Source organism: Actinokineospora inagensis DSM 44258, from assembly GCF_000482865.1.
GTDB lineage: Bacteria > Actinomycetota > Actinomycetes > Mycobacteriales > Pseudonocardiaceae > Actinokineospora > Actinokineospora inagensis.
This window is the reverse complement of sequence record NZ_AXWW01000027.1, coordinates 57672-112130: the sequence shown is the minus strand read 5'-3', so window position 1 is coordinate 112130 and position 54459 is coordinate 57672. Positions and strand designations below refer to the sequence as shown.

The window sequence follows — 54459 nt, the reverse complement described above, 5'->3', positions numbered from 1 at the left end:
TTGGGCTTGGGCTTGGGCTTGGGCTTGGGCTTGGGCTTGGGCTTGGGCTTGGGCTTGGGCTTGGGCTTGGGCTTGGGCTTGGGCTTGGGCTTGGGGCGGAGCCGCCGGGATGGTGGTGGCTTTGGTTGGTGGGACTGGGTTTGCCGCTGGTCAGGTTGAGAGGTTGCTGCCCGTGGTCAGCGGGTGCGGCGCGAATGGTTGTGCCACAAGAGATATCTGGCGGAGGCCGGGAAACCGCACCCACCGGAGAACCACGCGGGCCGGAAGCCGGGAAAACACAGCAGCGGCAGCGGAAAAGTCAGGCGGAGACCGCACAGGCAGGCGGCCGGAACACCACCGGATGGCGGCCAGGCCAGGGCATTCGGGAGCGGAACCGCAAGGGCGATCACGCCTGGGGGATCGCAACCGGGATGGGTGAAAGGTTGGTGGGCAACGTGTGGCGGGGGAGGCGACCGGGTCGGGGGGCGATCAGACTGGGTGGGTGAACAGTGTGGTCGATGGGGTTGTTCGGCTGGTCGAGGCGGCGCCCGCGCGGTTGGGGCGGGTGCGGTTGGTGGCGGTGGAGGGGCCGTCGGGGTCGGGGAAGAGTACGTTCGCCCGGCGGTTGGTGGGGCGGTTGCCGGGCGCGGCTTTGGTGCCGACCGATGACTTCGCCACTTGGGACGATCCGGTTGGCTGGTGGCCGCGATTAGTCGACGGGGTGCTCAAGCCGTTGTCGGTGGGGCGGGCGGGGCGGTACCGGCGGATACGCTGGGTGAACGGGGTGCCGGAGCCGGGGGACTGGATTGACGTCGAGCCCGTCGGAATCCTGCTGGTGGAGGGGGTTTCGGCGGGGCGGCGGGCGGTGGCTTCGCGACTGTCCGTGTTGGTCTGGTGCGATCTGCCCGATCCGGCCGAGCGGCTGCGCCGGACGGTGGCGCGCGATGGCGCGGAGTCCCGGGTGGAACTGCGGCGGTGGCAGGACTTCGAGGCCGGTTGGTACGGGGTGGACCGCACGGTGACGAGGGCGTCGGTACGAGTAACTGTGTGACCGCTCACTGCCGTCATCCGTCCGTTCAGCGGACAAGTTTCGGCCAATTGTCACTGTGCGTGTCATTTCCGTCGCGAACTGGTGATTCCGTGTATAGCAGTTGGCCGGATCGTGACCTCCCGTAGCTAAGGGATGCAGACCTGAACGGCTATGGTCGGCCACCACACGGTGAGATCCCGGAGACAGTGAGACCGGACACGAGGAGTGCGTGATGGCTTACCAGCGATCCGCGCGACTTGGTCGACCGGGCGGCGTTGACCGCTGCCCGCGACTTGTCGCGCAGACGCCCGGACTGGGACGGATGGCGGCATGACGGCTCCCCCCGAGGTCACCGGATCAGCCGCGGACGCGGACCCGGAGGCCGCGCTGCAGGGCATGCCCAAGAAGGCGATCCAGGGCCGCTCGCTCGGCCAGATCGCCTGGCTGCGCCTCAAGCGCGACAAGGTCGCCATGGCCGGTGCCGTGGTCATCGTCCTGCTGGTGCTGGTGGCGATCGCGGCTCTGCTGGCGGACCGGGTGTTCGATGTGGTTCACCCCAACGAGTTCCACCAGGACCTGATCGACACCGAGAACGGCACGCTGGCCCCGAAGGGCGCGCTCGGCGGTATGAGCGGCGCGCACCCGCTGGGCATCGAACCGGTGAACGGCCGGGACATCCTGGCCCGCATCTTCGCCGGGTCGTGGATCTCGCTGCTGATCGCCAGCCTGGCCACCCTCGTGTCGGTGGCCATCGGCACCACGATGGGCATCATCGCCGGGTACTTCGGCGGTTGGGTGGACACCCTGATCAGCCGGGCGATGGACGTGTTCCTCGCCTTCCCGCTGCTGGTGTTCGCGATGGCGCTGGTCGGTGTGCTGCCCGACAACGTGTTCGGGTTGTCCCCGGAGATGGTGCGGATCGGTCTGCTGATCTTCATCATCGGTTTCTTCAACTGGCCCTACATCGGCCGGATCGTGCGCGGGCAGACGCTGTCGCTGCGCGAACGGGAGTTCGTCGACGCCGCCCGCAGCCTGGGCGCGCGTGGTCCGTACATCCTGTTCCGCGAGCTGCTGCCGAACCTGTTCGCGCCGATCCTGGTGTACGCGACACTGCTGATCCCGACCAACATCCTGTTCGAGTCGGCGTTGTCGTTCCTCGGTGTCGGCATCAACGCGCCCACCGCGACCTGGGGCGGCATGCTCTCGGACGCGTCGCGTTTCTACACGATGCCGCACTTCATGCTCTGGCCCGGTCTCGCCATCTTCGTGACCGTGCTCGCGTTCAACCTGTTCGGCGATGGCCTGCGCGACGCGCTCGACCCCCGTGCCCGATAGGTGTGACCAAAAGTCCCGGAATTGCTCCTGGAAGAAAGGGTGCAACAGCACAATGAACAGCAAGCGCTTTATTACCGCGGTTGCCGCGGGCGCGGCTGTCGTCATGGGGCTGTCCGCCTGTGGTGGCGGATCGAGCTCCAACGGCGGCGGCTCCGGGGGCAGCGGGGGCACAAACACCCCGGCCTTCAACGCAGCCCTGAACAGCGTCTTCAACCCCTCGGACAAGAAGGGCGGGACGATCCGGGTCGCGAACGCGGGTACCTGGGACTCGCTCGACCCCGGCGAGACCTACTACGGGTACTCGTGGAACTTCATCCGGCTCTACACCCGCTCGCTGGTGATGTTCAAGCCCGCCGCGGGCAACGGTTCCTCCGAGCTGGTGCCGGACCTCGCCGAGAGCCTCGGCCAGCCCAGCGACGGCGGCAAGACCTGGACCTACAAGCTGCGCAAGGGCATCAAGTTCGAAGACGGCTCCGCGGTGACCTCGAAGGACGTCAAGTACGCCGTCCTGCGGTCGACCGACAAGGTGACCTTCCCGAACGGCCCGGCGTACTTCGAGGGCTACCTGAACCTGCCCGCCGGTTACAAGGGTCCGTTCAAGACGCCGGACATCAACACCGACTCGGCGATCCAGACCCCGGACGACCAGACCATCGTCTTCCACCTGAAGCAGGCCTTCGGTGGTTTCGACTACTTCGCCCAGATGCCGCAGACGGCCCCCGTGCCGCAGGCCAAGGACACCGGCGCGAAGTACAAGGAGCACGTGGTCGCCACCGGCCCGTACAAGTTCGCCAAGAACGAGATCGACAAGGGCTTCACCCTGGTCCGCAACGACCAGTGGGACCAGTCGACGGACCCGAACCGCAAGGCCCTGCCGGACGAGTACGACGTTTCCATGAACGTCAACGCCGACGACATCGACAACCGCGTCATCAACGGTGACCTGGACATCGACGTGACCGGCACCGGTGTGCAGCCCGCCTCGCTGAGCCGCGTGCTCGGCGACCCGGCGCTGAAGGCCAACGCGGACAACCCGTCCGCCGCGCGCACGTGGTACACCAGCATCAACCCGACCGTCCCGCCGCTGGACAACAAGGCTTGCCGCGAGGCCGTGGAGTACGCGACCGACCGCACCGCCTACCAGACCGCTTACGGCGGCGCGTTCTCCGGTGGCGACATCGGGACCACGCTGCTGCCGCCGCAGATCCCGGGTGCCACCAACTTCAACCTGTACCCGGCCGGTCCGGACAACAAGGGCGACGTCGACAAGGCGAAGCAGAAGCTGCAGGAGTGCGGGCAGCCCAACGGTTTCGAGACCAACATCTCCTACCGCGCCGAGCGCCCCAAGGAGAAGGCCGCGGCCGAGGCCCTGCAGCAGGCGCTGCAGCGGGCGGGCATCAAGCTGACCCTGAAGGCGTTCCCGCAGGGTGACTACTTCTCCCAGTTCGCGGGCAACCCGCCGTACGTCAAGGCGAACAAGCTGGGCCTGGTGCTCAACGGGTGGCAGGCGGACTGGCCGGACGGCTTCGGCTTCCTGTCCCAGATCGTCGACTCGCGGGTCATTCGGGAGACCGGTGGTTCGTCGAACACCTCCGTGCGCATCCCCGAGGTCGACAAGATGCTCGACGACGCCATCGGTGAGACCGACAAGGCCAAGCGCGAGGCCGACTGGGGCGCGATCGACAAGCGCGTCATGGAGGAGGCCGTGGTCCTGCCCGGCGTGCACGCCAAGGCGCTGCTGGTGCGGCCGAAGAAGCTGACCAACGTCTTCGTCTCGCAGGCCTTCGGGCAGTACGACTACCTGTCCCTCGGTGTCGCGTAAAACCTCCTCCCCGGTGAGTTGACGTTAGGTAGGTGAAGGCGACAGGAGACAGGCCCGGGACGATCTCCCGGGCCTGTCTCCGGTGCCGGCCACTGTGATCACATACATCATCCGGCGGCTTTTCGCGGCCGTAGTGCTGCTGTTCGTCGTCAGCGCCGTGACGTTCGCGATCTTCTTCCTGATGCCCAAGCTGGTCGGCGCGACGCCGGAGACCCTGGCGACCCGTTACGTCGGCCGGGCCGCCACGGCCGACACCGTGCGGGAGACCGCGCAGCGCCTGGGCTTCTACGACCCCATCTACCAGCAGTACTGGGAATGGGTGAAGGGCATCTTCGCGGGCGCCGACTACAGCTACGGCAGCGGCGTCGAGCACTGCCCGGCACCGTGCCTCGGCTACTCCTTCCGCAACCACCAGCCGGTGTGGCCCGACCTGTTGGACCGGTTGCCGGTCACCCTGTCGCTGGCCATCGGCGCCGCCATCCTGTGGCTGCTCGGCGGGGTCGCGGTCGGCACCATCTCCGCGCTGCGCAAGGGCACCATCTTCGACCGCGCCGCGATGGGCGTGTCGCTGGCGGGTGTGTCGCTGCCGATCTTCTTCACCGGCCTGCTGTCGCTGTCGATCTTCAGCTACAACCTGGGCTGGACCGCGGTCGGCGGCTCGTACACCCCGTTCCTGGACAACCCCGGCGAGTGGGCCTACGACCTGCTGCTGCCGTGGATCACGCTGGCGCTGCTGTTCTCCGCCCAGTACGCGCGGCTCACCAGGGCCGGGATGCTGGAGACGATGAACGAGGACTTCATCCGCACCGCCAGGGCCAAGGGCCTGCGCGAGCGGACCGTCGTCGTCCGGCACGGCCTGCGCGGCGCGCTGACCCCGATCCTGACCATCTTCGGCCTGGACGTCGGTCTGCTGCTCGGCGGCGCGATCCTCACCGAGAGCGCGTTCTCGCTGCAGGGTCTGGGCAAGTACGCCATCGACGGCATCACCAACTACGACCTGCCCAAGGTGATGGGCGTGACGATTCTGGCCGCCTTCTTCGTGGTCATCGCCAACCTGGTCGTTGACCTCCTGTACGCCGTCGTCGACCCGAGGGTGCGCGCAAAGTGAGCCAGAGTTCCGAAGACAACCTCGCCGCGGCCGCCGCGAACCGGCCCGCCGCGAGTGGTGCGCCGTTCCTGCGGGTCCGCGAACTGCGGGTGCACTTCCCGACCGACGACGGCGTGGTCAAGTCGGTCGACAACCTGTCCTTCTCCGTCGACCGGGGCAAGACCCTCGGCATCGTCGGCGAGTCGGGGTCCGGCAAGAGCGTGACCAGCCTGTCGATCATGGGCTTGCACAAGCGCGGTACCGCCAAGATCACCGGTGAGATCCTGCTGGACGGCCAGGACCTGGTCGACCTGCCGCCGGACCAGGTCCGCCAGTTGCGCGGCAAGCGGATGGCGATGATCTTCCAGGACCCGCTGTCCGCGATGCACCCGTTCTACACGGTGGGCAACCAGATCGTGGAGGCCTACCGGGTGCACAACAAGGTCACCAAGGCGGTCGCCCGCAAGCACGCCATCGACCTGCTGGACCGGGTCGGCATCCCGAACCCGAAGTCCAGGGTGGACGACTACCCGCACCAGTTCTCCGGTGGCATGCGGCAGCGCGCGATGATCGCGATGGCGCTGTCCTGCGACCCGGAGCTGCTGATCGCCGACGAGCCGACCACCGCGCTGGACGTGACGGTGCAGGCGCAGATCCTGGACCTGATCCGGGACCTGCAGGCGGAGTTCAACTCGGCGGTCATCATCATCACCCACGACCTTGGTGTGGTGGCGGAGTTGGCCGACGACATCATGGTCATGTACGCCGGTCGCGCCGTGGAGTACAGCACCGCCGCGGACATCTTCAACTCCCCGCAGCACCCGTACACCTGGGGTCTGCTCGGGTCGATGCCCCGGCTGGACCGGGAGCGCACCGAGCGGCTGCAGCCGATCAAGGGCACGCCGCCCAGCCTGATCAACGTGCCGGAGGGGTGCCCGTTCAACCCCCGGTGCTCCTACGCGGGCACCAACGGCGACCTGAGCTTCACGGTGCGCCCCGAGTTCCGCGACATCGGCGGTGGCCACCACATCGCCTGCCACCTCCCCGCCGAGGAACGGCAGCGCATCTGGGACACCGAGATCAGGCCGAAGCTGTGAGTGAGGACGCCGTGAGCACCAAGACCGAATCCGCGGCGGCCGACCGCCGCGTCGGCGACGACCTGCTCGTCGCCACCGACCTGCAGAAGCACTTCCCGATCCGGCGCGGCCTGCTGCAGCGCCAGGTCGGCGCGGTGCAGGCGGTCGACGGCCTGACCTTCTCCGTGCGGCGCGGCGAGACGCTGTCGCTGGTCGGCGAGTCCGGCTGCGGCAAGACGACGACGGGTCGGCTGCTGACCCGGCTCATCGAGCCGACCGGCGGCAAGATCACCCTGGACGGGCGGGACATCACCCACCTGTCCATGGGTTCGATGCGCCCGCTGCGCCGCGACATCCAGATGATCTTCCAGGACCCGTACTCGTCGCTGAACCCCCGGCACACCGTCGGCACCATCGTCGGCGCCCCGTTCCGGCTGCAGAACGTCAAGACCGAGCACGGCGTCAAGCGCGCGGTCCAGGACCTGCTGGAACTGGTCGGCCTCAACCCCGAGCACTACAACCGCTACCCGCACGAGTTCTCCGGCGGCCAGCGCCAGCGCATCGGCATCGCCCGCACGCTGGCCCTGCGGCCGAAGCTGATCGTGGCCGACGAGCCGGTCTCCGCGCTCGACGTGTCCATCCAGGCCCAGGTCGTCAACCTGCTCGAAGACCTGCAGAACGAGTTCGACCTGACCTACGTCATGATCGCCCACGACCTCTCGGTCGTGCGGCACGTGTCGGACCGGGTCGCGGTCATGTACCTGGGCAAGATCATGGAGGTCGCCGACCGCACCGCCCTGTACGAGCGCCCCATGCACCCGTACACCGTGGCCCTGCTGTCCGCCGTCCCGATCCCGGACACCGCCCGCCGGGAGAACCGCGAGCGGATCCGGCTCCAGGGCGACGTCCCGAGCCCGATCAACCCGCCGTCCGGCTGCCGCTTCCACACGCGGTGCTGGAAGGCGCAGGAAGTGTGCAAGACCAAGGAACCCCTGCTGGTCGACTTGGCACCAGGCCACCAGGCCGCTTGCCACTTCCCGGAGAACAAGGACAAGGTGACGACCAGCCCGGTGGGCTGAACACCGGCTTGGCAACGGGGTCCGCGCGTTCGCGTGGACCCCGTTCGCATTCACAGGACTGATCACGTGTCGAGGGTGACCCGGATCTTGCCGCCCTCGCGGACGAGTTTCGGCAGGACCTTGCTGATGGTTCGGGACGAGGCCATGGCCGAGGCGACGTCGGGGTGTTGGGACAGTTCGGTGAGGGTCATCCAGGTGGGCGGCATGAGGGAGCGGGTGCCGGAACGCCAGTCGGCGATGGCGGTGTTGGGCTGTTGCCAGGCCGCGTCGTCCGCCTCGGTGGTCGCGCCGTCCGCGACCTGCCCGGCGGGCAGCGCGGCGAGGAAGAAGCGCGTGTCGTAGCGGCGGGGCTCCGGTTCGGGAGTGACCCAGTTGGACCAGGGGCGCAGCAGGTCGGCCCGCAGGACGAGGTCGTGCGTGCCGAGGAACTCGGCGAAGGAGTACTTCCGGTCGACGAGGTCTTGGCGTGCGGAGTGGTAGGGACGCGTGTCCGACACGATGCTGTCGCCGTCCGGGCCAGCCAAGAGGACGCCCGATTCCTCGTACGTCTCCCGGACCGCCGCGCACACCAGGGAACGGGCCAGCGACTCGGCGCAGCCGAACCGGGTGGCCCACCAGTCGGCGGGTTCACCGTGCCAGCGGATGGTCGTGTCGGCGTCGCGGGGGTCCACGCCGCCGCCGGGGAAGACGGTCATCCCGCCCGCGAAGGCCATGCCCAGGACGCGGCGGAGGAGGAAGACCTCCAGGCCGGTCAAGCCGTCGCGCACCAACATGACGGTGGCGGCGTCCTTGGGGGTGACGGGCGGGTCGGGCACCTCCGGCAGGACGAACCCCTCCGGCAGGACCATCTCCTCAGGCAACTCGGGCACGGGCCCGACCCTATCCGGGTTACTGTCGCGGTACCGGACCCTGACCCAACGGAGTGCTGATGACCCACCCGGCTTACGGCGTCGCGCGGCAGGTCACCCCGTTCGCGAGTGTTCTCCTGGAGGACAACCCCGGTCCGTTGACACTGGACGGAACCAACACCTGGCTGCTGCGTGCCCCGGACTCCACCCATACTGCCGTTGTCGACCCCGGCGAGCTGGACATCCCGCACCTGGAGCGGGTCCTCGCGGCCGCGGGCCCCATCGAGGCCGTGTTGATCACTCACCACCACGAGGACCACGTCGGCGGGGCGAAGTGGTTGGCGGACAAGGCGAACGCGCCCGTGCGGGCGTTCGACCAGGCCCTGTGCCACGGCGAGGGCCCGCTGCGCGACGGTGACACGCTCACCCTCGCCGGGTTGGACCTCGAAGTCCTGCACACCCCCGGCCACTCCAGCGACTCGGTCTGCTTCGCGATCGACCACAATGGACAGTCGGCCGTGCTCACCGGGGACACGATCCTGGGTCGCGGCACCACCGTCATCGCACCGCCGGACGGTCAGCTCGGCGCGTACCTGGACGCCTTGCGCACGCTCGCCGGGCGCGCGCCGAACACCGCCGTCCTACCGGGACACGGCCCGGAACTCCCCGATCTCGTTGGCGTGGCACGGGAGTACCTCGCCCACCGGGAACAGCGACTCGACCAGATCCGCGCCGCCCTTGCCCACATCGGACCGGACGCCACGCCGCGCCAGATCGTCGAGATCGTGTACGCCGATGTGGACAAGTCCCTGTGGGGGCCCGCCGAGTGGTCGGTCCAGGCGCAGTTGGCCTACCTGCGCGGCCGGTGAGACGAAGCCCGCCGGGCCAGGTGGTCCGGCGGGCTCGTCGGCTACGGGGCGGGCGGGATGATCGTGAACGGCGGGCTCTGGCCACCCGGGTTCCCCGGGTCCTGACCACCGCCACCCGGTCCGGGGTCGGTGCCGGTCGACGGCGGCGTCGGCTGGTCCGAGGTCTGCGGCGGCGGGACGTAGCCCGTGCTGACCTGCAGGGTGATCGTCTCGCCGGGCAGCGCCGCGCCGCGCGGCGACTGGCCGATGACGGTCCCCTTCTTGCGGGCGTCGTTGCGGTCGTTGACGACCACCTTGTACCCGGCGCCCTCCAACCGGGCGCGGGCGTCGTCCTGGCTCAGGTTCACCACGTCCGGCACCTGGATGTCCGCGCCGCCGTCGATGTACCTGGGGTCGGTCGGCGGCAGCGGCAGCACCGGCATCCCCGCCATGTACTGCGACATCATCGCGAACCAGGTCCGCGCCGGGACCTTGCCGCCGTAGATGTTGCCCTCCGCGCACAGCCGGGGCGGGTCGGTGTCGCAGATGCCCTTCGGCGCCGGGCCGTCGTTGAAGGTCAGCACCGCCGCCGAGTACTGCGGGGTCGCGCCGAGGAACCCGGCCGACTTGTGCTCCTGCGTGGTGCCGGTCTTGCCCAGGATCGGCCGGTTCCAGCCCACGTTCTGCGCGGCCTGCCGCGAGGTGCCGCCGGACACGATGTCGTCCTGGGACAGGCCGGTGACCAGGGTGTTCGCCAGCGGCTCCGCCACCGCCTGCTCACACGGGGCCTCGTTGACGTCGATCTTCTTGCCGTCCCGGTCGAGCACCTCGACCAGCGGCGACGGCGGGCACCAGGTGCCGCCGCTCATCAGCGTCGCGCCCACGTTCGCCAGTTCCAGCGTGCTCACCGGGCCGGGACCCAGGGTGAACGACGCGTTGCCCGCGCCGTTGCCCGACGGCTTGAAGAAGTCGGACTGGGTCAGCGACCGCTTCGGGTCCTTCGCCGCCGGGTCCGGCGGGGTGCCCGCGTTGCTGACCGCCATCGTGTCGCGCAGCCCCAACCGGCTGGCCATGTCGACCACCGGACCCATGCCCACGCGCTCCTCCAACTTCACGAACGCCGTGTTCGGGGAGGTCGCCAGCGCGTTCTGCAAGGTCATCTTGTCCTGGTACTTGCCCGCGTTCTTCAGGCAGTAGAAGTGCGTGTTGCCGTCGTTGGTCGCGGGCGTGCGCGGGCAGCTTTCCCCGCCACCGACGAAGACGCTGGACGTGTAGGTGTCCGGCACGTCCACGATGTTGTTGATGCCGCCGCCCTTCTCCAGGTAGGCGGCCGAGGTGAAGATCTTGAAGATGGAACCGGCGCCGAAGTTGTTCGCCACCCGGCTGGGCAGGCCGTACGTGGTCTGGCCCGCGGCCGGGTTCAGCCCGTAGTCCCGGTTGGCGACGAGCGCCAGCACCTGGTGCCTCTCCTTGCCCGGCGCCACGATCGCCATCGTGTTCGCGATCCCCGGCTGCGTCTTGGGCACCTCCGCCTCGGCCGCCTGCTTGGCCAACTGGGTGGCGCGGGCGTCGAAGCTGGTCTTGATCGTGTAGCCGCCGGTCTTGATCTGGTCGTCGGTGAAGCCCAGCTTCTCCAGGTACTCGAGCACGTACTGGCAGTAGAAGCCGTACATCGGGCCCGCGCCGACGCAGTTCGCGGCGGGCTTGCGCGGCTGCGGCAGGATGCCAAGCGGCTCCTTCTTCGCCGCGGCGGCCGCGTCCGGCGACAGCTTCTGGTTCTCCACCATCTTGTCGATCACGAAATTGCGCCGGGCAAGCGTCTCCGCGGGCTTGCGCCACGGGTTGTAGAGCACCGGGTTGTTCACCGCGCCCGCCAGCAGCGCCGACTGCGCAACGGTCAACTTGTCCGGGGTCGTCCCGAAGTAGGCGTTCGCCGCCGCGCCGATCCCGTAGATCTCGTAGGCGAACTCGACCACGTTCAGGTAACCGGTGAGGATCTCCTCCTTGCTCATCTTCTGCTCGAGCTGGATGGCGATCCGCGCCTCGCGCAACTTGCGCGCGATGGTCTGCTCCTGGGCCTTGGTCTGCTCCGACTTGTTGTCCCGGTTGACAACGTTGATCAGGTAGTTCTTCACGTACTGCTGGGTCAGCGTCGACGCGCCCTGGGTGTCCCCACCGCTCTGGTTGGAGATCGCCGCGCGGATCGTGCCCTTCCAGTCCACCCCGTGGTGCTCGTAGAACCGGCGGTCCTCCACCGAGATCAACGCCGCCTTCATCGTCGGCGAGATCTGGTCCGCGGTCGCCGGGATGCGGTACTGGTCGTACAGCGACGCGATCGGGTTGCCCGCGCTGTCGGTGATGGTCGTCATCAACGGCAGCGGGGTCGACGCCAGGTCCGCCGACACGCTGTCGATCGTGTCACTGCCCCGGTTCGACGCCACCCCCAGCGCGCCGACGACCGGGAAGAGCATCCCGGCCACCAACACGCCCGCGAGCAGGCAGAGGCCGAGCAGTTTCAGCAGGCTGTCTCCCACGCGCACGGCCCCCAGCCTACGCGTGACCCGGTCGGACCACCGGTGAGGCGTCACGCCCAGTGCCCTTCGGACGACACCACCTGGCGTATTGACTTTCTGTAACACCTCGGCGCACCGGCGTTTTCGATGGAACCGGGACACAGTAAAGTTCGTCAACGTCTCACGACAGCGCCGAACAGCTCCGCGGGTGGAACTGGAAGGCACCGGTACCGGGGGGTACCGGGTTCACGGGTCGCGACGACGACAGGGGTGGGGGATATGCATCTCGAAGCTCAGCAGGCCGACTGGCGGGTCCGGGCCATGTGCCAGGACGAGGACCCCGACGGGCTATTCGTCCGGGGAGCCGAGCAGCGCAAGGCCAAAATGGTCTGCATCGCGTGCCCGGTCCGCACCGAGTGCCTGGCCGAGGCACTCGACAACCGAATCGAGTTCGGCGTCTGGGGCGGCATGACCGAACGGGAACGCCGCGCCCTGCTCCGCCGCAGGCCAGAGGTCGTCTCTTGGCGAGACCTCCTCGCCGACGCCCGCCGCCGACACACCTACGACGACGTGGACGCCCAGGTCGGCTGACCTGCGCGGCACACCCCTCGCGGGGTCCCCGACCACCGCGAGCAGTGCCCGGCGTGCCCTGACCGCGATCGACTCCCGGCCGGGTCGATCGCGGTATTCGCGCGGGACCTGTTCACCGGCCGTCCGGTTGGCTGTGTTCTGGCCTACTCGGCCCCGCGACCTTGGCTGCCCCGCTCTGTGAGTGGCTTCTCGTCGTGGCCCCGACCGGCGATGAACTTGGCCTGCGTGTCCGCCGTGTTCGTCCGGTGGGTGGCTGCGACGTACGCGTCCCTCGCCGCCTGACTGGCGGCGGCCAACCTCGCTGCCTTCACCCCATGGTTAGCTCGGGTGGGCGGCTCCGGCGTGTGTGCTCCTCGTTGTCCGGCAGGCAGATGGTCTTGGCCCGCGTGTCCGCCCTGGTGCTTTCGTGCCATGTGCGTCCGCTGGGTGGCTCCGCCTGTGCTTCCCTCATCGCCCGACTGATGGGCGCCCTGACCTGCTCACCGGCGCTTCCCAGCAGCCCTCGACGGCGGGCGGCTCGCACACGCGCCCTCCCGCCGCTCCATCCGACAGACCTCCTCGACCTGCACACACACCCCAAGCCACCCACCGCGCCAAGCTATCTGCAGGGCCGAGCTATCTGCAGGGCCGAGTCCATCCACTGCGCCACGTCATCCACCGCGTCGAAGTCACCGCCGCGTCAGGCTGTCCGCCACGTCGAAACCACCCACCCCAAGCCGTCCGCCGCGCTGAGTCGTTCACTGCGCAAGCCGTCTACAGCCCAAGTCATCCGCCGCATCGAGCCGTCTGCCGCACAAAGCCGTCTCACAGCGCCGAGGCACCTAGAGCGCCGGGCTGCCCATGGCGTCAGCCACTCACTTGCGCCAGGTCACCGACAGCGTCAAGCCACTCACTTGCGCCGGGCCGCCCGCAGCGTCAAGCCACTCACTTGCGCCTGGTCACCCATCGCGTCAAGCCACTGTCTTGCGCCGGGCCGCCCGCAACGTCAAGCCATCCACCGCGCCAAGCCCATTCACCGCGCCAAGTTATCCACACCGCCCGCGCCCATCCCCAGCTTTTCGCGCCCCCTTCCCCCAGCTCGTCAACCCGGTAGACTGGCCTCGGGGACGCCCCCCGGGAAGGGTGGGGGCCGGGCTGCGCCCGGAGGGGGTGGGGTAAGAGGGCGGTTAGGGGGTGTGGGTGAGGCGGTTGCCGATGTGGCGGAGGCCTGCGAGGTCGTGGACGTCGGCGGCCATGGCGGGGACGTGGATCTGGGCGACGGCGGGGTGGGCCTTGGTGAAGCGGGCGACCAGGCGGTTTTCGCGTTGGGCCAGGGCGACCCGGTCGGCGTGGAGGCGGAGGACGGCGGCGGCCAGGGGGGCGTTGCCGGTGGCTTCGAGGTTGGCGGCGGCGCCGAGGGCTTTGGGGGCGGGGAGGGTGGCCAGGACGGGGTGGGTGCGGTTGACGACCAGGCCCGCCAGGGGCATGGATTCGCTGGCGAGGCGTTGCACGAAGTAGCCCGCTTCGCGCAGGGCGTCCGGTTCGGGGGCGGCGACCACCACGAAAGCCGTACCCGATGAGCGGAGCAACTCGTACGTACGTCGCGCACGTTCGCGGAAGCCGCCGAACATACCGTCGAAGGCTTGGACGAACGCGGACGCGTCGGCGAGGAGTTGGCCGCCGACGATGGTCGAGACGGCCTTGGCGAACAGGCCGAAACCGGCGCTGACCACCTTGCGGATGCCCCAGCCGCCCGCGCGGGCCGGACCGGTCAGCAGCTTGATCATCCGGCCGTCGAGCGCGGTGGACAGGCGCTGCGGGGCGTCCAGGAAGTCCAGCGCGGAGCGGGACGGCGGGGTGTCCACCACGATCAGGTCCCACGTCCCGGCGGCGACCAACTGGCCCAGCTTCTCCATCGCCATGTACTCCTGCGTGCCGGAGAACGACGACGAGATGGTCCGGTAGAACGGGTTCGCCAGCACCTCCTCCGCCCGCTTCGGGCCCGCGTGCGCGCGCACCATGTCGTCGAACGTGCGGCGCATGTCCAGCATCATCGCGCTGAGCTCGCCCTTGGGGTCGAACCCGGGCACGGTGACCTTGCGCGGCACGTTGCCCAGTTCGGCCAGGCCGAGGGCCTGCGCCAGCCTGCGCGCCGGGTCGATGGTCAGCACGACCGCGGTACGACCGCGCTCGGCGGCCCGCACGGCGATGGCGGCGGCCGTCGTGGTCTTGCCCACACCGCCCGAGCCGCAGCAGACGATCACCCGGGTGTCCGGGTCGTCGATGAGCCCGTCGACGTCCAGGGTGCTCACCTGACCCCCTGGTCCACCAGGGCCTCCGCCAGCTCGTAGAGCGTGCCGACGTCGATGCCGTCCACCTGTTCCGGCAGCTCCACCGCGGGCAGGTCGATCTCGGCCAACTGCGCCCGCGCCCGCTGCTCGGCGTGGACCCGGATGGCGTGCTCGACCGTCTCCTCGACCAGACCGTCCACATCGGCGTCGGACAGGTCCAGCCCGGCCGCGCGCAGGTCTTCCCGGACCCGCGACGCGTCGACCTCGCCGTCGGCGGCGGCGGTGACCGACCGCGCGGGCAGCCGCGGCGGGCGGACCCGGTTCAGCAGGATCGCCCCCGGCCGCAGGTCCGCGCCGTCGAGCTCCTCCACGGCCTCGATGGTCTCCCGCACCGGCATCTCTTCCAGCAGCGTCACCAGGTGCACGGCCGTGTCACCGGAGTGCACCAGCCGGACCACCCCGTCGCTCTGCCCCTTGATCGGGCCCACCTTCGCCAGGTCCGCCATGGCCTTGGTGACGTCGAGGAACTTCACGATCCGACCGGTCGGCGGCGCGTCCACCACCACCGCGTCGTACACGTGCCTGCCGGAGTCGTCGGTGCGGGTCACGCACTCCTTGATCTTTCCGGTGAGCAGCACGTCCCGCAGGCCCGGCGCCAGCGTGGTGGCGAACTCGATCGCGCCCATCTTGCGCAGCGTGCGGCCCGCGAAGCCCAGGTTGTAGAACATCGACAGGTACTCCAGCAGCGCCGCCTCCACGTCGATGTGCAGCGCCCGCACCTCACCCCCGCCCGGCGCGGAGGCCACCTTCTCCTCCGAGTACGGCAGCGGCGGCGTGTCGAACAACTGGGCCACCCCCTGTCGACCCTCCACCTCGACGATGAGCACCCGCCTGCCGCCGGTCGCCAGCGCCAGGGCCAGCGCGCCCGCCACAGTGGACTTCCCGGTGCCACCCTTGCCGGTCACCACGTGCAGCCGGGCACGCGCGATCTGCTCGGTCCAACCGACGACGGGGGTGGTCACCATTTCAGCGTAAATGCCCGGTTGCCCCGGCCGCCGCCCGAGTGGCGGGTGATCACCGCTACCCGACCAGCAGCAGCGCGGACGTCACCACGCCGACCAGCACGACCACCGTCCACACCAGCGCGGCGGGCAACACGGTCACGGTCAGCACGCACAGCAGCACCAGGACGGTCAGCGACACCGCGCCCCACATGGCCACCGACCCGGCGGTCCCGGTCCGGTCCCGCACCTTGGCCATCGTCAGCAGCACCAGCACCGCGCCCGCCACCCCGAGCAGCGCGGTGGCGATGATCCGCCAAGACTCCATGCCGGGAACCGTACCGACCGCGGCCGCGACCGGACCCCGGTCCAGCCACCGCCGGGCAGATGTGAGGTCCCTCACCCGGTGCCAGCGGCTAGGGTGGGCCCCGACTTGGCCCGCCTGCCGGGCCGACCTGCGACGAGGTGAGGGACCGGCGTTGGCCGAGCTGACGAAATGGGAATACGCCACCGTGCCGCTGCTGATCCACGCGACCAAGCAGATCCTGGACCAGTGGGGCGAGGATGGCTGGGAGCTGGTCTCGGTGCTGCCCGGACCGACCGGCGAGCAGTTGGTCGCGTACCTCAAGCGCCCCAAGGCGGCCTGAGATGAGCTGGCGAGCCCGCCTGCGGGAGCTCGGTGTCGACCTGCCGCCCGTCGTCGCGCCGATCGGGTCGTACCTGCCCGCCGTGCGCTCCGGGTCGCTCGTGTTCACCTCCGGGCAACTGCCCGTCATCGCGGGTGAGGACCTGGCCACCGGCAAGGTCGGCGCCGAGATCAGCCCTGAGGAAGCCCAGCGGCTGGCCAGGGCCTGCGCGCTGAACACCCTCGCCGCGGTCGACGCCCTGGTCGGCTTGGACTCGGTCGTCCGGGTCGTCAAGGTCGTCGGCTACGTGGCCTCCGCGCCCGGCTTCACCGGCCAGCCCGCGGTGGTCAACGGGGCCTCTGACTTCTACGGCGAGGTCTTCGGCGACGCGGGCGTGCACGCCCGGTCCGCGGTCGGCGTGAGCGAACTGCCCCGCGGCGTGCCGGTCGAGGTGGAACTCGTGGTGGAGGTGGGATGAGCGCGCACGAATTACTCCTCCGGCTCGCGGGCCGGTTGGGCGACCGCCAGCTCTGGCGGTTCCGGGACTGGCTCGCGGCCGACGCGCTCGACGCCGTCGCCCGCGCGCTCCCGCTGACCCTGCTGCGCGAGCGGGTGGCGATCACCCCCGACGAGTACCGGCTCGCCGTCAACGCCCTGATGTCGGCGGGCGCCGACGCGGAGAAGCTCAACGCGCTCCCGTGGGTGGACGAAATCGGTGAACTCGACTACACCTTCTCCGCAGAGTCGCCCGAATGGGTGAGCATGGGCGACTCGGTGGCCGTCGTGCTCGGCGCGATGCTGCGTGGCCGCCCCGAGGTGGTCGAGGCCCGCTCCAGTTGGCGGCGCGGCCGCACCGCCGGGTCGGTCGCCAGGGTCGTGCTGGTCACCACCACCGGCGACGCTCCGCGGCTCACCGGGGAACTGCAGCGCGTGCTGCGCGCCCTCGGCACCTACGAGCCCGCCGTGGAGGTGCTGCCCCGGGGCGTCGAACTGCCGCAGTACCACCGCGCCGCGCTGGCGGCGTCGGAGCCGCTGGTCACCGAGGGCCACCTGGTGCCCAGCTAGCGAGAGGGAGGGGTCGGAACGTGACGCAGGTCTCGCCAGGCAAGGGGTCGTGGGCGGGGGTGGCGCTGCCGGTCCGCGTGCACGACCTGCTGCTCGTCCTGGCCGGTCGGCTCGACGACGACGCGCTCGCCGACGCGCGTGAACTGCTGGCCTCCGCCGAGGTCGACCGGGCGCTCGAACTCGTCGCGGGCTGCGTGGTCGCCGGACCGGTCGGGGTCAGCAAGGGCGAGCGCGACGAACTGCTCGCGCTGTTCGCCCTGGCCAACGCCGACCCCACGGTCGTCGAACGGCTCCGCGTGGTCGAACCGGACCTGATGACCCGACACCGCTTCGGCGTGGGCAAGGTCGACGGCGTCGGCGCGGAACAGGGCGTCTCCGAGGCGATCGGCAAGGTTCTCGAAGCCCTCCCGGACATCCGCGCCGTGTGGGCCGTCTGGCGGCTGACCCCGTCCGGCGCCGCCACCGGCGCCGTCCCGCACCGCGTCGTCCTCATCGGCGTCGGCCCCACCGGGTCCGCCGCGGCCACCGCGTACCGGGTGGAACACGCCTTACGCCGCGCGGGCCTCACCGCGTCCGTCGAGGTGCTGCGCGACGGCACCGAGCCGACCGACTACCACCACACGGCCATGCGGTACGCCACCGAGGTGCACACCCCGCGCAAGAACACCACGGTCGTCGCCAAGCCCACCCCACCCAAGCCCTGGGCGGCAGGCCCCACCGAGGACCCGGACGAATCCCTCAACGACCAGGAACTCGGCCTCCTGCGCCAGCTCCAGGAGGAACTCGCCCGCCGCGAACAAGGCGAGCCGGACCTCAACGGCCAACCGTACGACTGGCACGACGCCAACACGTCAACCATGGTCAACGGGGTCCCGCTGCCGCCGGACAACCTCTCCTGACACCCGGGAAGTCCCCCATTCCACCGAATGGGGGACTTGTGGGTTCGTCAGCCCGCGAGCTTCGCCTTCACCGCCGCCGCGACGCGGGCGCCCTCGGCGCGACCGGCGACCTTCGCGTTGGCGGCCTTCATGACCTGACCCATCTGCCGCTGGCCCGGTGCCGCACCCAACTGGGCGGTGACCTCGGCGAACGCCTCGTCGACCAGGGCCGCGACCTCGGCGTCGTCGAGTTGCTCTGGCAGGTACGCGGTCAGCACCTCGGCCTCGTCCAGTTCCAGTTGGGCCTGCTCGGCGCGGCCCGCGCCGGAGAACGCCTCCGCGGCCTCCTTGCGCTTGCGGACCTCGCGGGCCAGCACCTTGAGGACCTCGTCGTCGGACAGCTCGCGCGCCTCGGTGCCCGCCACTTCCTCATTGGTCACCGCCGCCAGCGCCATCCGCAAGGTGGCCAGCCGGGTCTTCTCCCGGGCCTTCAACGCGGTGGTGAGGTCCGCCTGCAGGCGGTTCTTCAGCTCGGCCATGACCGGTAACCCTACTGATCGTTCAACCCCGGTGCGCCGAACCCGTACCCTCGTGGACGTGAGTGACGCAGTGAGGACCCTCGGCCGCATCGCCATCGGCACCACCGCGCTCGGCGCGGCCACCATCGCCTACGCCGCGGGCTACGAACGCACCCGCTGGACCCTGCGCCAGGCCACCATCCCGGTCCTCGCCGAAGGCGCCCGCCCCCTCCGCGTCCTGCACATCTCCGACCTGCACATGTTGCCGGGGCAGAAGTCGAAGCAGCGCTGGGTCGCCGCCCTCGACGACCTCAACCCCGACCTGGTCGTCAACACCGGCGACAACCTCGCCCACCGGCAGGCCGTCCCCGCCGTCGTCCGCGCCCTCGGCCCCCTGCTCAATCGCCCCGGCGTCTTCGTCTTCGGCAGCAACGACTACTACGCGCCCAAGCCGAAGAACCCCGCCAGGTACCTCTTCCCGTCGAAGAAGCGCATCCACGGCGTCCCCCTCCCGTGGCAGGACCTCCGCGCCGCCATGCTCGAACGCGGCTGGATCGACCTCACCCACAACCGCACCCTCTTCACCGTCGACGGCCGCACCATCGCCGCCGCGGGCGTCGACGACCCCCACCTCCACCGCGACCGCTACGACGACATCGCGGGCAAACCCGACCGCCAAGCCACCCTCCGCCTCGGCGTCACCCATTCCCCCGAACCCCGTGTCCTCGACCGCTTCGCCGAAGACGGCTACGACCTGGTCATGGCAGGCCACACCCACGGCGGCCAACTCCGCATCCCCGGCTACGGCGCCATCGTCACCAACTGTGACCTCGACCGCGCCCGCGCCCGCGGCTCATCCCGCTGGGGCCACCACACGTGGCTCCACGTGTCCGCGGGCCTCGGCACCAGCCCCTACGCCCCCATCCGCTTCGCCTGCCCCCCCGAAGCCAGCCTGCTCACCCTCGTACCCCGCCTGACCAGCAACGACCCCGCCCAAGAAGGCGTCCCAGGGGCCCGATTCGGAGCAGGCGCCCGCGTCAGATAGACTTCCCGTCGTTCCACTTTCGGGGTGTGGCGCAGCTTGGTAGCGCGCTTCGTTCGGGACGAAGAGGCCGCAGGTTCAAATCCTGTCACCCCGACGGACTCTGGGCGATCTGTCCTCACAGAAGGCGTGAGGTGGGTCGCCCGTTGTCGTATCTGGCGGGCGACCCCCAGACCCCCACGGTGCGGTCACTCCCGACCCGCCGTTGCTCGCTCGGCCTGTCGGCCCTCACATCGAGTAGGTAACCAATGGGCTTGTCGCCCATGGTGTGGTGAGGGCCGGTTGGGGATGGTGTGGCTGGGTCGTTCGTTCGTTTCCGCCTTGTTCTCATTTCTCTGTCCTCTTGGTCTTTCCTCTCTTGAGCCATTGGCTGCTGTGGCGTTGGTCTTTGTGGCGTTGGCCTGGGGACTGAGGGATGTGTAATGGGGGTCTCGTGAGGTGGAGCTCTACCGGAGTGGAGGTCGTACGGTCGGGGGAGGCGATGGAAGGATGCGGTGGGTGACGATCTCGGTGGTGGGTATTGGCGGGTCGCTGCGGGCGGGGTCGCAGTCGGAGCGGGCGTTGGGGGTGGTGTTGGCGGGGGCGGCTGAGGCGGGGGCCAAGACGACGGCGTTGGTGGGGGCGGAGTTGGTCTTGCCGTTCTACGACCCGGGGGTGGGGGAGCGGACGGGGGCGGCGTTGCGGCTGGTGGAGGCGTTGCGGGGCGCCGATGGGGTGGTGTTGGTGTCGCCGGGGTACCACGGGACGGTGTCGGGGCTGGTGAAGAACGCCCTGGACTACGTGGAGGACCTGCGGGAGGACGAGCGGGTCTACCTGGACGGGCGCGCGGTGGGGTGCGTGGCGACGGCGGCGGGGTGGCAGGCGGCGGTGAACACGTTGTCGGCGTTGCGGTCGATCACGCACGCGTTGCGGGCCTGGCCGACGCCGTTGGGGGTGGCGGTGAACACGCTTCAGACGCGGTTCGGGGAGGACGGGGAGTGCTCTGACCCGTCGGTGCCGGACGCGTTGCGGTTGATCGGGCGACAGGTGGTCGAGTTCGCGGCGAACCGGGCGGCTACTGACGGGTAACCTGGCGCCGAGGAGGTGCCGGGAATGGTGCTCGACGTGGTTCCGTGGCGGGTTCAGGCCGCGCTGGTGCGGGCGGTGTACGCGCTGCCCAGGTCGGTGAAGCGGCTGGTTGTGGGTAGGCCTGTCCGCATCGATGGGCAGGAGTTGGCGGTGGACGCGCAACTGCTGCTGTTGCTCAACCGCCTGGTCAACGGCAGCGGTATGGCGGGCGGTGACCCGCAGCAGTCCAGGGTGCGGTTGGTGAAGTCCAGTCGCTCTATCTGTGGTGCGCCGATCGAGCCCGTGGAGGTAAGAGGACTTGATCTGGGTGGCGTCCCTGGGCGGCTGTACACGCCGCGCGGGGTTGATGATCAGGCGCCGCTGTTGGTCTTCTACCACGGTGGCGGGTGGGTCATCGGTGACCTCGACACCCACGACAACTCGTGCCGGTTCATCGCCAAGAACGGCGGGGTGAAGGTGTTGTCAGTCGACTACCGGCTCGCACCGGAGCACCCGTTCCCGGCGGCGGTCGACGATGCCTTCGCGGCCTACCTGTACGCCGTCGAGCACGCGCGCGAGCTCGGGGTCGATCCGCGGCGGATCGCGGTGGGTGGTGACTCTGCTGGCGGGAACCTGGCGGCGGTGACGGCGTACCAGGCGGTGCGCGCGGGTAAGCCCAAGCCGGTGTTCCAGCTCTTGTTCTACCCGGGTGCGGATGCCACTGTCCGGCGCCGTTCTCGAGAACTCTTCGCCACCGGCTTCTTCCTCACCGACACGGACATGGACTGGTTCGCCGACCACTACGTCCCGGACAAGGACAAACGCGGTGATGTCCGGCTGTCCATCGCGCGTGCGGAAGACCTAACGGGACTGCCACCGGCTTACATCGCCACGGCCGGGTTCGATCCTCTTCGCGATGAAGGCGAAGCGCTCGCGGACGCGCTAAGAGAGGCCGGCGTGCCGGTGATCCTGTCCCGGCAGGCCGACCTCATCCACGGTTACATCAACTACCTGGCTGCGGGCCAACGATTCCGCGACGCCCTCCAGGAAGGTGTGACAACGCTCAAGGCGGCGCTGGCACTCACCGGAGGTTGAGCGCGCGTAGAGCGAAGTACAGCTCGATCAGCGACTGCTTGATGGTCTCCGCGACGACGAGGGAGCCGTGGCCCGCGTCGTAGCGGTAGACCCTGTGCGGGTGGTTCCGTGCTGCCAACCGCTCCAGGTAGTTGTCGATCTGGCGGATGGGGCACCGCGGGTCGTTCTCGCCCGCCAGGATCAGGACGGGCGCGCTCACCTGATCGACGTAGGTAATCGGCGAGCATTCGACGTACCGGTCGTGCAGCTCGGCGGGGGAACCGCCGAAGAGGGCGCGGTCGAACGCGCGCAACGGTTCCATCTCGTCCTCGTAGGCGGCGAGGTAATCCGCGACGGGCACACCCGCGACGCCCGCGGCCCACAGATCGGGCTGCGTGCCCAGTGCCAACAGCGCGAGGTAGCCGCCCCACGAGGCGCCGTTCACGACACAGCGCGCGGGGTCCGCCAAGCCCGACGACACTGCCCACGCGTGTACGGCGGCAACGTCGGCAAGCTCGGTAAGACCTGGCCTGCCTTCGATCGCGTCACGCCACACGGAACCGTAGCCGGTAGAACCGCGGTAGTTGACGTGTACGACCGCGAACCCCGCGTCGACCCACATCGCGCGATACGCCGAGAACCGGTCCTCGTCGGACGCGTGCGGGCCGCCGTGCAGGCTGAACACGGTTGGCAGCGGGCCTTCGGGCGCGTCGGTAGGACGGGCGACGAGGGCGTGCACCGTGCCGTTCTCGGTCTCCACGAAGGCATCCGTGAGCCGCGCGCTCCCGGGAGCGCGGTCGCCGGGCGGGGTGAGCAGGACCCGTTCGGTGCCGTCGCTGAACAGCGCGCGCACGACGGACGGCTCGGCGGCGCTGGACCAGGAGTACTCGACGGTGCCGTCCGGGCGGGTGTGCGCTGAGCCGATCGTCCCGGCTGGGGTGTCCAAAGTGGTCAGTCTGCCGGACGTGATGTCGTACCGGTGCAGCGTGTTGCGCGCCTCGTGGGTGTGCATGACCAGCAGCGCCGTGCCATCGGTGTACCAGCCCGCCTCGACCTCGCCGGGCAAGTCAAGGGTGATTTCCTGCTCGGTGTCGGCCTTGATGTCCCAGATCAGCAGTTCCTCGCGGCCGCGCCGTTCGTGCAGCACCAGCAGCCGCTGGTCACCCGAGATCGGGCTGAACGCGATACCGCTAAGACCGTTGCCCTTGCCGTCCCACTTCTCGACGACGGTAGAGCCATCGGCGACCGACAGCACGCGCAACGCGGGGTGCCGGTTGTCGCCGTGTTCGGAGTGGGCGATGGCAAGCAGGGTCTCGTCGCGCGAGAGGGCGGACACGCCGCCGTCGTGCTCGTTCTGGTAGATCACCTCGCCGTCGGCACCGCCGCGCGACAGGTAGATCGTGGTGCCGTCGTCGTCCGCGACCCCGATCGCGCGCACGTGGTCGCCGATCTCCAGTCCCGCCGGGTACCCGGGCTTCGCGGCGGCCATCGCCGGAACGGCCTCCGCGCCCGCGGGCCGACCCGCGAACGGCTCGGACACCCACGTGCCGAACTCGTCGCCGTCGGTGTCGGCGAACCACCAGATGTGCTCGCCGTCCGGTGAGACCGTCGAGTACAGGGTGCCGTTGGGGCGGTCGGTGACCTGGCGGTGCGTGTCGGTCGCCCGGTCCCAGGCGTACACCTCCCACACGCCGCTCGCGTTGGACGTGTACACGGTGCGGTCCGGGGCCGCCAGCGCCCAGTCCGGCAGGGTGACCCGCGCCGCGTGGAACCGCGCCCGCCAGCGGGCCTCGGCCTGCTCGTCGTCGGCGAACAGGTGCTCCGGGACCTCGGCCTCGCGGGCGGCGGGCTGGTCAGCGCTGTTGGTGCTCACCCGGTTGATCCTGCCAGGCGATTACACTCGCGTCGCCCGCCGATCGCGCGGGAACCGCACGTGACCTGGGGGCACGAGTCGCGATGACCGAACCGACGCCGGGGTCCACCCCGGACCCGGTACCACCCGTCTTCCCCGCGCCGCGGCCGTCGGACCTGCGACCGTCCGACCCGCAACCGTTTGCGTCACCCGGGCAGCAGGCGCCGTACGGTCCACCGCCGCAGGAGTACCCCTGGTCGACGCTGTCCGACACCATCCAGCCCAAGCGCCGCCGGACGTGGTTGGTGGTGCTGGCCGTCGTCCTGGTCGGGTTGGTCGGCGGGGTCGTCTGGCTGTCCGTGTCGACCAAACCGGCCGAGCGCGCCGCGCCGACCGAGGTCACCAAGACCAAGGTCATCACCTCGACCGACGGCCGGGTCCAGGTCGGCGTGCCCGACGACTGGGCCGAGCTCCCGGCCAAGTACCGCAGCCCGGACGCGGTGCTCACCTACGGGCAGATCTTCCAGGAGCGCTACCTGATGGTGATCACCGACAAGACCACCGACTTCGACGACTTCGCCGACTTCCAGGTGGGGGTGGAGAACCTGATCCGCGGCCGCGAGGACCAGAAGGTGGTGTCCGGGCCGACCGCGCTGCGCCTCAACGGCATGGCCGCGGTCCGCTACGAGGTCACCATGCGGGTCAGCGGCCACCCGACGGTCTTCTGGTACACCCTCGTCGAGGGCCGGCGGGGCTACTACCAGGTGATCGGCTGGACCCTGGAATCCGCCCGCGCGACCTCCGGCCCCGCCCTGGACAAGGTCGTCGACACGTTCGTCGAGATCCGCTGAAATCGCAGGTCAAGCCCCCTCTTTCGAACACTTGTGCGGTATGCTGGTGGTCGGTGTTCGAACGAGGGGAGCCAATGTGTCGACTGGCACCGTGGGGACTGGCGCCGTGGGGACGAGCGCGACCGCCTTCGCCGAGTACGCGGCGGGTGATCGGCGGCGGCGGACCGAGATCGTGGTGTCCGCGCACGAGCGGGACGGGGTACCCGAGCACTACGGCCGGGTCTTCTACCGGCCGATGCTGGCCGCCATCGAGCGGGCCGCCCGCGCCGACGACCCGGCGGGGGTGCTGGCCGAGGCGGTGTCCGCGGCCGAGTTGACCGGCCAGCCGAGGGCGTACGAGCAGGTCGCGGCGGGTTTTCTGGCCTGGTGGCGCAAGGCGCGGGTGACGCCGGTGCCCTGCGGGGCGACGATCGTGCGGTTCGCCGACCTGGAGTTGACGGTGGCGCCGCACCTGGCCGTGCGCGGCCGCTCCGGCGGGCTGCGGGCGGTGCTGTTCCACCTCAAGGAAGCCCCGCTGACCAGGGACGCGGCGAACGCGGCGCTGCGGCTGCTCGCCGTCCGCGTCGACGAGGTCTTACCCGGCGCCGAGCCGCTGGTCGTCGACCTCCGGCGGGCCCGCGAGCACCGGCTGGCGCGTAACACGAATATCCCGAACCTGGACGCGTGGTTGGCGGCCGAGGCGTCCGCGTACACGACGCATTGGTATTCCACCGCGCCCTGATGCAGCTTTGTCGGACGAATTCAGCATTGTCCCGAATTAGTGGAGGGCCCAGGAAAAAGGGCCGGTAATCCGATCCCGGGCATGGATCGGATTACCGGCCCGTGCTGCCACTATCGGCACACCACACGATAGAGCTTGATCAACACACGGTGCCGAGAGCGAGGTGCAGCGGGGTGCGGGTCAGTGACCGCCGAGCAGGCTGCCGAGGATCGGCAGACCACCGAGCAGGCCACCCACCAGCGGCAGGTTGCCCAGCAGGCCGCTGGCGGCGCCGGTCGCGCCACCGGTCGCGCCGGTCGCCCCGCCGAGCAGGCTGCCGAGGACCGGCACGTTGCCGAGCAGGCTGGTCAGCGAGCTGAGGCCGGGCAGGCCGCCGAGCAGGCCGGTCACCGCGCCGAGGCCGGGCAGGCCGCCGGTCGCACCGGTGACGGTGCCGACGCCGGGGAGGCCGCCGGTCGCACCGGTGACGACACCGGTCAGGCCACCGAGTCCGCCACCGAGCAGGCTGCTGAGCAGGCCGGTCACGGTGTTGACCAGGCTCTGCACGATCGACAGCGGGTTTCCTGCGCCGCTGAGCAGACTGGTCGGGTCGACGGGCAGACCGGACAGGCCGGGTAGACCGCGCTCGAGGTTGCCGAGCGCGGCGTCGAGCTGTGCCGCGTTCTGGTCTCCGGACTGGGCCAGAGCGGTGCGCAGATCGTTGTACGCCGTGCGCACACCGGCTAGGTCCTGGTTGGCGACGGCCTGCTGCAGGGCAGCGTCGGCCGTCTGGATCCGCTCGACGGGCGCCGGCGCGGGGGCGGCTGTTTCAGCCTGTGCCAATCCGGCACCACCGAGAGCGAGAACGCTACCCGCGGCGGCCGCGGCGACGAAACGAGCGATCTTGTTCATCGAGTTTCTCCTTGTCGGTTGTCCATGGTGTTGGACAAACCAATCCGTACCGGGGAAATGCCGGAAAAACCATCGCTGCCGGGGGGCCTGCGGAACGATCAATCGGAGCGTGAGGGGTGTGGAATTCGCGGGTTGGTCCGTCGAGTGACGCAAGGTGGTGGGCCAGTAACCATCTGTCATGGATGCCGGGTGCCGGTTCACCGCGTCGCCTGACCAAGGGGCGGCGGTCGCACGATCCGGGTGGATCGGTGCCCGCCCCGACCGGTCGGGTGATGGCCGGGTGGCCACGCTCCCGGTTGGGGCTGACGGGCACCTTGTCTGGAATCACTCAAGGTTGCCCGGTAATCGGCTTGACCGGAGCGGGTGCGGTCAGGTGCCATCGGGGCATGCAGCGCTACCGCCGGATGCTCGGCCTACCCGGCGTGCGGACGCTGATGCTCCTGATGTTCTTCGCCCGCATCCCGGTGGCGGCCACCTCGATGGTGCTGACCCTGTACGTCGCCGTCGGGCTCGGCGGCAGCTACGGCGCCGCCGGTCTGGTCGGCGCGGCCGGGACCATCGGCGCCGCCGTCGGGGCGCCGGTGATGGGCGTGGCCATCGACCGGTACGGCCTGCGCCCGGCCCTGGTCGTCGCCACCCTGGGCGAGACGGCGTTCTGGCTGGGTGCCCGGTTCATGTCGTACCCGGTACTGCTCGTTCTGTCGTTCGTCGGCGGGCTGATCTCGCTGCCGACCATGTCGATCGCCCGGCAGGCCATCGCGGCGACCGTCCCGGACGAACTGCGCCGCACCGCGTTCTCGCTGGACTCGGTCTCGGTCGAGCTGACCTACATGGTCGGCCCCGCTGTCGCCGTGCTGCTGGCCACCCAGCTCTCGCCGCGGGCGGCCACCACCGGCCTCGGCCTGGCCGTGCTGGTCGTCGGCACCCTCATCGCGGTCGTCAACCCGCGCACCCGGGCCGATCACGAGGAACAGACCGCGGGTCCCCGGTTGCCGCGGTCGCAGTGGCTGACGCCCAGGTTCCTCGCGGTGCTCGCGGTCGGCGCGGGCGCGGTGTTCGTGCTGGCCGGGGTGGACGTGACCATGGTCGCGGCGCTGCGCGAGAACGGGCAGTTGAGCTGGACCGGGCTGCTGGTGGTGATCATCTGCGCCGCGTCGGCCCTCGGTGGGCTGGTACACGGCGCGGTCCACCGGTCGCTGCCGCAGGTCGTGCTGATGGGCGCGATGGGCGCGTTGACCATCCCGGTCGCGTTCCTCGTCGGCGACTGGTGGCTGCTGGCGCTCGCCCTGGTGCCGTGCAGCTTCCTCTGCGCGCCGACGGTCGCCGCGACCGGTGAGGAGGTCGCCAGGTTGGCCCCGCCGTCGATCCGCGGCGCCGCGTCCGGCCTGCAGAGTTCGGCGTTCACCCTGGGCTCGTCGATCGGCGCCCCGGTGATCGGGTTCGTCGTGGACCACTCGTCGCCCGCGTGGGGCTTCGCGGTCGCCGGGATGGGTGGGGTCGCCGTCGCCGTCGCCGCCTGGTTGGCGGCCGCGGGCAGGCGCGCGGACACCCCGGTCACCGTCTAGACCCGGCTCGGGGGCGGCCTAATCCGGACCGCCCCCGAGCCGTCAGACCGCTACCGGTTCGCCGTGAGGCTCTCGGCGATCTCGTAGGTGTTCAGCGCCGCGCCCTTGCGCAGGTTGTCCCCGCACACGAAGAAGTCCAGCGTGTTCGGGAAGTCCAGCGCCTGCCGCACCCGGCCGACGTAGGTCGGGTCGGCGCCCACCACGTCCGCCGGGGTGGGGAACCCGCCCTGCGCCGGGTCGTCCACCAGCACGATCGACGGCTGCGCGGCGAAGATCTCGTGCGCCTGGGCCACCGTCACCGGCTCGGCGAAGGTCGCGTGCACCGCCAACGAGTGCGTGGTCACCACCGGCACCCGGACGCAGGTCGCCGACACCTTCAGGTCCGGGATGCCGAGGATCTTGCGGGCCTCGTTGCGGACCTTGAGCTCCTCGCTGTTCCAGCCGTCCGGCTTGAGCGAACCGGCCCACGGCACCACGTTCAGCGCCAGCGGCGCCGGGAACGGGGAGTCCTCCTGGGACAGACCGGCCGCGGTCAGCGCCTCGCGCACGTCGCCCGCGCGGACCCCGACCTGCTTGCCCGCCACCGCCGCGTACTCGGCGTAGAGCCGGTCGATGCCGTCCTGGCCCGCGCCGGACGCCGCCTGGTACGAGGCCACGACCAGCTCGCGCAGGCCGAACGCGCGGTGCAGCGCGCCCAGCGACGCCATCATCGACAGCGTCGTGCAGTTCGGGTTCGAGATGATCCCGCGCGGCCGGTCGGCCGCCTTGTCCCGGTTGACCTCCGGCACCACCAGCGGCACGTCGGCGTCCATCCGGAACGCGCCGGAGTTGTCCACCGCCACCGCGCCGCGCTCGGCCGCGATCGGCGCCCACCGGGCGGAGACCTCGTCCGGCACGTCGAACATGGCCACGTCGACGCCGTCGAACACCTCCGGCGCCAGCGCGAGCACGGTCAGCTCCCGCCCGCGCACGGTGATCTTCTTCCCGGCCGACCGGGGCGAGGCGACCAACCGCACCTCGGCCCACGGCCAGTCCGCCCGGCCGTTCATGATGTCGATCATCACGGTACCCACCGCGCCGGTCGCACCGACCAGCGCGAGCACAGGTCCACCTGCCATGTCAGCGACCACTCCCCGCGTAGACGACGGCGGTCTCGTCACCGCCGAGTTCGAACGCCTCGTGGATCGCGCGTACCGCCTCGTCCAGTTGGGTGTCCCGGATGAGCACCGAGATGCGGATCTCCGAGGTGTTGATGATCTCGATGTTCACCCCGGCGCGGGCCAGCGCCTCGCAGAAGGTCGCCGTCACCCCGGGGTGCGAACGCATACCCGCGCCGACCAGGGACACCTTGCCCACGTGGTCGTCGTAGCGGACCTGGGTGAAGCCCAACTCCTCGCGGATCTTCTCCAGGGCGGCGACGGCGGCCGGGCCGTTGCTCTTGGAGAGCGTGAAGGTGATGTCGGTCTTGCCGGACACCGTGCTGGACACGTTCTGCAGCACCATGTCGATGTCGATCTCGGTGTCCGCGACGGTGCGGAAGATCCGCGCGGCAACACCCGCGGTGTCCGGCACGCCGACCACGGTCACCTTGGCCTCGGACCGGTCGTGCGCGACGCCGGTGATCATCGCCTGTTCCACGGTCAAGTCCTCCATTGACCCGGAGACCACCGTCCCCGGCTTGGTGCTGTACGACGAACGGACGTGGATGGGCACCCCGTAGCGACGCGCGTACTCGACGCAGCGCAGCATCAGGACCTTCGCCCCGCCCGCCGCCATCTCGAGCATCTCCTCGTAGGTGACCCGGTCCAGCTTCTTGGCGTCCGGCACGATCCGCGGGTCGGCGGTGTAGACGCCGTCCACGTCGGTGTAGATCTCGCACACGTCGGCGTTGAGCGCCGCGGCGAGCGCGACCGCGGTGGTGTCCGACCCGCCGCGGCCCAGCGTGGTGATGTCCTTGGTGTCCTGGCTGACGCCCTGGAACCCGGCCACCAGCACGATGTGGCCCTTGTCCAGTGCCTCGCGCACCCGGCTCGGGGTGACGTCGATGATCCGCGCCTTGCCGTGCCGGGACGTGGTGATCACGCCGGCCTGCGAGCCGGAGAACGAGCGCGCCTCGGCGCCCAGCGCGCTGATGGCCATCGCGACCAGCGAGTTGGAGATGCGCTCACCCGCGGTCAGCAGCATGTCCATCTCGCGCTCCGGCGGCACCGGGTTGACCTGTTTGGCGAGGTCGAGCAGCTCGTCGGTCGTGTCGCCCATGGCGGAGCAGACAACGACGACCTCGTTGCCCGCTTTCCGCGTGGCCACGATCCGCTCGGCGACGCGTTTGATCCGGTCGGCGGACTCGAGCGAGGATCCGCCGTACTTCTGGACGACGAGCGCCACTGCGTGCAACCTCCTCCTGCCGGATGCGCGTGCCACCGGGGTCGGTCCACGCCGCATGTCGCGCAGAGCCTACCTGCGCCATCATGCTGGTCCGGCCGCTCGTGTGGCACCCGCCACTGCGCTGTCGGCGGCGGTTACTGTTGGTTCACCGAGCGAGACGAGTCGGGGAGGATCGCGGTGTCCGCCACGGACATGACCAGTGCGGCCGTGGGCGCCGTGGCGGAGCGGGAGCCGGCGGTCGAGGCCGCGCGCCAACGGCGGTTCGGGCCGTGGCCGGTGCTGTGGGCGTTGGCGCCCGCGCTGGTGTACCTGGGGGTGCGCGAGGTCGGGCTGCTCGCGCTGAGCTGGATGGCCGGGCGCAACGGGACGTCGGCGACGGACGCCCTGCGGTCGTGGGACGGGCAGTGGTTCCTGTCGATCGCGGCCAACGGGTACGGCGGTGTGCCCGCCAACCTGGTCGACGCGTTCGGCAGGCGCAGCGCGGAGACGCCACTGGCGTTCTTCCCCGGGTACCCGACGCTGGTCGGCTGGGTGCACGACCTCGGGTTCCGGTTGATGCCCTCGGCGCTCGCGGTGACGATCGCGTTCGGCGTGCTCTGCGCGTACGGCCTCGCCCGGTTGGGGAAGTCGATCGGGGGCGGTTCGCGGGCGGCCGGGTTGCTCTTGGTCGCCCTGTTCGCCGGTGCGCCGATGGGGATCGTGCTGTCCATGGCCTACTCGGAGGCCGTGTTCTGCGCCCTTGCCGTGTGGGCGCTGGTGTTCGTGCTCGAACGCCGCTGGATCGAGGCGGGGCTGGCCTGCGCGTTCGCGGGCCTGGTCCGGCCGACGGCGGCGGCGCTGGTGCTGACCATCGGGCTCGCCGCGCTGGTCGCGATCATCAAGCGGCGGGACGGCTGGCGGCCCTGGGTCGGCGCGCTGCTCGCCCCACTCGGGCTGCTCGGCTACCTGGCCTGGGTCGGCGCGCGCACCGGATCTTGGGACGGCTGGTTCGCCCTGCAGGAGCGCGGGTGGGCATCGGGGTTCGACGGCGGCGCGGCCACGGTCAAGTTCAGTCTGGACGTGCTCGCCGACGCCCGGTCCGTGCTGGAGGTCGCCACGGTCGGGTTGATCGTGGTCGCCCTGGTGTTGTTCGGCGTCGCGGCCAAGCAGCGGATGGCGTGTCCGCTGCTCGTCTACACCGCCGGTGTGTTGGTGATGGACCTGTGCTCGAACGGCCTGATGAACTCCAAGGTCCGGCTGATGGTCCCGGCGTTCGCGCTGCTCATCCCGGTCGCGCTCGCGCTGGCGAAGCGGAAGCGGTCGACGGCCACGCTGACCGTCGCCGCCGTCGTGCTGACCGGCTCGTGGTTCGGTGCTTACGCCGTGACAGCGTGGGGCTATGCGATCTGACGGCCCGCCCGACGACCTGCACCCGCTGATCCGGGACCGCTGGAGCCCCCGCGCGCTCGACCCCGCAGGCGTGGTGACCGGGGCGGCGCTCCACCGGGTGCTGGAGGCCGCGCGCTGGGCGCCCTCGTACGGCAACACCCAGCCCGCCCGGTTCGTCGCCGGACTGCGGGGGAGCGGCACGTTCGACCGGATCCTCGCACTGCTGAACCGCGGCAACCAGGCATGGGCGTACGCCGCGGGAGCGCTGGTGATCGCGTGCGCGGAAACCGAGAACGAGAAGGGCGAAATCCCCTACGCCGAATACGGAGTGGGGTTGGCGGCGGAAAACCTTGTCCTGCAAGCGGTCGCGGAAGGTCTTGTCGCGCACCAGATGGCGGGGTTCGACGCGCCCGGCGCCACAGTGGAGTTCGACCTGCCCGCGTCGGTGCGGCCGCTGACCGCCATCGCGATCGGTGTGCTGGGACCGCCCGAGCTGCTGCCCGAGGACAAGCGGGGCCGGGAAACCGCGCCCCGGCACCGGAAACCGAGCACCGACACGGTGTTCACCGACCGGTGGGGGACACCGCTCAACCCAGCCGACGGATGAGCTTGCTGACCACAGTGGACACAACAAGCCAGCACACGACGGCGATCCCGAAGTTGATGAGCACACCCAATTTGACGTCGTCCAGGGTGAACAACGTCCGGAACCACAACGCCAACGGCTCGGCGAACTCACGCACCTGCGCGCTGATCACGTTGCCCCGGTCCGCGTTGGCCATCACCAACACGACGTGCACCACCAACAGCGCGGCGACGAGCAGCCCAACCCACCGGACCACGCCGGCCAAGACCCCGACGACCTTCTCGCGGGTGTGCGCGAGCGGCCGCCGGGTGTCCTGGTCGGACGCGTCGGTCAGCGGACCAGCCGGGCGATGAACCCGGCAACGACGAGCCAGAACACCGCTGCCAGGCCATAGTTGACCACGACAGCCAGCGTCGGGTTGGCGATGGGGAACAAACCGGGGAAGAACAGGGCGAGCGGCTCGGCCAGGGACCGGATGAACTGGTAGAGCGCGTTGGTGGCGTTCGCGCCGAGGACGATGAGCAGGATGTAGACAACCTCGATGATCGCGAAAAGCGCACCGATACCGGTGATGATCCGGGCAGCGGACCCGCGGGTGCTGGTGCCGTGCCATCTACGAGTAACCATGCCTGGAAAGTGCCCCTGACCAGGACAACCATAACTACTCCGAACGGCCCAACACCATCCCGTGTCGCCTGCACGCGACCGGCGCTGGTGGCCCGAGTTGTCCACAACCTCGTTGGTGGTCCCCAGCTTTGTTGGGCTTCTTGTTCCAGCTCGTCAGGTCGGTAGACTGGCTTCGGGGACGCCCCCCGGGAGGGTGGGGGCAGGGCTGCGCGGGGTGCGGGGTTGGCGGTGGGCGGTTTGTGTTGGTTGGGGTGGGGCTCTGGGTGGGGTAGGCGTGGTGGCTTGGTGGTGTCGCGGGCTGTGGTTGATGGGGCTTGGGTAATGGTGTGCATTCGGGAGTGGGTCTCGGTGTAGGTGAGGTCGGGGGGGGGCTCGATGTGCCGGGCGTTCGTGTGGCGGTCGGCGATTCGTAGAACAAGCCTGTACGTCAAACGGCGTGTTGGAGCCGCGCGGTCGGCATCCTGACCTGCGCTGTTGGCCTGAGTTATCCACAACCTCGTTGGTGGTCCCCAGCTTTGTCGGGCTTCTTGTTTCAGCTCGTCAGGTCGGTAGACTGGCTTCGGGGACGCCCCCCGGGAGGGTGGGGGCTGGGCTGTGCGGGGGTGGTGGGCTGGCGGTGGGGTGGTTGCGGTGGGGCCGGGGCGGGCGGAAAGGGTGGTGCCCACGATGTGGACGGCGGGTTCCACATGGGTGCCGGGTTGTGGTTAGGCTGACCACGTGGCGTGCTCGTTCCTCCTGCTTCTCCGCCGCGACGGGGTCTGACCAGACCGGCTCCCCGTCGCGGAGTTCGGTGTTGCCGCCGGTCGTCGTGTGATACCGAGACCGGAGAACACTGAGCGATGACCACCCCTGACGCCATATCGACCGGGCCGAGCAGGCTGCGTACCCCGACCCGACCCGCCCCGGCCGACCAGCCTGCGTGGAACCCGCAGCGCGGGAGCGCGCTGCCGGTGCACCGGTACCGTCCGTTCCACGAGCTGATCGCACCGATCGAGCTGGCCGACCGCACCTGGCCGGGTAAGCGGATCACGAAGGCGCCGCTGTGGTGCGCGGTCGACCTGCGTGACGGCAACCAGGCGCTGATCGACCCGATGTCACCGGCCCGCAAGCGGCGGATGTTCGAGCTGCTGGTGCGGATGGGCTACAAGGAGATCGAGGTCGGGTTCCCGGCCGCCAGCCAGACCGACTTCGACTTCGTCCGCGAGATCATCACCGAGGGCGCGGTACCCGGGGACGTGCGGATCCAGGTGCTCACCCAGGCCCGCCCCGAGCTGATCGAGCGCACCTACGAGGCGCTGGAGGGCGTGCACAGCGCGATCGTCCACCTGTACAACTCGACGTCGATCCTGCAGCGGCGGGTGGTGTTCCGGCAGGACCGCGCGGGCATCAAGAAGATCGCCACCGACGGCGCGGAGACCGTGCTGGCCTTCGCCGAGAAGTACGCCGACACCGACTTCCGGTTCGAGTACTCGCCCGAGTCCTACACCGGCACCGAACTGGAGTACGCCGTCGAGGTGTGCGCCGCGGTCGGCGAGATCTGGCAGCCGACCCCGGACCGGCCGATGGTGGTGAACCTGCCCGCGACCGTCGAGATGGCCACCCCGAACGTCTACGCCGACTCGATCGAGTGGATGCACCGCAACCTGCCCAACCGCGAGTCGCTGATCCTCAGCCTGCACCCGCACAACGACCGCGGCACCGGGGTCGCCGCCGCCGAGCTGGGCTACCTGGCGGGCGCCGACCGGATCGAGGGCTGCCTGTTCGGCAACGGCGAGCGCACCGGCAACGTCGACCTGGTCACCCTGGGCATGAACCTGTTCAGCCAGGGCATCGACCCGCAGGTCGACTTCTCCGACATCGACGAGATCCGCCGCACCGTCGAGTACTGCAACCAGCTCCCGGTCGCCGAGCGGCACCCGTGGGGCGGTGACCTGGTGTTCACCGCGTTCTCCGGCAGCCACCAGGACGCCATCAACAAGGGCCTGGACGCGCTCGCCGAGCAGGCGCAGGCCGCCGGGGTGCCGGTCGAGGAGCACCCGTGGGAGGTGCCGTACCTGCCCATCGACCCCAAGGACGTCGGCCGCTCCTACGAGGCCGTCATCCGGGTCAACTCCCAGTCCGGCAAGGGCGGGGTGGCCTACGTGATGAAGACCGAGCACCAGCTCAAGCTGCCGCGCAGGCTGCAGATCGAGTTCTCCCAGGTCGTGCAGGCGGTGACCGACAGCGAGGGCGGCGAGGTCACGCCGAAGGAGATGTGGGACGTCTTCGCCAACGAGTACCTGGACCGGGTCACGCCGCTGCGGCTGCGCAGGCACCGGCTGTCCGACGACGGCGCGGGCCGCGACGAGATCTCCGCGGTGGTCGAGGTCGAGGGGGACGAACACGAGGTCAACGGGGTCGGCAACGGTCCGATCGCCGCCTTCGTCGACGCGCTCGCCTCGGTCGGCTACGACGTCCGGGTCCTGGACTACTCCGAGCACGCCCTCACCTCCGGTGACGACGCCCGCGCCGCCGCCTACGTGGAGACGGCGGTCGGCGAGAAGGTCCTGTGGGGGGTGGCGGTGGACAGCTCGATCGTCACCGCGTCCCTGCGCGCCGTGGTCTCGGCGGTGAACCGGGCGCTGCGGTAGTCGGCGTCGGCCGGGCGCCCTCGGGTGCCCGGCTCAGCCGAGCTTCCTGAGCACGTCGTCCAGGACGCGCTGGACGTGCACGCCGCGGTGGACGTCGACCCGGTGCTCGGTCTGTCCAGAGTGGACCATGTCGGTGAACTCCCCGAGCAGCACGGCATACGCGTCCTGGGCTGGTGTCGCCCGGCCCTCGACCCCGAGGTACGCCAGGTCGTTCACCCCGTACACCGCGATGTCGGTGACGGTCGGGCGGGTCGGCAACGCCATGGACAGCGTCAGCGAACTTGTCTGGCCGCCCTCGTGCCGCAGCAGCACCTGCCAGACGTCCGGCTCGCCCCGGTGGGCGGCCAACACCTCGGTGACCGTGCCCAGCGCCGCGTCGAGCAGGTCCACCACGTGCGGACCGATGTCGGCCAGTGCACCACCGTCGTGCCGCCACCGCGACTTCGAGTACGCGCCGCCGAGCAACGCGCCCGAGAGCCACCGGGCCGAACCACCCGCCCAGCCGTCCCGCGCGTGCACGTCCGCCAGCCACCGGACTACCTCCGGCGCGAACCGGCGGATGAACACCACGACCGAGGCCACCCCGGCCTGCCGGATCGCGCCGGCCACCCGGTGCGCCTCGTCCCCGGTCGCCGCGACCGGCTTCTCCAGGATGACGTGCTTGCCCGCCTCGGCGGCCCGGATCGCCAACTCGGCCTGGATCGACGGCGGCACCGCGAACGCCACCGCGTCCACCCGCTCCAGGAGTTCGTCGAAGCTGCTTGCGACGGGAGCGCCGAACTCGGCCGCCGCCTCCGGCCGCCGTGCCCACACCGCGGTCAGCTCGGTCCCCGCGAACCCGGCCAACCCGGGCGCGTGCACGTTCGCCGCCCACGGTCCCGCCCCGACCAACCCGACCCGCACCACGTCTGCGCTCATGCGCCCATCCTGGGCCACCCCGGACCCCGGGCCCACCCCGGCCTAGGCCCTCGGTGGCAGCATCGGCATCAGGATGTACCGCAGTTCCACCTCCCCCGGTTCCACCGCCGTGACGACGGTCGCCCGCATGCCCGGCTGGATGGCCAGGTCGACCTCCTGCCCGGCGAACGGGCGCAGCGCGTCGGCCAGGTACCGCGCCTGGTACGACGGGCTGGTCCGCCCCACCGTCGTGGCCTTCACCGCCTCCTCGGCCTCACCGGCGTTCTGGTCGGTGGCCCGCAGCCGGACCTCCGCGTCGCCGACCTCGACCCGCACCACGCCGCGGGCGTCGCTGTAGAGCGCGACCCGCTTCGCGGCGGCGGCCAAGGCATCCGCGTCGACCCGCACCTGGGTGTCCACATCGGACAACGCGAGCTTGGTTTCGGACAGGTAGCTGCCGTCCAGCACGGCCGTGGTGACCGCCACCCCGGCCCAGCTCACGCCGAACCCGTTGGCATCCGCGTGCAGCCGAACCGGCCCGTCCACCTGACGGCCGACCTCCAGCAGCAACGCGGCCGGGACCATCACGTCCAACGGCTCGTCCTCCGCCCACGGCAGCGACGCGATCGCCATCCGGTAGCGGTCCGTGGCGCGCAACACCAGTCGACCGGACTCGGACCGGACGCGGACCCCGGTGAACACCGGTAAAGCCTCGTCCCGGGACGCGGTGGCGGCGACCGTCGCCAGGGCGGTGGCCAGCGCCGAGCCGGACACCGTGCCACCGACCCCGGACACCGAGCCCGCGCCCGGGTGCAGGGTGTGGTCGAGCAGCGGTAACGCGAACCGGGCGCCCGGCGCGCGGACGGCCAACCGGTTGCCCTCGACGACCAGCCGAACCTCGGGATCACCCAGTGCGCGCAAGGTGTCGGCCAGGGGGCGTGCGGGCACCAGCACGGTCCCCTCGGTGTGCACGAGCGCCGTCGCGCGCACCGTGGCGGTCCGCTCCCGGTCGCCGGCGGCCAGCGTGACCCCTGAGGCGTCGGCGGTCAGCAGCACCCCGCTGAGCACGGGATCGATGAGCCGCCCGGGTACCAGCCGCACCAGGTCGGCGGCGGCAGCGGCGAGCGGGCCGGTTGCTGCGGTCAGGTCCATGCGGCCAAGCTAGCCGTGGGGACCGACAATTCAGGCCGCCACGGACACCAGCCTGGTGGGCTCGTGCTCGACCGTGTGCCTGCGGGCGTACACCGCGAGGGCGAAGCACATCCCGATCGCCGTCGCCGCCAGGTACGACGACCAGATCCCGACGTGCTCCACCAGTTGGCCGCTGACCAGTTGTCCCAGCGCCAGCCCGAGGGTCACCGCGGTGATCACCCAGCCGAACGCCTCGGTCGCCGTGTTCGGCGGGGCGACCAGTTCGATGGCGGCGGAGTGCGTGGTCGCCTGCGGGGTGACCATGGTGCCGACCACCAGCAGCGCCAGCGCCAGCCAGACCAGGTTGGTCGGGATGGCCAGGATCGCCACCAGCACCGCGAACGCGCCGAGCAGCGCCGAGAGCCGCAGGTTGATCGCCCGCGGCCACGGGCGCAGGCCGTAGAGCACGCCGAACAGCACGGAACTGATCGACAGCAGCCCCATCAGCAGGCCGCCCGCCGGGGTGTTGCCCGCGGCCGTGGCGGCGGCGGGTACGGCGACCTCGACGAAGCCGATGACCACGCCGAAGCCCATCGCGGCCAGCGCGAGGGTGCGCATGCCGGGGGCGGCGAGCGGGCCGAGCAGGTGACCGCTGTGGCCACCCGGTTCGGGGCGGTGGTCGCGGATGACCGGGGTCAACGCGAACCACACGCCGCCGGTGACCATGGCGGCGGCGGCGATGGCCAGCCCGGTGCCCGGCCACGGGGCGGCGATGAGCAGCCCGGAGATCGCCGGGCCGAGGATGAAGAAGACCTCCATGCTGATCGCCTCGTAGGTCAGCGCGGCGTCGCGGACCGGGCCGACCGGGGTGACCCTGGTCCACAGCGCCCGGGACGCCGACGCGATCACCGGTTCGGTGGTGCCGACGCACACGCCGAGCACGACCAGCACCGGGGTGGGCGCGCCGGACTCGGTGGCCGCGAAGGTGCCCGCGACGAACACCGCGAACAGGGCGGTGGTGATCAGCAGCGGGTGCGCGGGCCCGATCCGGTCCATGATCCGGCCCTGCGCGACCGAGCCGATGGCCAGGCCGATCAGGGTGGCCGCCGAGACCATGCTCGCGGTGGCGTAGGACCCGGTGGTCTGCCGGAGGTAGAGCAGCATCGAGATGCCCACCATGGCGACCGGCAGCCTGCCCAGCAGGGAGGCGAGGGCGGGGCCGCGCGCGCCGGGCGTGCTGAGGGCGGCGCGGTAGTCGGCGAGACCGGCGGAGTGGGACATGCGTACCAGTATGCCGGTTTCCGGTACGGGCGTACCAGTATATTTCGGGTGCGTCCTGGTGGTTTCCGCCACCACGCCGAGGGGTACTAACCAGGTGGTAGGTCTCGGTTGAGTAACAGACTCCGGGATGTGCCGCGCCACCGGGCAACGAGACCCCGGTCCGGTGAGTCCTTGGCGGTGAAAGCCCGCAAGGGCTGGTGGTTCGCCACCCGAGTTCCCTCCGGCGACGGGTCGGGGCCCGGTTCGGAGGGCGGGGAAGCGGCAACCGTCGGGGGATGGTTGCCGCGACTGTGGTCGGGAGGTCGGCACGCCGCGTCGGGGGCGGCGTCCGATCTCCCGGCACAACTGGTGAAGGGCCGGTCCACGGGTTGGACCGGCCCTTCACCACGTCAAGATGGGACTACCTGGCGCGTCGCGCGAGCCGCTCCGGGTCGAGGATCAGCACGCTCTTGCCCTCCAGCCGCAGCCAGCCGCGGTGCGCGAAGTCGGCCAGCGCCTTGTTCACGGTCTCCCGGGAGGCGCCGACGTACTGGGCGATCTCCTCCTGGGTCAGGTCGTGGGTGACCCGCAGCAGCCCGGCCTCCTGGCTGCCGAACCGCTGGGCCAACTGCAGCAGCGCCTTGGCCACCCGGCCGGGCACGTCGGTGAAGATCAGGTCGGCCAGCATGCCGTTGGTCCGCCGCAACCGGCGGGCGATGACCCGCAGCAACTGCTCGGCGATCTCCGGGCGGGTCGCGATCCACTGCCGCAGCGCGGGCCGGTCCATGGTGACCGCGCGCACCTCGGTGACCGTGGTCGCGGTGGACGTCCGCGGGCCCGGGTCGAAGATCGACAGCTCGCCGAACATGTCGGACGGGCCGAAGATGCCCAGCAGGTTCTCCCGGCCGTCCGGGGACTTGCGGCCGAGCTTCACCTTCCCGGACTGGATGATGTACAGCCGGTCCCCGGGCTCGCCCTCGGCGAAGATCACGTGCCCTCGCGGGAACTCCACGGCCTCCAGCGTCTGCGCGAGCGCTTCGGCCGCGGCCGGCTCGACCCCTTGGAAGATGCCCGCACGGGCCAGGGTCTCATCCACCTCGGTCCTCCTGTTTCCACCCGACGTCAGCGCACGTCCGCGACGCCGATCACGACACACAGTGTAGGGCGTGCGCGGCCGGTCTCCCGCCCGCGCGTCACCACCGTGTCGGACGACCCCGGGACATGGGCCGGTGAACGCTGGTCGTTCGTGAACGCCTCCGCCCACGAACGCACCGGGTGCGCCGCACCCAGCCGCATGACCTTAGCGCCTAGGGCTGACCCCGGCGACCGCGCTTGGCGGCCCGCCCGCCCAACCTGCGCAACCGGAACAGCTCCAGGGCGCGGCCGATGCCGTGCCCGTAGAGCGCCCGCACCTCGTCCGGCCGGGCCGACTCGAGGAACTCCTCGACGTCGGTCTCCTGCACGGCGACGTGCCGCAGCCGGGCTTCGACGCGCTCCATGAACAGCGCGAAGAACATGATCACCAGGGGTACCGCGAACACGAACCAGACAGCCATGTGTCGTCGATCCTCGCTCCGTGGCCTAGTCGACGCCCGGCCCGCCTCGGTCCGGTCGTCGGTATCGGTCTGGTAGACGTCTGGGGCACAACTCGGGTTGTCCGACGGCCCGTACGCTAGCGAGGTGCCGCCGACCACCCGACACCAGCCCCAGCCAGCAGCCGGGGAAACCGGACGCGACCTCGGCCTGACCCGCCGGGTGCGGCGGATGACCAGGGCCCTGGCCGAGGGGTACCCGGACGCGCACTGCGAGCTGGACTTCACCACCCCGCTGGAGCTGTCGGTGGCGACGATCCTGTCCGCGCAGTGCACCGACGTGCGGGTGAACCTCACCACGCCCGCCCTGTTCGCCAAGTACCGCACGGCCGCCGACTACGCGGGCGCCGACCGGACCGAGCTGGAGGAGTTCATCCGGCCGACCGGGTTCTACCGGAACAAGGCGAACTCGCTGATCGGCCTCGGCGCGGCCCTGGTGGAGAAGCACGGTGGCGAGATCCCCGCGACGCTCGACGAGCTGGTGAAGCTGCCCGGCATCGGCCGCAAGACGGCGAACGTGATCCTGGGCAACGCTTTCGGGGTGCCCGGCATCACCGTCGACACGCATTTCGGCAGGCTCGTCCGGCGTTGGGAGTGGACGGCCGAAGAGGACCCGGTGAAGGTGGAGCACGCGGTCGGCGCCCTGGTCCCGCGCAAGGACTGGACGATGCTGTCGCACTGGGTGATCTTCCACGGGCGCCGGGTCTGCCACGCCCGTAAGCCCGCCTGCGGCGCCTGCCTGCTCTACCGCGACTGCCCGTCCTTCGGTGCCGGGCCGACCGACCCGGACCAAGCCGCCAAACTCGTCAAGGGCGAGGAGGGGCCGCACCTGATCGCGCTCGCCGAACGCACCCGTGAGGGCTACCGGCCGGGGAAGCCGACCGGGTGAACGCGGCAGTGAAGTGGATATTGGCCGCGGTGGTCTTGGTGGTCGCCGTGGTCGTCGCGGTGTGGCCGCGCGGGTCCGATCCGGCTCCGGCGGCACCGCCCGCACCCGATCTCGTGGCCCCACGCGCGGCCGCGGCTTTACGCACCTGCCCGACCGGGTCGGGGTCCGCCGCCCTGCGCGGCGCGCGCGCCGAGTGCCTTGCCGACGGTTCACAGGTCGACGCCGGCAACGTCTTCGGGGGTCGACCCGTCCTGGTGAACGTGTGGGCGACCTGGTGTTCCCCCTGTCGGGACGAACTGCCGGTGCTGGCCGAGTACGCGGCCAGCGCGGGCGCGGTCGAGGTGGTGGGGGTCGCGGTGCAGAGCCCGGACAGGGACTCGCTGGACCTGTTGGCCAAGCTCGGCGTGCACTTCCCGAACTTCCTGGACCGGAACGGGCAACTCCAGCGCGCTTTGCGGGTACCTGACGGGTTGCCCGCGTCGTACCTGGTCGCCGCCGACGGCACGGCGCGCATGATCACCAGCCCGCGGGTGTTCGAGTCGGTCGACGCCGTGCGCGCGACCGTCACGCAGTACGCCGGAGGGGGCCGATGAGCGCACACGGACCGCTGGTGGACCCGCGGGACCTGCCAGGGTGGTTGCGCCCGGTGGTCGCCGCGACCGCAGACCTGGACCTGTCGCTGTGGCGCCGGTTCGCCGCGCCCGGACCGGGTTCGCGCGACGCCGCGGTGCTGATGCTGCTCGGGGAGACCGCCGACCACGGCCCCGACCTGCTGTTCCAGTTGCGCGCCGACACCGGCGGCAACCACTCCGGCCAGGTCGCCTTCCCCGGCGGCGGAACCGAGCCGAACGACGACGACGCGGTCGCGACCGCGCTGCGCGAGGCCGAGGAGGAGACCGGCCTCGACCCGGCCGGGGTGCTGCCGGTCGCGCTGCTGCCGCAACTGCACGTGCCGGTGTCCGGGTTCAACGTGACGCCCGTCCTCGCGTACTGGGTCCGGCCGAGCCCGGTCCGTGCGGTCGACCCCGCCGAGACGCAGGCCGTGGCCCGGATTCCGATCGCGCACCTGGCCGACCCGGCGAACCGGTTCCGGGTCCGGCACACGGGCGGCTACGTCGGTCCCGCGTTCGCCGCGCCGGGCATGCTGGTCTGGGGGTTCACGGCGGGCCTGCTCACCATGCTGCTGTCCGTCGGCGGCTGGGAACGGCCGTGGGACACCGCGGACGTGCGCGACCTGGACGCCGCGTGGCGCGCGGTCGGTCTGGGGGTCGGCCGGTGAACTGGGTCGACGTGCTGGTGGTCGCGCTCGCCGTGCTGGCCGCGGTGTCCGGGGCGCGGCAGGGTGTGGTGACCGCGCTGCCCGCGTTCATCGGGGTGCTGATCGGCGCGGTCGCCGGGATCAAGGTGGCCCCGCTCGTGGTCGAGCACATCGACTCGACACCGACCAGAGTGGCGTTCGCGGTCGCGGTGTTCGTGCTGCTGGTGGCCCTGGGCGAGACGTTCGGGGTGTGGATCGGGCGGACCATCCGGCAGAAGATCTCGTCGCCGAAGCTGGCCGGGGTGGACAGCGCGCTCGGCGCGATCGTGCAGGGCGCGGTCGTGTTCGTGGTGGCCTGGCTGATCGCGTTGCCGCTGACCACGGTCGGCGGGCTGCCCAGCCTCGCCTCGGCGATCAACAACTCGGCCGTGCTCGGCGGCGTCAACGACGTGATGCCGCAGGCCGCGCGGGGTCTGCCCAACGAGCTGCGGCAACTGCTGGACGTCTCCGGGTTCCCGTCGGCGGTCGACCCGTTCAACCGCACGCCGAACAAGGAGGTCGACCCGCCGGACCCGGCGCTGCAGGCCAGCGCGGTGGTGCAGCGGGTGCGGCCGAGCGTGTTGAAGATCAACGCCAAGGCGCCGTCCTGTGAACGGGCGCTGGAGGGCAGCGGCTTCGTGGTCGCCCCGCAGCGGGTGATGACCAACGCGCACGTGGTGGCCGGGACCGACGAGGTGAGCGTCGAGTCCGGCGATCGGAGCCTGCGGGCCAGCGTCGTGCTCTACGACCCCGAGGTCGACATCGCGGTCTTGGACGTGCCCGCGCTGCGGATGGACCCGCTGCCGTTCGCCCCGGGTGACGCCGCCAGCGGCCAGGACGGCATCGTGCTCGGCTACCCGCTGGACGGTCCGTACACGTCGGCGCCCGCCCGCGTCCGGGACCGCATCCCGCTGCGCGGACCGGACATCTACGACGCCAACACCGTCAACCGGGACGTCTTCACGCTCCGCGCGAAGGTGCTCAGCGGCAACTCCGGCGGCCCGTTGATCAACCCGTCTGGCGAGGTGATCGGCGTGGTCTTCGGCGCCGCGGTCGACAACTCCGAGACCGGTTTCGCGTTGACGGCGGCCCAGGTGCGCGACGCGGTCGGTCGGGCACCGTCACTGACCGAGCCCGTTGGCACCGGCCGCTGTTCCAGCTAGCCCTTGATGAACGCCGTAAGCAGGGAGTTCGCGGCTGCGGGGGACTCTTCGTGCGGGAAGTGCCCCACACGGGGGAGTTCGTGCACCTCGGTGGGGCCGTCGAGCCATGGGGTGGACGCGGTGCGGGTGCGGGAAAGCACGCAGGGGTCGTCTTCCCCATAGAGTTGCAGGACCGGGACCTCGATCCGGCGGCCGAGGGCCTCGGTGAACCGGCGGCCCTCACTGCGCGCCTGCGAGCGGAACCCCCACCGGTAGTACTCCAGTGAGCTGTGCGCGACACCGGGAACGAGCATCGCGTCCCTGTAGCGCCGTGCGGCTTCGGGGAGTTCGGACCAGTACTGGCCCGACCAAGACCGGAGCCTGGTCTCGACGAGCGCGGCACCGTCACGGGTGAGGCGGCGTTCCGGCCACATCGGCAACTGGGCCGTGAAGAGGTGCCCGAGTGCGCGCGCCTGGTTTCGTGGTTTCCTGCGCAACGCTGTGCGCCGAATCTGTCCTCTTAAGGCGAGGGGGTGAGGTGCGCCCACAGTCGCCACGGACTGCACTACGCGCGGGTGCAACGCGGCGACCGTCCACGCGAGTAGGCCGCCCCAGTCGTGACCGACAAGGTGTGCCTTCGGCTCTCCGAGCGACTTGACGAGACCGGCGATGTCACCGGCCAGTGTCCACGCGTCGTAACCGCGCGGGGGTTTGTCCGAGTCGCCGTAGCCGCGCAGGTCGACCGCGACCGCCCGGAAACCCGCGTCGCCCAACGCGGTCAACTGGTGCCGCCACGACCACCAGAACCCGGCGAACCCGTGCAGCAGCAGCACGAGCGGCCCCTCGCCGGTCTCCACCGCGTGCAGGCGGATGCCGTTGGCGTGGACGTCACGGTGCGCCCACGGGCCATCGATGCGGACACTCGACGGGTCCGGTCGGGCGGCCACCTGCTCGCCTAGGGCTGGGTCTCGTTGCGGTGGGTCAGCGCGGACGCGGTCTCCTTGACGGAGTCGATCGTGCGGCGCGGCGCGCGGATCTTCTTCACCTTGCGGTAGCCGAGGAACGCGAACAGCACCGCGATCAGCAGCATGACCCCGAACACGATGAGGTAGGCGAAGCCCCGCGACACGATGCGGGAGTCGGCGATGAGCTCGGCGCCCGCGATGAAGAAGAAGACGGTGGCGTAGAGCACGACGGTCAGGGCGACGATGAAGAAGACGCTGCCCATCAGCCCGCGCTTGACCTCCTTGGTGACCTCGGCCTTGGCCAACTCGACCTCGGCCCGCACCAGGGTCGACAGGTGGGCCGTGGCGTCCTTGACCAAGTGTCCGATGGACTGCTCGGCCGCCGGGACGGCGCGGTCGTCAGCCAGGGGGATCGAGGGGACTTGGGGCAGCCCCGAACCGTCTGCGTTTCCGTGCGCGCTGGTCACCTGCGTCATCGTGCCATGCTCGGTCGTCGGGAGCCGGGCGGGCGGTGGTGTTCGCGTTCCGCTCGCGCGCCCGGCCGCGGCCGATCAGCAGCAGCGCCGCCAGCAGCGCGGCGATCATCGAGGCCAGCAGGACCGCGGCCTTGGCCAGGTCGGCGTCGGACTGGTCCAGCGACAACTCGGCGATCAGCAGGCTGACCGTGAAGCCGACCCCGCCGAGCATGGCGACCGCGGCGAGGTCCCGCCTGCCGAGATCGGCCGGGAGTGTCGCGAGCCGCAGTCGGACGGCCAGCAGCGCGGCCCCGGTGATGCCCACGAACTTGCCCACGACAAGACCGGCTACCACCGCGAGTGCCAACCGGTCCCCGATGAGCCTGTGCAGGGTCTCCGCGCCGATCGGCACGCCGGCAGCGAACAGAGCGAACACGGGCACCGCCACCGCCGCCGACCACGGCTGCAGCCGGTGTTCAAGGCGGAGTGCGGGCGCCTCTCGCTCGTACGGGTCCTTCTGGACCCTGGTCAACAAAGCCAGGGCGACGCCGGCGATCGTCGCGTGCACGCCGGACGCGTGCACCGCGACCCACACCGAGACCACCAGCGGCACATAGATCCACGATGACGTGACCCGGCGGCGCTGCAGGTACCAATAGAGCGCCAGCAAGACCGCCGCGGCGGCAGCGGCAACCAAGTTGAAGTTGCCGGTGAACAACACCGCGATAAGAAGGATGGCGCCGAGGTCGTCCACCACGGCCAGGCTGAGCAAGAAAACCCTGGCGCTGCCGGGCATACCCGACCCGGTTAGCGCCAGCACCCCCAACGCGAAAGCGATGTCCGTGGCAACCGGCACCGCCCACACCTCACCCGCGCGCGAATCACCCCACGCGACCGACAACGCGACCACCGCCGGGACGACCATCCCACCCAGGGCCGCGATGACCGGTAGAACCGCCGCTTTGACGTTGGACAGCTCACCCAGCACCAACTCGCGCTTGAGCTCCAGACCGGCGACGAAGAAGAAGAGAGCCAGCAGACCGTCCTTGGCCCACTCGTCCACGGTCAGGTCCAAGTGCAGGAACTGCGGCCCGATGACCGTGTCGCGCACGGCTGTGTACACACCGGACGCCGGGGAGTTCGCCAGCAGCAACGCGAGCGCGGCGGCGCCGAGCAGGACCACTCCGCCGACGGTTTCGGTCCGCAGGTAGCGGGCGAACTCGGCGAAGGCCTTCGCGGCGGGACGGCGGCGGTGCGACAAGGGCGGCTCCTAGGACATGGCTGATCACGTTGCCGACCAGACTTCCCGGCGCACCTGTACCCAGCCTAACCCGGCACGCGCTAACCCACAGTCACGCCGAACAACACCCCCACGAAGTAGGTGACCACCATCGCCAACACCCCCACGACGACATTGCGCAGGACAGCTCGCCTCGCGCGCGCACCACCCAACCGCGCGCTGATGAAACCGGTCAGCACAAGACCCACCACAACAGCCACGATGCAGGTCCACACCCGCGCGTCCACCGGTGGCAACGCGATCGCGACGAGCGGGATGAGCGCGCCGCCCGCGAACGACAGGAACGACGCCCACGCAGCCTGCCACGGGCTGGTCAGGTTGTCCGGATCGATCTGCAGCTCGGCCTCGGCGTGCGCGAGCAGAGCGTCCTTCGCGGTCAGCTCCCGGGCGACCTGGGCGGCCAGCTCGGGGGACAGGCCCTTGCCCTGGTAGATCTCGGCGAGCTCGCGCTCCTCCGCCTCGGGCATCTCACGCAGCTCGCGTTCCTCCAGCCGCAGCGCCGCGAGCTCGGTGTCCCGCTGGGTGCTGACCGACACGTACTCGCCGCCCGCCATCGACAGCGCGCCCGCCACCAGCCCGGCCACCCCGGCGGCCAGGATCGCGGTCCGCTCCGCGGTCGCCCCGGCCACGCCGACCACCAGCCCGGCGGTCGAGATGATGCCGTCGTTCGCGCCGAGCACGCCCGCGCGCAGCCAGTTCAGCTTGCCTGCGAGTCCGCCGTGGTGGGCTTCGCCAGCGTGTTCAGTGGCAGTGCTGTGTTCAGTGGCAGTGCTGTGTTCGGTGACGGTCCCGTGCTCAGGGGCGGTGTCGCGTTCGGTGCTCACCCGGGCATTCTCCGCTGAACCCGCCCGGTTGAACCAGGGATGTCGGTGTCATGCAGCAAGATGTGTCCCGTGAGCGAGACCACCCGGCCCATGTCCACCCTGCGCGCCCTTGCCCTGCAGTTCCGCACGCCGCGGCGCGGTCGGGGCTTCTGGTACAGCGTGGCCATCGACGTCATCTGGCCGCTGATGGCCCTGGTCACCAGGCTGCGGTTCCGCGGCGCGGACAAGCTGCCCAAAACCGGCGGGGTGGTGCTGGTGTCGAACCACCTGTCCTTCGCCGACCCGGTCACCCTCACCGCGTACACGCTGGCGGCCGGGCGGATCCCGCGATACCTGGCGAAAGCGAGCCTGTGGCGCATCCCACTGGTCGGGCGGGTCCTCAACGGGGGCCATCACATCGCCGTGGAGCGCAACACCGCCCAAGCCCGACACGCCTACCTCGGTGCGGTTAAAGCGATCGAGAGCGGCGAGTGCGTGATCTTCTTCCCTGAGGCGGGTTTCTCCGACGACGAGGACTTCTGGCCGTCACGGCGAGTCAAGAGCGGTGTGGCGCGCGTAGCGCTGGAGACAGGCGCGCCCGTTGTTCCTGTCGTCAACTGGGGCACGCACCGCTTGTTACCCACTACGGCCAAGTTCCCGAGGTTGTTCCCGCGCAAGACCGTCGACATCATCGCGGGCGACCCGGTGGACCTGTCCGATCTCGTTGGCACCGAACGGGAAACGATCGACGCGGCCACCAAGCGCATCATGCAGGCGGTCACCGACCTGCTCGCCACCCTGCGCGCCGAAACGCCCCCCACCCGGTAGGTGGAGGGCGTTTCGGGGGAGTTGGTCAGTCCTCTGTGGTGCTGGTCTTCAGGCCGCTGGAGATGAGGTCCATCACCGTCGAGTCGGCCAGCGTCGTGGTGTCGCCGATCGCCCGGTTCTCCGCCACGTCGCGCAGCAGCCGCCGCATGATCTTGCCGCTGCGGGTCTTCGGCAGCTCGTTGACCACCAGGATCTGCCGCGGCTTGGCGATCGGGCCGATCTCGGTGGCCACGTGGTCGCGCAGCGTCTTCACGGTGCCCTCGTCCGCCCGCGCCGAGCCGCGCAGGATGACGAACGCCACGATGCCCTGGCCGGTGGTCGGGTCGGCCGCGCCGACCACGGCCGCCTCGGCCACCGTCGGGTGCGACACGAGCGCCGACTCGACCTCGGTGGTGGAGATGCGGTGCCCGGACACGTTCATCACGTCGTCGACCCGGCCCAGCAGCCAGATGTCGCCGTCGTTGTCGTACTTGGCGCCGTCACCGGCGAAGTAGTAGCCGAGGTCGGCGAACCGGGACCAGTACGTGTCGCGGTAGCGCTCCTCGTCGCCCCACACGCCGCGCAGCATCGACGGCCACGGCTGGTCGAGCACCAGGTACCCGCCGCCGCCGTGCTGGACCTCCACACCCTGGTCGTCGACGACCTTGGCGGAGATACCCGGCAGCGGCCGCTGCGCCGAGCCCGGCTTCGTGTGCGTCACCCCGGGCAGCGGGCTGATCATGATGGCGCCGGTCTCGGTCTGCCACCAGGTGTCCACGATCGGGGTGCGGTTGGCGCCGACGTGCTCGCGGTACCAGATCCACGCCTCGGGGTTGATCGGCTCGCCGACGCTGCCGAGCACGCGCAGGCTGGACAGGTCGTAGCGGGCGGGGATCTCGTTGCCCCACTTCATGAACGTGCGGATCAGCGTCGGCGCCGTGTAGTAGATGGACACCTTGTGCTGCTGGATGATCTCCCAGTGCCGACCCTCGTGCGGGGTGTTCGGCGTGCCCTCGTAGACCACCTGCGTCACCGCGTTCGACAGCGGCCCGTAGACGATGTACGAGTGCCCGGTGATCCAGCCGATGTCGGCGGTGCACCAGTACACGTCGGACTCCGGCTTGAGGTCGAAGACCGCGTGGTGGGTGTAAGAGGTCTGGGTGAGGTAACCGCCCGAGGTGTGCAGGATTCCCTTGGGGTTACCGGTGGTCCCGCTCGTGTAGAGGATGAACAGCGGGTGCTCGGAGTCGAACGCCTCGGGGGTGTGCGTCTCGGCCTGGCGGTCGACCACGTCGTGCCACCACAGGTCGCGGCCCTCGGTCCAGCCGACCTCGCCGCCGGTGCGGCGCACCACCAGCACGTGCTCGATGGACGGGGTGTGCGCGGTGGCCTCGTCGGTGTTGTCCTTCATCGGCGCCGGTGCGCCGCGCCGGTACTGGCCGTCCGAGGTGATCAGCAGCTTGGCCTCGGCGTCCTCGATCCGCGAGCGCAGCGCGGTCGAGGAGAACCCGCCGAACACGACGCTGTGCACCAGGCCGAGCCGGGCGCAGGCGAGCATCGAGAAGATCGCCTCGGGCAGCATCGGCATCTGGATGGCGACCCGGTCACCGGCCTCGAGGCCCAGTTCGGTCAGCGCGTTCGCGGTCTTGGACACCTCGCGCAGCAGGTCGCGGTAGGTGATGTCGCGGGTGTCACCGGGCTCACCCACCCAGTGGATGGCGACCCGGTCGCCCAGCCCCGCCTCGACGTGACGGTCGACACAGTTCACCGCGACGTTGAGCTTGCCGCCGACGAACCACTTCGCGAACGGCGCGTCGTCCCAGTCCAACACACGTGACCAGCGGGTCTCCCAGGTGAGCCGGTCCGCTTGCTCGGCCCAGAACGCCGCACGGTCGGCGCTGCCCCGCTCGTAGGCCGCCGCCCGCACGTTCGCCGCCGCGGTGAACTCCTCGGACGGGGCGAACGAACGGCTCTCCGTCGACAAGTTGTCCAGCGTTGGGCTCTGACCGGACTGCTCGGTCATGGACCTGACCTCCTCGGTGAATCTCCGGCTTCTCGGCGGGCGCGGCCGGGTGTCGAGTGGAATCTAGTGGTCCGCGCGTCCGCCCGACAGTCCGACACCGCATAGGTATAGACCAGTAGGGCACAGTCCGGAGTTCGTCCGATCGGGGGGCATCTGCTCCGTTCGGCTGTCCTCCACCGAATCGGCGGAAAGTAGCCTGGTGGAGACGTACCGTGGTCGACGTCGACACCGAACCCGGCGGTTGGCCTGCCAGGTCGGGGCCGATGGCGGGTGGGGAAGTGGGGGCGGGTGGTGGGAGGAACCAGGCAGTGGGGGGCACATCGCCGGGGCAGGCGCGCTGTTCAGGCGGTTCCCGGTGGTCTGCGGCCGGACCGCGGGGCGCAGGGTTCGCCCCGCCCGGTCGGCGTCGCCGCGCACCCCGGTCGACTCGGTCGACTCGGTTGGTTCAGTCGGCTCGAACGGACCCGCACCGGCCCGCCCGACACCGGTTTCACCTGCCGTCGCACCCGCTCGTGTGGTGGAGAACATAGGCTGCGCGCAGGGGTTCCCGCGGGCGGCCGGGGGCGTCGGTCGGCGAAGGTGGTGGTGGCGTGACCCGGGATCAGTACTCGCGGTTGCGCATCGTGGCCTCCTCGACGGTGCGGACAACTGGCTCGACGACTGGGGTTGGGGCCACTCGGCTCAGTACTCGCGGTTCCGCACGGCGCTACCTCCCTATCGGGTCCGGCTGGACCGAACGTCACCCGCCCGCCGCGGGTCACGTCCAGTGTCTCGTCTGTCGCAAAGGGGGACAATGCCCAGTCTGACAAGTCCCCGGGGCTCACGCTCGGCCGGTCTGCCCCTACCCCGCCGGATAAGGGGATTCGACCTCCTCGCCCACACGACCCCCGGTGGGTTCCTGTGGATCGTGGCGGCCGAGGTCACGATCTTCGCATGGGCGGTCGCCGGAGTGGTGACGGCGGGCTTGCCGGACGCGTTGTCACTCCGGCTGTTCGCGCTGCTCACCGCGTTCGCGATACTGCACATGGAGGCAACGCGACCGGCGGAAGAACGACGCAGGGCCGCGCATCTGTCGGGGGAGCACATCGACCACACGGGCGTGTGGACGTGCGCGGGCGCCCTAGTACTACCGGCGCCGCTCGTCGTGGCCCTCGTTCTGGTTATCCGGCTGCGGCGGTACTTCATCGCCCGGAAACCACCCGGCCGCTACCTGTTCACCACGGCGGCCATCACCTCGTCCGCCCTCGCCGCCCAGGCGTTGGCCACCGCGACCCCGGTGCACGACTGGGTGCGCGGCGCCCCGGTGGAGCCGAACCAGGTCCTCAGCGCGACTTTCGCGGTCGCCGCGGCGTTCACGGTGTACTACGCGGCGCAGACGGTGGTCATCGGTGTCGCCCGCGGACTGCGCGGCGACTGGTCGTGGGTGTCGATCCTCGGTAACCGCAAGGAGAACGCGGATCTCGCCATCACCCTGTGCCTGGGTCTCATCGCGGCCTGGGCGGCGGGTGTTGCGTACGGACTGTTGCTGGCCGCCCTGTCCGTCGTGGTCGTCGGGTACACCCGGCACACCCAGCGCATCGAGCAGTTGGAGCTGGAACGGGACCGCCTTGAGGTGGACGCCCTGCACGACCCGCTGACCGGCCTGGCCAACCAGCGCAGCTTCAACCCGGCCGCGGCGCTCGCCCTGGTCGCCGACCAGGCCCGCCGCCGCCCCACCGCCGTGATGATGTTCGACCTGGATCGGTTCAAACAGGTCAACTCCCGCCTGGGCCACCTGGGCGCCAACGAGGTCCTCAAGGCCCTCGCCGCGGTGCTGCGCACCAGCGTCCGCCGCGACGACCTGGTCTGCCGCTGGGGCGGCGAGGAGTTCTCCGTCCTCCTCCCCAGCACCTCCCGCGCCGACGCCTGGGTGATAGCCGAACGCATCCGCACCGCCGTCGCCGCGATGAACGTGGAACTCACCAAGGCCGCGGGCGGCCGCACCGAGCTGGTCGGCAACTTCACCATCTCCGGCGGCATCGCGCTGTCCCCCGAACACGGCACCGACCTCGTCACCCTGCAGGACTTCGCCGACCAGGCCCTCGCCGAGGCCAAGGACAGCGGCCGCAACCAGGTCCGGGTCACCCCGTCCGTTCCGCTCCCCGGCCCGCGCACCCACCCCGGGTCCCAACTGGCCGGTGACCCACCGGTCGGCTACCCCGGCTGACCGTCCACCCCGTGTGCCAACTCGTCGGTACAGTCCCCTCGTGACCGACCCGCTGGCCCCCCTCCTCGACCTCCCCGGCGTCGCCGAGGCCGTCACCACCGCCCGCGACTCGGTCGCCGAGGTCCACCGCCACCCCACCAACCGCCGCGGCTGGCCCACCACCGCCGCCGAAGCCTCAGTCCGCGCCGCCCGCGCCTCCGCGGTGCTGGACGGCGGCCGAGCCGAAATCCCCACGGAAGGCACGGTCACCGACCCGGTCCTGGCAGGCTCCCTGCGCGTCGCCGAAGCCCTCGGCCCCCTCCTCCCCACCTGGGAACGCGCCCCCCGACAAGCCCTCGCCCGCCTCCACGTCCTCGCCGCCGCCGACCTCACCGACCAGTCGCAACTGGGCCGCCCCCGCCCCGACCCCGACATCACCAGCCGCCTCGACCTCCTCGCGAACCTGGTCGCGGGCGGAACCAAGGCCCCCGGCCCCATCCTCGCCGCCATCGTCCACGCCGAACTCCTGGCGCTGTCCCCCTTCCCCACCGCCAACGGCGTCATCGCCCGCGCCGCCGCCCGCCTCACCCTCATCAGCACCGGCCTTGACCCCAAGGGCCTGACCGTCCCCGAAGTCGCCTACCTCCGCCAAGCCCCCCGCTACCGCACCACCACCGCCGCCTTCGCCACCGGCGACCCAACCGCCATAGCGGACTGGATCACCTTCTCCTGCCACGCCATCACCCAAGGCGCCCAAGAAGCCACCACCATCGCCACCGCCGCCATCCCCCCACAGCCCTAACACCACTGTCCACACACGACACCCCACCCGCGCCCGCGCAAGAACCACACCCCCACCGCGCGCCTCGAAACCCAAGCCCCATCAACCAAGCGACACCCCCACCCTGCGCGCCTCAAACCCCCCAAGCCATCGACGAAGCTCCACCCCACCCCGCGCGTCTCAAAACCCCACCCACATCGACAAAGGCCGCCAACCCACCCCGCGCGTCTCAAAACCCCACCCCACATCGACGAGGCACCACGACCAACCAGCACCGCGCACCTCAAAACCCACCCTCCATCAACAAAGGCCGCCAACCCGCCCCACGCGCCTCGAAACCCGCCGATGCCAACCGCCCGCTGGGGTGGAGTTGTTTTGTTTGGGGGAGGCGGTGGCCTAAGCCGGCCGGCGGGTAAGGCCGCGCTTTCCAGTGGCCCCGCCTTTTAGCCTTACCCAGGCCACCGCACAGGGGCCCCAAACAAAACAACTTCACCCCAGCGGGCACAGCCCGAAAAATCTGGCGCCCCAGGCCGGCGTCGCCGAAGGCGACCAGGCCGAACCCCGAGGCGCAGCCGAGGCCCAGTGCCCCCTCACACCAAGATCAACCGCCAGCAAAGCACCCGAATACACAGCCTAGCCTCAAACACCGACAAACCCGCGCCCAAGATCCACACATCAAGATCCACACGCCAAGACCGAACAATCAAGACGAACGACTCAGACGAACGACTCAGACGAACAAAGCAAGACGAAAACCTGGACGAACAGAACGAACGACGAAGACCAACAGTCAAGGCGAACAATCAGGGCAATCAATCAAGGCATAACCCAAGACGATCAAAGCCAGTCAAACAACCAAGGCGAAACAACCAAGGCGACCAAGCAAGCTCACCAGCATCCACACAAGAGCATCCACACGAGAACGCTAAAAAACGTGCGCCCCCAACATCCCCAACGCCGCCCGCACATGCCCCCCAGCCTCAGCCAACGCCCGCCCGGCGTCCCGTACATCCACCCCCGACAGTAAATGCACCATCGCTACCTTCAAATCCCCATGCGCCGCCAATAAAGCCGCAGCACACTCCTGTTGCCCTGACCCCGTGGCCTCCCGCAAGATCCGCAGACTCCGCCCACGCAGTTTCGCGTTGGTCGCCCGCATGCTCACCATGAGGTTCGAGTACGTGCGCCCCATCTTCACCATGACCGCCGTGGAGAACGTGGTCAGCAGGATCTTCTGCGCCGTTCCCGCTTTCATCCGCGTCGATCCCGAGATCGCTTCCGGGCCGGTGTCCACGGAGATCACCAGGTCGACGCCGGGTGCGCGGACGGCGTCGGGGTTGTTGGAGACCAACGCGGTCGTCGCGCCCAGTTCGTGCGCGGCGGCCAGTGCCGCCAGTACGTACGGGGTTCGTCCGGATGCGGTGAGTCCGAGCACGAAGTCCCCGGCCCTGGCGTCGCGGTTCATCTCCGCGGCGCCCGCTCGTTCGTCGTCCTCGGCTCCTTCGACGGCTTCCCGCAGGGCTCCCGCGCCGCCTGCGTGGTGTACGACGAACCACCCGTCGGGGACGTTGTACGTGGGGCTCAGTTCGGCCGCGTCGAGCGTCGCGAGCCGCCCCGATGTCCCCGCCCCCACGTAGTGCACCCGGTGTCCGGTGCGGAGGGCCTCGGTGGCCATGTCGACCGCCCGGCCCAACTGGGGTAACGCCGCGCCGACGGCGGCGGGGACC

At 70.3% G+C, this 54459-nt stretch carries 50 protein-coding genes, 1 tRNA gene and 1 pseudogene (1 of these 52 cut by a window edge); 29 read left to right on the top strand and 23 right to left on the bottom strand.

Features of this window, described 5'->3' with window-relative positions; genetic code table 11:
- Nucleotides 1–481 precede the first annotated feature (481 nt).
- The 6 genes from H504_RS0111875 (at nucleotide 482) to H504_RS0111850 (ending at nucleotide 7408) form a co-directional block, all read left to right on the top strand.
- On the top strand, nucleotides 482–1030 hold the full coding sequence (locus H504_RS0111875) for a uridine kinase family protein (RefSeq protein ID WP_425394054.1): 549 nt from the start codon (nucleotides 482–484) through the stop codon (nucleotides 1028–1030).
- A gap of 309 nt (nucleotides 1031–1339) precedes the next feature.
- Nucleotides 1340–2344, top strand: coding sequence for an ABC transporter permease (locus H504_RS0111870; RefSeq protein WP_026422939.1), 1005 nt, complete (start codon nucleotides 1340–1342; stop codon nucleotides 2342–2344).
- A gap of 52 nt (nucleotides 2345–2396) precedes the next feature.
- Nucleotides 2397–4166 carry an ABC transporter substrate-binding protein gene (locus tag H504_RS0111865; protein WP_026422938.1) on the top strand — a complete coding sequence of 590 codons (1770 nt, stop codon included), beginning with the start codon at nucleotides 2397–2399 and terminating at the stop codon, nucleotides 4164–4166.
- Nucleotides 4167–4260: 94 nt separating this feature from the next.
- Nucleotides 4261–5274, top strand: a complete 1014-nt coding sequence (locus H504_RS0111860; protein WP_026422937.1) for an ABC transporter permease — start codon at nucleotides 4261–4263, stop codon at nucleotides 5272–5274.
- Nucleotides 5271–6350, top strand: coding sequence for an ABC transporter ATP-binding protein (locus H504_RS0111855; RefSeq protein WP_026422936.1), 1080 nt, complete (start codon nucleotides 5271–5273; stop codon nucleotides 6348–6350). The genes H504_RS0111860 and H504_RS0111855 overlap by 4 nt, the downstream gene beginning before the upstream one ends.
- Before the next feature lie 11 nt (nucleotides 6351–6361).
- Complete coding sequence (locus H504_RS0111850) at nucleotides 6362–7408, top strand: ABC transporter ATP-binding protein (protein WP_035304114.1); 1047 nt, start codon at nucleotides 6362–6364, stop codon at nucleotides 7406–7408.
- Nucleotides 7409–7470: 62 nt separating this feature from the next.
- Here the strand turns inward: H504_RS0111850 and H504_RS0111845 are convergent, their stop codons facing one another.
- On the bottom strand, nucleotides 7471–8256 hold the full coding sequence (locus H504_RS0111845) for an NUDIX hydrolase (protein ID WP_035304111.1): 786 nt from the start codon (nucleotides 8254–8256) through the stop codon (nucleotides 7471–7473).
- Between the two features lie 80 nt (nucleotides 8257–8336).
- On the opposite strand from H504_RS0111845, the gene H504_RS0111840 reads away from it, so the two are divergent.
- Nucleotides 8337–9125, top strand: coding sequence for an MBL fold metallo-hydrolase (locus H504_RS0111840; RefSeq protein WP_026422933.1), 789 nt, complete (start codon nucleotides 8337–8339; stop codon nucleotides 9123–9125).
- 41 nt (nucleotides 9126–9166) lie between these two features.
- On the opposite strand, the gene H504_RS0111835 is transcribed toward H504_RS0111840, so the two are convergent.
- A complete protein-coding gene (locus H504_RS0111835; protein WP_026422932.1) occupies nucleotides 9167–11644 on the bottom strand; it encodes a penicillin-binding protein in 2478 nt (825 codons plus the stop codon).
- Between the two features lie 252 nt (nucleotides 11645–11896).
- Here H504_RS0111835 and H504_RS0111830 point away from each other — a divergent pair, with 252 nt between their 5' ends.
- Nucleotides 11897–12208, top strand: a complete 312-nt coding sequence (locus H504_RS0111830) for a WhiB family transcriptional regulator (protein ID WP_026422931.1) — start codon at nucleotides 11897–11899, stop codon at nucleotides 12206–12208.
- A 1166-nt stretch (nucleotides 12209–13374) separates the two neighbouring features.
- Here H504_RS0111830 and bagB read toward each other — a convergent pair.
- Genes bagB through H504_RS0111810 form a run of 3 tightly spaced genes read right to left on the bottom strand, consistent with a single transcriptional unit; the run spans nucleotide 13375 to nucleotide 15807 of the window.
- Complete coding sequence (bagB, locus tag H504_RS0111820; RefSeq protein ID WP_035304073.1) at nucleotides 13375–14499, bottom strand: ATPase BagB; 1125 nt, start codon at nucleotides 14497–14499, stop codon at nucleotides 13375–13377.
- On the bottom strand, nucleotides 14496–15500 hold the full coding sequence (bagA, locus tag H504_RS0111815; protein WP_026422929.1) for an ATPase BagA: 1005 nt from the start codon (nucleotides 15498–15500) through the stop codon (nucleotides 14496–14498). Before bagA ends, bagB begins: the two co-directional genes overlap by 4 nt.
- Nucleotides 15501–15558: 58 nt before the next feature.
- Nucleotides 15559–15807 carry a hypothetical protein gene (locus H504_RS0111810; RefSeq protein WP_026422928.1) on the bottom strand — a complete coding sequence of 83 codons (249 nt, stop codon included), beginning with the start codon at nucleotides 15805–15807 and terminating at the stop codon, nucleotides 15559–15561.
- Nucleotides 15808–15967: 160 nt separating this feature from the next.
- On the opposite strand from H504_RS0111810, the gene sp36 reads away from it, so the two are divergent.
- The 4 genes from sp36 to H504_RS38610 are packed head-to-tail and all read left to right on the top strand — an operon-like array spanning nucleotide 15968 to nucleotide 18069.
- Nucleotides 15968–16126: a Sp36 family protein gene (gene sp36, locus H504_RS41085; RefSeq protein ID WP_211239307.1), complete on the top strand. Its 159-nt coding sequence runs from the start codon at nucleotides 15968–15970 to the stop codon at nucleotides 16124–16126.
- Nucleotide 16127: 1 nt separating this feature from the next.
- Complete coding sequence (locus H504_RS0111800) at nucleotides 16128–16583, top strand: RidA family protein (RefSeq protein WP_026422927.1); 456 nt, start codon at nucleotides 16128–16130, stop codon at nucleotides 16581–16583.
- Entirely contained in the window at nucleotides 16580–17170 is a 591-nt protein-coding gene (locus H504_RS0111795; RefSeq protein ID WP_026422926.1) for a hypothetical protein, read from the top strand. The genes H504_RS0111800 and H504_RS0111795 overlap by 4 nt, the downstream gene beginning before the upstream one ends.
- A 20-nt stretch (nucleotides 17171–17190) precedes the next feature.
- The gene (locus tag H504_RS38610; protein WP_051385751.1) at nucleotides 17191–18069 is read left to right on the top strand and encodes a hypothetical protein; all 879 of its coding nucleotides are present in this window, start codon (nucleotides 17191–17193) and stop codon (nucleotides 18067–18069) included.
- A gap of 47 nt (nucleotides 18070–18116) precedes the next feature.
- On the opposite strand, the gene H504_RS0111785 is transcribed toward H504_RS38610, so the two are convergent.
- Nucleotides 18117–18587 carry a GatB/YqeY domain-containing protein gene (locus H504_RS0111785; protein ID WP_026422925.1) on the bottom strand — a complete coding sequence of 157 codons (471 nt, stop codon included), beginning with the start codon at nucleotides 18585–18587 and terminating at the stop codon, nucleotides 18117–18119.
- A gap of 52 nt (nucleotides 18588–18639) precedes the next feature.
- Here H504_RS0111785 and H504_RS0111780 point away from each other — a divergent pair, with 52 nt between their 5' ends.
- The 4 genes from H504_RS0111780 (at nucleotide 18640) to H504_RS0111765 (ending at nucleotide 21750) form a co-directional block, all read left to right on the top strand.
- The gene (locus H504_RS0111780) at nucleotides 18640–19611 is read left to right on the top strand and encodes a metallophosphoesterase (protein WP_026422924.1); all 972 of its coding nucleotides are present in this window, start codon (nucleotides 18640–18642) and stop codon (nucleotides 19609–19611) included.
- Between the two features lie 20 nt (nucleotides 19612–19631).
- Nucleotides 19632–19705: transfer RNA gene (locus tag H504_RS0111775), tRNA-Pro, on the top strand.
- A 392-nt stretch (nucleotides 19706–20097) separates the two neighbouring features.
- On the top strand, nucleotides 20098–20676 hold the full coding sequence (locus H504_RS0111770; protein WP_211239303.1) for an NADPH-dependent FMN reductase: 579 nt from the start codon (nucleotides 20098–20100) through the stop codon (nucleotides 20674–20676).
- Between the two features lie 24 nt (nucleotides 20677–20700).
- The gene (locus tag H504_RS0111765) at nucleotides 20701–21750 is read left to right on the top strand and encodes an alpha/beta hydrolase (protein ID WP_026422922.1); all 1050 of its coding nucleotides are present in this window, start codon (nucleotides 20701–20703) and stop codon (nucleotides 21748–21750) included.
- Here H504_RS0111765 and H504_RS0111760 read toward each other — a convergent pair.
- Nucleotides 21737–23602, bottom strand: a complete 1866-nt coding sequence (locus tag H504_RS0111760) for a S9 family peptidase (RefSeq protein WP_026422921.1) — start codon at nucleotides 23600–23602, stop codon at nucleotides 21737–21739. The genes H504_RS0111765 and H504_RS0111760 overlap by 14 nt on opposite strands.
- Before the next feature lie 83 nt (nucleotides 23603–23685).
- Here H504_RS0111760 and H504_RS0111755 point away from each other — a divergent pair, with 83 nt between their 5' ends.
- Nucleotides 23686–24432: a hypothetical protein gene (locus H504_RS0111755; protein WP_026422920.1), complete on the top strand. Its 747-nt coding sequence runs from the start codon at nucleotides 23686–23688 to the stop codon at nucleotides 24430–24432.
- A 76-nt stretch (nucleotides 24433–24508) separates the two neighbouring features.
- A complete protein-coding gene (locus H504_RS0111750) occupies nucleotides 24509–25153 on the top strand; it encodes a hypothetical protein (RefSeq protein ID WP_051385750.1) in 645 nt (214 codons plus the stop codon).
- A gap of 180 nt (nucleotides 25154–25333) precedes the next feature.
- Here the strand turns inward: H504_RS0111750 and H504_RS38605 are convergent, their stop codons facing one another.
- Nucleotides 25334–26044: a hypothetical protein gene (locus H504_RS38605; RefSeq protein ID WP_026422918.1), complete on the bottom strand. Its 711-nt coding sequence runs from the start codon at nucleotides 26042–26044 to the stop codon at nucleotides 25334–25336.
- Between the two features lie 386 nt (nucleotides 26045–26430).
- On the opposite strand from H504_RS38605, the gene H504_RS0111740 reads away from it, so the two are divergent.
- On the top strand, nucleotides 26431–27609 hold the full coding sequence (locus tag H504_RS0111740; RefSeq protein ID WP_026422917.1) for an MFS transporter: 1179 nt from the start codon (nucleotides 26431–26433) through the stop codon (nucleotides 27607–27609).
- Nucleotides 27610–27659: 50 nt separating this feature from the next.
- On the opposite strand, the gene H504_RS0111735 is transcribed toward H504_RS0111740, so the two are convergent.
- Both H504_RS0111735 and H504_RS0111730 read right to left on the bottom strand, forming a co-directional pair.
- On the bottom strand, nucleotides 27660–28727 hold the full coding sequence (locus tag H504_RS0111735) for an aspartate-semialdehyde dehydrogenase (RefSeq protein ID WP_026422916.1): 1068 nt from the start codon (nucleotides 28725–28727) through the stop codon (nucleotides 27660–27662).
- A gap of 1 nt (nucleotide 28728) precedes the next feature.
- Nucleotides 28729–29994 carry an aspartate kinase gene (locus H504_RS0111730; protein WP_026422915.1) on the bottom strand — a complete coding sequence of 422 codons (1266 nt, stop codon included), beginning with the start codon at nucleotides 29992–29994 and terminating at the stop codon, nucleotides 28729–28731.
- A gap of 177 nt (nucleotides 29995–30171) precedes the next feature.
- Here H504_RS0111730 and H504_RS0111725 point away from each other — a divergent pair, with 177 nt between their 5' ends.
- Nucleotides 30172–31383: a membrane protein gene (locus H504_RS0111725; RefSeq protein WP_026422914.1), complete on the top strand. Its 1212-nt coding sequence runs from the start codon at nucleotides 30172–30174 to the stop codon at nucleotides 31381–31383.
- Entirely contained in the window at nucleotides 31373–31969 is a 597-nt protein-coding gene (locus H504_RS0111720; protein WP_035304063.1) for a nitroreductase family protein, read from the top strand. Before H504_RS0111725 ends, H504_RS0111720 begins: the two co-directional genes overlap by 11 nt.
- Here H504_RS0111720 and H504_RS0111715 read toward each other — a convergent pair.
- Both H504_RS0111715 and H504_RS0111710 read right to left on the bottom strand, forming a co-directional pair.
- On the bottom strand, nucleotides 31950–32213 hold the full coding sequence (locus H504_RS0111715) for a hypothetical protein (protein WP_157440356.1): 264 nt from the start codon (nucleotides 32211–32213) through the stop codon (nucleotides 31950–31952). The genes H504_RS0111720 and H504_RS0111715 overlap by 20 nt on opposite strands.
- A gap of 65 nt (nucleotides 32214–32278) precedes the next feature.
- Entirely contained in the window at nucleotides 32279–32575 is a 297-nt protein-coding gene (locus H504_RS0111710) for a hypothetical protein (protein WP_051385749.1), read from the bottom strand.
- An 839-nt stretch (nucleotides 32576–33414) separates the two neighbouring features.
- Here H504_RS0111710 and leuA point away from each other — a divergent pair.
- Nucleotides 33415–35205, top strand: coding sequence for a 2-isopropylmalate synthase (gene leuA / locus H504_RS0111705; protein WP_026422911.1), 1791 nt, complete (start codon nucleotides 33415–33417; stop codon nucleotides 35203–35205).
- A gap of 33 nt (nucleotides 35206–35238) precedes the next feature.
- Here the strand turns inward: leuA and H504_RS0111700 are convergent, their stop codons facing one another.
- From H504_RS0111700 to H504_RS0111680, 5 genes are all read right to left on the bottom strand, one after another.
- Entirely contained in the window at nucleotides 35239–36123 is an 885-nt protein-coding gene (locus H504_RS0111700) for a Gfo/Idh/MocA family protein (RefSeq protein WP_026422910.1), read from the bottom strand.
- Nucleotides 36124–36165: 42 nt separating this feature from the next.
- Nucleotides 36166–37254: a DNA polymerase III subunit beta gene (dnaN, locus tag H504_RS0111695; protein WP_026422909.1), complete on the bottom strand. Its 1089-nt coding sequence runs from the start codon at nucleotides 37252–37254 to the stop codon at nucleotides 36166–36168.
- Nucleotides 37255–37284: 30 nt separating this feature from the next.
- On the bottom strand, nucleotides 37285–38514 hold the full coding sequence (locus H504_RS34620; RefSeq protein WP_035304061.1) for an MFS transporter: 1230 nt from the start codon (nucleotides 38512–38514) through the stop codon (nucleotides 37285–37287).
- A 400-nt stretch (nucleotides 38515–38914) separates the two neighbouring features.
- A complete protein-coding gene (locus tag H504_RS0111685; RefSeq protein ID WP_018683904.1) occupies nucleotides 38915–39589 on the bottom strand; it encodes a Crp/Fnr family transcriptional regulator in 675 nt (224 codons plus the stop codon).
- 211 nt (nucleotides 39590–39800) lie between these two features.
- Complete coding sequence (locus tag H504_RS0111680) at nucleotides 39801–40049, bottom strand: hypothetical protein (RefSeq protein WP_026422908.1); 249 nt, start codon at nucleotides 40047–40049, stop codon at nucleotides 39801–39803.
- 208 nt (nucleotides 40050–40257) lie between these two features.
- Here H504_RS0111680 and nth point away from each other — a divergent pair, with 208 nt between their 5' ends.
- The 4 genes from nth to H504_RS0111660 are packed head-to-tail and all read left to right on the top strand — an operon-like array spanning nucleotide 40258 to nucleotide 43434.
- Nucleotides 40258–40974, top strand: a complete 717-nt coding sequence (nth, locus tag H504_RS0111675; protein ID WP_035304058.1) for an endonuclease III — start codon at nucleotides 40258–40260, stop codon at nucleotides 40972–40974.
- On the top strand, nucleotides 40971–41567 hold the full coding sequence (locus tag H504_RS0111670) for a TlpA disulfide reductase family protein (protein WP_026422906.1): 597 nt from the start codon (nucleotides 40971–40973) through the stop codon (nucleotides 41565–41567). The genes nth and H504_RS0111670 overlap by 4 nt, the downstream gene beginning before the upstream one ends.
- On the top strand, nucleotides 41564–42253 hold the full coding sequence (locus tag H504_RS0111665) for an NUDIX hydrolase (RefSeq protein ID WP_026422905.1): 690 nt from the start codon (nucleotides 41564–41566) through the stop codon (nucleotides 42251–42253). Before H504_RS0111670 ends, H504_RS0111665 begins: the two co-directional genes overlap by 4 nt.
- Nucleotides 42250–43434, top strand: a complete 1185-nt coding sequence (locus H504_RS0111660; protein ID WP_026422904.1) for a MarP family serine protease — start codon at nucleotides 42250–42252, stop codon at nucleotides 43432–43434. The genes H504_RS0111665 and H504_RS0111660 overlap by 4 nt, the downstream gene beginning before the upstream one ends.
- Here the strand turns inward: H504_RS0111660 and H504_RS0111655 are convergent.
- From H504_RS0111655 to H504_RS34610, 4 genes and pseudogenes are all read right to left on the bottom strand, one after another.
- Nucleotides 43431–44360, bottom strand: coding sequence for an alpha/beta fold hydrolase (locus tag H504_RS0111655; protein ID WP_026422903.1), 930 nt, complete (start codon nucleotides 44358–44360; stop codon nucleotides 43431–43433). The two genes, H504_RS0111660 and H504_RS0111655, sit on opposite strands and share 4 nt — an antisense overlap.
- An 8-nt stretch (nucleotides 44361–44368) precedes the next feature.
- Nucleotides 44369–44854 carry a phage holin family protein gene (locus H504_RS0111650; RefSeq protein ID WP_026422902.1) on the bottom strand — a complete coding sequence of 162 codons (486 nt, stop codon included), beginning with the start codon at nucleotides 44852–44854 and terminating at the stop codon, nucleotides 44369–44371.
- Between the two features lie 31 nt (nucleotides 44855–44885).
- Nucleotides 44886–46094 (bottom strand): annotated as a pseudogene (gene nhaA / locus H504_RS34615) (Na+/H+ antiporter NhaA); the annotation flags it as partial.
- Nucleotides 46095–46174: 80 nt separating this feature from the next.
- On the bottom strand, nucleotides 46175–46834 hold the full coding sequence (locus H504_RS34610; RefSeq protein ID WP_245614205.1) for a VIT1/CCC1 transporter family protein: 660 nt from the start codon (nucleotides 46832–46834) through the stop codon (nucleotides 46175–46177).
- A 192-nt stretch (nucleotides 46835–47026) separates the two neighbouring features.
- On the opposite strand from H504_RS34610, the gene H504_RS0111635 reads away from it, so the two are divergent.
- Nucleotides 47027–47764, top strand: a complete 738-nt coding sequence (locus H504_RS0111635; RefSeq protein ID WP_425394053.1) for a lysophospholipid acyltransferase family protein — start codon at nucleotides 47027–47029, stop codon at nucleotides 47762–47764.
- Nucleotides 47765–47789: 25 nt separating this feature from the next.
- Here H504_RS0111635 and acs read toward each other — a convergent pair whose 3' ends face one another.
- The gene (gene acs, locus H504_RS0111630) at nucleotides 47790–49766 is read right to left on the bottom strand and encodes an acetate--CoA ligase (protein WP_026422900.1); all 1977 of its coding nucleotides are present in this window, start codon (nucleotides 49764–49766) and stop codon (nucleotides 47790–47792) included.
- A gap of 793 nt (nucleotides 49767–50559) precedes the next feature.
- Here acs and H504_RS34605 point away from each other — a divergent pair.
- Complete coding sequence (locus tag H504_RS34605; RefSeq protein WP_084467576.1) at nucleotides 50560–51972, top strand: GGDEF domain-containing protein; 1413 nt, start codon at nucleotides 50560–50562, stop codon at nucleotides 51970–51972.
- Between the two features lie 40 nt (nucleotides 51973–52012).
- Nucleotides 52013–52753: a Fic family protein gene (locus H504_RS0111620; RefSeq protein WP_026422899.1), complete on the top strand. Its 741-nt coding sequence runs from the start codon at nucleotides 52013–52015 to the stop codon at nucleotides 52751–52753.
- Between the two features lie 904 nt (nucleotides 52754–53657).
- Here H504_RS0111620 and H504_RS0111615 read toward each other — a convergent pair.
- Nucleotides 53658–54459, bottom strand: the 3' portion of a protein-coding gene (locus H504_RS0111615; protein ID WP_026422898.1) for an N-acetylmuramic acid 6-phosphate etherase. It continues 125 nt past the right edge of the window; the window shows 802 of its 927 coding nt (coding positions 126–927); its start codon lies beyond the right edge, outside the window — the gene reads right to left on this strand; its stop codon occupies nucleotides 53658–53660.

Coding starts and splice junctions, on each gene's coding strand:
- H504_RS34620 (WP_035304061.1), bottom strand. CDS start 38,514: ATGTCCCACTCCGCCGGTCTCGCCGACTACCGCGCCGCCCTCAGCACG.
- H504_RS0111770 (WP_211239303.1), top strand. CDS start 20,098: ATGCGGTGGGTGACGATCTCGGTGGTGGGTATTGGCGGGTCGCTGCGG.
- H504_RS38605 (WP_026422918.1), bottom strand. CDS start 26,044: ATGAACAAGATCGCTCGTTTCGTCGCCGCGGCCGCCGCGGGTAGCGTT.
- dnaN (WP_026422909.1), bottom strand. CDS start 37,254: ATGGACCTGACCGCAGCAACCGGCCCGCTCGCCGCTGCCGCCGCCGAC.
- H504_RS0111795 (WP_026422926.1), top strand. CDS start 16,580: ATGAGCGCGCACGAATTACTCCTCCGGCTCGCGGGCCGGTTGGGCGAC.
- H504_RS0111800 (WP_026422927.1), top strand. CDS start 16,128: ATGAGCTGGCGAGCCCGCCTGCGGGAGCTCGGTGTCGACCTGCCGCCC.
- H504_RS0111740 (WP_026422917.1), top strand. CDS start 26,431: ATGCAGCGCTACCGCCGGATGCTCGGCCTACCCGGCGTGCGGACGCTG.
- H504_RS0111700 (WP_026422910.1), bottom strand. CDS start 36,123: ATGAGCGCAGACGTGGTGCGGGTCGGGTTGGTCGGGGCGGGACCGTGG.
- H504_RS0111870 (WP_026422939.1), top strand. CDS start 1,340: ATGACGGCTCCCCCCGAGGTCACCGGATCAGCCGCGGACGCGGACCCG.
- H504_RS0111840 (WP_026422933.1), top strand. CDS start 8,337: ATGACCCACCCGGCTTACGGCGTCGCGCGGCAGGTCACCCCGTTCGCG.
- H504_RS0111735 (WP_026422916.1), bottom strand. CDS start 28,727: ATGGCAGGTGGACCTGTGCTCGCGCTGGTCGGTGCGACCGGCGCGGTG.
- H504_RS34605 (WP_084467576.1), top strand. CDS start 50,560: ATGCCCAGTCTGACAAGTCCCCGGGGCTCACGCTCGGCCGGTCTGCCC.
- H504_RS0111755 (WP_026422920.1), top strand. CDS start 23,686: ATGACCGAACCGACGCCGGGGTCCACCCCGGACCCGGTACCACCCGTC.
- H504_RS0111845 (WP_035304111.1), bottom strand. CDS start 8,256: ATGGTCCTGCCGGAGGGGTTCGTCCTGCCGGAGGTGCCCGACCCGCCC.
- H504_RS0111650 (WP_026422902.1), bottom strand. CDS start 44,854: ATGACGCAGGTGACCAGCGCGCACGGAAACGCAGACGGTTCGGGGCTG.
- H504_RS0111680 (WP_026422908.1), bottom strand. CDS start 40,049: ATGGCTGTCTGGTTCGTGTTCGCGGTACCCCTGGTGATCATGTTCTTC.
- leuA (WP_026422911.1), top strand. CDS start 33,415: ATGACCACCCCTGACGCCATATCGACCGGGCCGAGCAGGCTGCGTACC.
- H504_RS0111810 (WP_026422928.1), bottom strand. CDS start 15,807: ATGGAGTCTTGGCGGATCATCGCCACCGCGCTGCTCGGGGTGGCGGGC.
- H504_RS0111785 (WP_026422925.1), bottom strand. CDS start 18,587: ATGGCCGAGCTGAAGAACCGCCTGCAGGCGGACCTCACCACCGCGTTG.
- H504_RS0111665 (WP_026422905.1), top strand. CDS start 41,564: ATGAGCGCACACGGACCGCTGGTGGACCCGCGGGACCTGCCAGGGTGG.
- H504_RS0111830 (WP_026422931.1), top strand. CDS start 11,897: ATGCATCTCGAAGCTCAGCAGGCCGACTGGCGGGTCCGGGCCATGTGC.
- H504_RS0111765 (WP_026422922.1), top strand. CDS start 20,701: ATGGTGCTCGACGTGGTTCCGTGGCGGGTTCAGGCCGCGCTGGTGCGG.
- acs (WP_026422900.1), bottom strand. CDS start 49,766: ATGACCGAGCAGTCCGGTCAGAGCCCAACGCTGGACAACTTGTCGACG.
- H504_RS0111865 (WP_026422938.1), top strand. CDS start 2,397: ATGAACAGCAAGCGCTTTATTACCGCGGTTGCCGCGGGCGCGGCTGTC.
- nth (WP_035304058.1), top strand. CDS start 40,258: ATGACCAGGGCCCTGGCCGAGGGGTACCCGGACGCGCACTGCGAGCTG.
- H504_RS0111710 (WP_051385749.1), bottom strand. CDS start 32,575: ATGGTTACTCGTAGATGGCACGGCACCAGCACCCGCGGGTCCGCTGCC.
- H504_RS0111720 (WP_035304063.1), top strand. CDS start 31,373: ATGCGATCTGACGGCCCGCCCGACGACCTGCACCCGCTGATCCGGGAC.